Annotated in this window: 50 protein-coding genes (1 of these 50 only partly in view); 35 read left to right on the forward strand and 15 right to left on the reverse strand. The window is 68.8% G+C overall.

Annotation, left to right across the window (positions count from 1 at the left end; translation table 11 throughout):
* Window positions 1-810, forward strand: partial view of a proline racemase family protein gene (locus tag JWQ81_RS03870; RefSeq protein WP_297537503.1) — the 3' portion only. Its footprint begins 189 nt before the window's first position; the window shows 810 of its 999 coding nt (coding positions 190-999); the start codon falls outside the window, past its left edge; it ends in the stop codon at window positions 808-810.
* A gap of 9 nt (window positions 811-819) precedes the next feature.
* Here JWQ81_RS03870 and JWQ81_RS03875 read toward each other — a convergent pair whose 3' ends face one another.
* Genes JWQ81_RS03875 through JWQ81_RS03890 form a run of 4 tightly spaced genes read right to left on the reverse strand, consistent with a single transcriptional unit; the run spans window position 820 to window position 4,144 of the window.
* Window positions 820-1,665, reverse strand: coding sequence for an IclR family transcriptional regulator C-terminal domain-containing protein (locus tag JWQ81_RS03875; RefSeq protein ID WP_297537505.1), 846 nt, complete (start codon window positions 1,663-1,665; stop codon window positions 820-822).
* A 58-nt stretch (window positions 1,666-1,723) separates the two neighbouring features.
* Window positions 1,724-2,497: an SDR family oxidoreductase gene (locus JWQ81_RS03880; protein ID WP_297537507.1), complete on the reverse strand. Its 774-nt coding sequence runs from the start codon at window positions 2,495-2,497 to the stop codon at window positions 1,724-1,726.
* A gap of 10 nt (window positions 2,498-2,507) precedes the next feature.
* Window positions 2,508-3,266, reverse strand: coding sequence for an SDR family NAD(P)-dependent oxidoreductase (locus tag JWQ81_RS03885; protein ID WP_297537509.1), 759 nt, complete (start codon window positions 3,264-3,266; stop codon window positions 2,508-2,510).
* Window positions 3,263-4,144, reverse strand: a complete 882-nt coding sequence (locus JWQ81_RS03890) for a TIGR03619 family F420-dependent LLM class oxidoreductase (RefSeq protein WP_366942253.1) — start codon at window positions 4,142-4,144, stop codon at window positions 3,263-3,265. The genes JWQ81_RS03885 and JWQ81_RS03890 overlap by 4 nt, the downstream gene beginning before the upstream one ends.
* Window positions 4,145-4,316: 172 nt before the next feature.
* Between JWQ81_RS03890 and JWQ81_RS03895 the strand changes: the two genes are divergently transcribed.
* The 8 genes from JWQ81_RS03895 to JWQ81_RS03930 all read left to right on the forward strand — a co-directional run bounded on the left by JWQ81_RS03895 (window position 4,317) and on the right by JWQ81_RS03930 (window position 11,770).
* Entirely contained in the window at window positions 4,317-5,273 is a 957-nt protein-coding gene (locus JWQ81_RS03895; RefSeq protein ID WP_297537519.1) for a VOC family protein, read from the forward strand.
* Window positions 5,270-6,064, forward strand: a complete 795-nt coding sequence (locus JWQ81_RS03900) for an amino acid ABC transporter ATP-binding protein (RefSeq protein WP_297537521.1) — start codon at window positions 5,270-5,272, stop codon at window positions 6,062-6,064. The genes JWQ81_RS03895 and JWQ81_RS03900 overlap by 4 nt, the downstream gene beginning before the upstream one ends.
* Complete coding sequence (locus JWQ81_RS03905) at window positions 6,061-6,801, forward strand: amino acid ABC transporter permease (RefSeq protein ID WP_297537523.1); 741 nt, start codon at window positions 6,061-6,063, stop codon at window positions 6,799-6,801. Before JWQ81_RS03900 ends, JWQ81_RS03905 begins: the two co-directional genes overlap by 4 nt.
* Window positions 6,802-6,862: 61 nt before the next feature.
* A complete protein-coding gene (locus tag JWQ81_RS03910) occupies window positions 6,863-7,735 on the forward strand; it encodes an ABC transporter substrate-binding protein (protein ID WP_297537524.1) in 873 nt (290 codons plus the stop codon).
* Window positions 7,736-9,229, forward strand: a complete 1,494-nt coding sequence (locus JWQ81_RS03915) for an NAD(P)/FAD-dependent oxidoreductase (RefSeq protein ID WP_297537526.1) — start codon at window positions 7,736-7,738, stop codon at window positions 9,227-9,229. It begins immediately after the preceding gene.
* Entirely contained in the window at window positions 9,226-10,473 is a 1,248-nt protein-coding gene (locus JWQ81_RS03920; protein ID WP_297537528.1) for an FAD-dependent oxidoreductase, read from the forward strand. The genes JWQ81_RS03915 and JWQ81_RS03920 overlap by 4 nt, the downstream gene beginning before the upstream one ends.
* A complete protein-coding gene (locus tag JWQ81_RS03925; RefSeq protein WP_297537530.1) occupies window positions 10,470-11,411 on the forward strand; it encodes a dihydrodipicolinate synthase family protein in 942 nt (313 codons plus the stop codon). The genes JWQ81_RS03920 and JWQ81_RS03925 overlap by 4 nt, the downstream gene beginning before the upstream one ends.
* On the forward strand, window positions 11,408-11,770 hold the full coding sequence (locus tag JWQ81_RS03930) for a (2Fe-2S)-binding protein (protein WP_366942254.1): 363 nt from the start codon (window positions 11,408-11,410) through the stop codon (window positions 11,768-11,770). Before JWQ81_RS03925 ends, JWQ81_RS03930 begins: the two co-directional genes overlap by 4 nt.
* Window positions 11,771-11,795: 25 nt before the next feature.
* On the opposite strand, the gene JWQ81_RS03935 is transcribed toward JWQ81_RS03930, so the two are convergent.
* Entirely contained in the window at window positions 11,796-13,232 is a 1,437-nt protein-coding gene (locus JWQ81_RS03935; protein ID WP_366942256.1) for an NAD-dependent succinate-semialdehyde dehydrogenase, read from the reverse strand.
* Window positions 13,233-13,459: 227 nt separating this feature from the next.
* Between JWQ81_RS03935 and JWQ81_RS03940 the strand changes: the two genes are divergently transcribed.
* The 20 genes from JWQ81_RS03940 (at window position 13,460) to JWQ81_RS04035 (ending at window position 40,575) form a co-directional block, all read left to right on the forward strand.
* On the forward strand, window positions 13,460-14,830 hold the full coding sequence (locus tag JWQ81_RS03940; RefSeq protein WP_297537534.1) for an aminotransferase: 1,371 nt from the start codon (window positions 13,460-13,462) through the stop codon (window positions 14,828-14,830).
* A complete protein-coding gene (locus tag JWQ81_RS03945) occupies window positions 14,827-15,933 on the forward strand; it encodes an NAD(+)/NADH kinase (protein WP_297537537.1) in 1,107 nt (368 codons plus the stop codon). Before JWQ81_RS03940 ends, JWQ81_RS03945 begins: the two co-directional genes overlap by 4 nt.
* Window positions 15,934-15,951: 18 nt before the next feature.
* Entirely contained in the window at window positions 15,952-17,346 is a 1,395-nt protein-coding gene (gcvPA, locus tag JWQ81_RS03950) for an aminomethyl-transferring glycine dehydrogenase subunit GcvPA (protein ID WP_297537539.1), read from the forward strand.
* Window positions 17,343-18,866 carry an aminomethyl-transferring glycine dehydrogenase subunit GcvPB gene (gcvPB, locus tag JWQ81_RS03955; protein WP_297537540.1) on the forward strand — a complete coding sequence of 508 codons (1,524 nt, stop codon included), beginning with the start codon at window positions 17,343-17,345 and terminating at the stop codon, window positions 18,864-18,866. The genes gcvPA and gcvPB overlap by 4 nt, the downstream gene beginning before the upstream one ends.
* On the forward strand, window positions 18,863-19,798 hold the full coding sequence (locus JWQ81_RS03960) for a 3-hydroxyacyl-CoA dehydrogenase (RefSeq protein WP_297537541.1): 936 nt from the start codon (window positions 18,863-18,865) through the stop codon (window positions 19,796-19,798). The genes gcvPB and JWQ81_RS03960 overlap by 4 nt, the downstream gene beginning before the upstream one ends.
* 62 nt (window positions 19,799-19,860) lie before the next feature.
* On the forward strand, window positions 19,861-24,204 hold the full coding sequence (locus JWQ81_RS03965) for a BTAD domain-containing putative transcriptional regulator (RefSeq protein ID WP_297537542.1): 4,344 nt from the start codon (window positions 19,861-19,863) through the stop codon (window positions 24,202-24,204).
* 199 nt (window positions 24,205-24,403) lie between these two features.
* Window positions 24,404-24,544: a thiocillin family RiPP gene (locus tag JWQ81_RS03970; protein WP_297537635.1), complete on the forward strand. Its 141-nt coding sequence runs from the start codon at window positions 24,404-24,406 to the stop codon at window positions 24,542-24,544.
* A 60-nt stretch (window positions 24,545-24,604) separates the two neighbouring features.
* Complete coding sequence (locus tag JWQ81_RS03975; protein WP_297537543.1) at window positions 24,605-24,760, forward strand: thiocillin family RiPP; 156 nt, start codon at window positions 24,605-24,607, stop codon at window positions 24,758-24,760.
* 95 nt (window positions 24,761-24,855) lie between these two features.
* Window positions 24,856-26,172: a cytochrome P450 gene (locus tag JWQ81_RS03980; RefSeq protein WP_297537545.1), complete on the forward strand. Its 1,317-nt coding sequence runs from the start codon at window positions 24,856-24,858 to the stop codon at window positions 26,170-26,172.
* 23 nt (window positions 26,173-26,195) lie between these two features.
* Window positions 26,196-28,283 (forward strand): ATP-binding cassette domain-containing protein, encoded by a 2,088-nt coding sequence (locus tag JWQ81_RS03985; protein ID WP_297537547.1) that lies wholly within the window; start codon window positions 26,196-26,198, stop codon window positions 28,281-28,283.
* Window positions 28,280-29,749: an ATP-binding cassette domain-containing protein gene (locus JWQ81_RS03990; protein WP_297537549.1), complete on the forward strand. Its 1,470-nt coding sequence runs from the start codon at window positions 28,280-28,282 to the stop codon at window positions 29,747-29,749. Before JWQ81_RS03985 ends, JWQ81_RS03990 begins: the two co-directional genes overlap by 4 nt.
* Window positions 29,746-31,998 carry a TOMM precursor leader peptide-binding protein gene (locus JWQ81_RS03995; RefSeq protein WP_297537551.1) on the forward strand — a complete coding sequence of 751 codons (2,253 nt, stop codon included), beginning with the start codon at window positions 29,746-29,748 and terminating at the stop codon, window positions 31,996-31,998. Before JWQ81_RS03990 ends, JWQ81_RS03995 begins: the two co-directional genes overlap by 4 nt.
* An 8-nt stretch (window positions 31,999-32,006) precedes the next feature.
* A complete protein-coding gene (locus JWQ81_RS04000) occupies window positions 32,007-33,521 on the forward strand; it encodes a SagB family peptide dehydrogenase (RefSeq protein WP_297537553.1) in 1,515 nt (504 codons plus the stop codon).
* Window positions 33,518-35,908 (forward strand): lantibiotic dehydratase, encoded by a 2,391-nt coding sequence (locus JWQ81_RS04005; protein ID WP_297537555.1) that lies wholly within the window; start codon window positions 33,518-33,520, stop codon window positions 35,906-35,908. The genes JWQ81_RS04000 and JWQ81_RS04005 overlap by 4 nt, the downstream gene beginning before the upstream one ends.
* Window positions 35,901-36,722, forward strand: coding sequence for a thiopeptide-type bacteriocin biosynthesis protein (locus tag JWQ81_RS04010; protein ID WP_297537557.1), 822 nt, complete (start codon window positions 35,901-35,903; stop codon window positions 36,720-36,722). Before JWQ81_RS04005 ends, JWQ81_RS04010 begins: the two co-directional genes overlap by 8 nt.
* Before the next feature lie 77 nt (window positions 36,723-36,799).
* Complete coding sequence (locus tag JWQ81_RS04015) at window positions 36,800-37,717, forward strand: ABC transporter ATP-binding protein (protein WP_297537559.1); 918 nt, start codon at window positions 36,800-36,802, stop codon at window positions 37,715-37,717.
* Window positions 37,714-38,541 (forward strand): ABC transporter permease, encoded by an 828-nt coding sequence (locus JWQ81_RS04020; protein WP_297537561.1) that lies wholly within the window; start codon window positions 37,714-37,716, stop codon window positions 38,539-38,541. Before JWQ81_RS04015 ends, JWQ81_RS04020 begins: the two co-directional genes overlap by 4 nt.
* Before the next feature lie 136 nt (window positions 38,542-38,677).
* Entirely contained in the window at window positions 38,678-39,784 is a 1,107-nt protein-coding gene (locus JWQ81_RS04025; protein WP_297537563.1) for a histidine kinase, read from the forward strand.
* Window positions 39,784-40,389 carry a response regulator transcription factor gene (locus JWQ81_RS04030; RefSeq protein WP_297537565.1) on the forward strand — a complete coding sequence of 202 codons (606 nt, stop codon included), beginning with the start codon at window positions 39,784-39,786 and terminating at the stop codon, window positions 40,387-40,389. Before JWQ81_RS04025 ends, JWQ81_RS04030 begins: the two co-directional genes overlap by 1 nt.
* 42 nt (window positions 40,390-40,431) lie before the next feature.
* Window positions 40,432-40,575 (forward strand): hypothetical protein, encoded by a 144-nt coding sequence (locus JWQ81_RS04035; protein ID WP_297537567.1) that lies wholly within the window; start codon window positions 40,432-40,434, stop codon window positions 40,573-40,575.
* Window positions 40,576-40,648: 73 nt separating this feature from the next.
* Here the strand turns inward: JWQ81_RS04035 and JWQ81_RS04040 are convergent, their stop codons facing one another.
* Window positions 40,649-41,293 (reverse strand): response regulator transcription factor, encoded by a 645-nt coding sequence (locus JWQ81_RS04040; protein ID WP_297537568.1) that lies wholly within the window; start codon window positions 41,291-41,293, stop codon window positions 40,649-40,651.
* A gap of 489 nt (window positions 41,294-41,782) precedes the next feature.
* Window positions 41,783-42,511 carry a DUF2786 domain-containing protein gene (locus tag JWQ81_RS04045; protein WP_297537570.1) on the reverse strand — a complete coding sequence of 243 codons (729 nt, stop codon included), beginning with the start codon at window positions 42,509-42,511 and terminating at the stop codon, window positions 41,783-41,785.
* A 186-nt stretch (window positions 42,512-42,697) separates the two neighbouring features.
* Between JWQ81_RS04045 and JWQ81_RS04050 the strand changes: the two genes are divergently transcribed.
* Window positions 42,698-44,146, forward strand: a complete 1,449-nt coding sequence (locus JWQ81_RS04050; protein ID WP_297537637.1) for an aminotransferase class V-fold PLP-dependent enzyme — start codon at window positions 42,698-42,700, stop codon at window positions 44,144-44,146.
* Here the strand turns inward: JWQ81_RS04050 and JWQ81_RS04055 are convergent.
* From JWQ81_RS04055 to JWQ81_RS04065, 3 genes are all read right to left on the reverse strand, one after another.
* Window positions 44,130-44,711: a TetR/AcrR family transcriptional regulator gene (locus tag JWQ81_RS04055; RefSeq protein ID WP_297537572.1), complete on the reverse strand. Its 582-nt coding sequence runs from the start codon at window positions 44,709-44,711 to the stop codon at window positions 44,130-44,132. The genes JWQ81_RS04050 and JWQ81_RS04055 overlap by 17 nt on opposite strands.
* Window positions 44,690-45,493: an SGNH/GDSL hydrolase family protein gene (locus JWQ81_RS04060; RefSeq protein ID WP_297537574.1), complete on the reverse strand. Its 804-nt coding sequence runs from the start codon at window positions 45,491-45,493 to the stop codon at window positions 44,690-44,692. Before JWQ81_RS04060 ends, JWQ81_RS04055 begins: the two co-directional genes overlap by 22 nt.
* An 83-nt stretch (window positions 45,494-45,576) precedes the next feature.
* On the reverse strand, window positions 45,577-45,843 hold the full coding sequence (locus JWQ81_RS04065) for a hypothetical protein (protein ID WP_297537576.1): 267 nt from the start codon (window positions 45,841-45,843) through the stop codon (window positions 45,577-45,579).
* 86 nt (window positions 45,844-45,929) lie between these two features.
* On the opposite strand from JWQ81_RS04065, the gene JWQ81_RS04070 reads away from it, so the two are divergent.
* The 3 genes from JWQ81_RS04070 to JWQ81_RS04080 are packed head-to-tail and all read left to right on the forward strand — an operon-like array spanning window position 45,930 to window position 48,261.
* Entirely contained in the window at window positions 45,930-46,889 is a 960-nt protein-coding gene (locus JWQ81_RS04070; protein WP_297537578.1) for a helix-turn-helix domain-containing protein, read from the forward strand.
* A gap of 54 nt (window positions 46,890-46,943) precedes the next feature.
* Entirely contained in the window at window positions 46,944-47,639 is a 696-nt protein-coding gene (locus JWQ81_RS04075; RefSeq protein ID WP_297537580.1) for an MOSC domain-containing protein, read from the forward strand.
* Window positions 47,629-48,261 (forward strand): TetR/AcrR family transcriptional regulator, encoded by a 633-nt coding sequence (locus tag JWQ81_RS04080; RefSeq protein WP_297537582.1) that lies wholly within the window; start codon window positions 47,629-47,631, stop codon window positions 48,259-48,261. Before JWQ81_RS04075 ends, JWQ81_RS04080 begins: the two co-directional genes overlap by 11 nt.
* A gap of 17 nt (window positions 48,262-48,278) precedes the next feature.
* Here JWQ81_RS04080 and JWQ81_RS04085 read toward each other — a convergent pair whose 3' ends face one another.
* Both JWQ81_RS04085 and JWQ81_RS04090 read right to left on the reverse strand, forming a co-directional pair.
* Complete coding sequence (locus JWQ81_RS04085; protein WP_297537639.1) at window positions 48,279-49,841, reverse strand: beta-N-acetylhexosaminidase; 1,563 nt, start codon at window positions 49,839-49,841, stop codon at window positions 48,279-48,281.
* A gap of 157 nt (window positions 49,842-49,998) precedes the next feature.
* Complete coding sequence (locus JWQ81_RS04090) at window positions 49,999-51,879, reverse strand: propionyl-CoA synthetase (protein WP_297537584.1); 1,881 nt, start codon at window positions 51,877-51,879, stop codon at window positions 49,999-50,001.
* A gap of 168 nt (window positions 51,880-52,047) precedes the next feature.
* Between JWQ81_RS04090 and JWQ81_RS04095 the strand changes: the two genes are divergently transcribed.
* Window positions 52,048-53,766, forward strand: coding sequence for a serine/threonine-protein kinase (locus JWQ81_RS04095; RefSeq protein ID WP_297537587.1), 1,719 nt, complete (start codon window positions 52,048-52,050; stop codon window positions 53,764-53,766).
* Between the two features lie 193 nt (window positions 53,767-53,959).
* Here JWQ81_RS04095 and JWQ81_RS04100 read toward each other — a convergent pair whose 3' ends face one another.
* The gene (locus JWQ81_RS04100) at window positions 53,960-55,537 is read right to left on the reverse strand and encodes a phospholipid carrier-dependent glycosyltransferase (RefSeq protein ID WP_297537589.1); all 1,578 of its coding nucleotides are present in this window, start codon (window positions 55,535-55,537) and stop codon (window positions 53,960-53,962) included.
* Between the two features lie 142 nt (window positions 55,538-55,679).
* Between JWQ81_RS04100 and JWQ81_RS04105 the strand changes: the two genes are divergently transcribed.
* Window positions 55,680-56,201, forward strand: a complete 522-nt coding sequence (locus tag JWQ81_RS04105) for a GNAT family N-acetyltransferase (protein WP_297537591.1) — start codon at window positions 55,680-55,682, stop codon at window positions 56,199-56,201.
* On the opposite strand, the gene rsmI is transcribed toward JWQ81_RS04105, so the two are convergent.
* Both rsmI and JWQ81_RS04115 read right to left on the reverse strand, forming a co-directional pair.
* A complete protein-coding gene (gene rsmI, locus JWQ81_RS04110) occupies window positions 56,182-57,018 on the reverse strand; it encodes a 16S rRNA (cytidine(1402)-2'-O)-methyltransferase (RefSeq protein ID WP_297537593.1) in 837 nt (278 codons plus the stop codon). The genes JWQ81_RS04105 and rsmI overlap by 20 nt on opposite strands.
* 23 nt (window positions 57,019-57,041) lie before the next feature.
* Window positions 57,042-57,518, reverse strand: coding sequence for a QsdR family transcriptional regulator (locus JWQ81_RS04115; RefSeq protein WP_297537595.1), 477 nt, complete (start codon window positions 57,516-57,518; stop codon window positions 57,042-57,044).
* Between the last annotated feature and the right edge of the window lie 153 nt (window positions 57,519-57,671).

Here is a 57,671-nt window from a genome sequence, read left to right on the forward strand (position 1 = left end):
GGCGCGCTCCTGCAACCGCCGACACGCCAGGACGCCGATTTCGGCGTCCTCTACATGGACGTCGAAGGCAGCGTGCCGGTGTGCGGGCACGGCGCCATGGGGGTGGCGACGGTCCTCGTCGAAATGGGCATGGTCGAGGTGCGTGAACCGGTCACCACCGTCCGGCTCGACACCCCGGCCGGGCTGGTCGTCGCCGAGGTCGAGGTGCGCGACGGGCGCGTTGCCGAGGTTTCGGTCTCCGGAGTGCCATCTTTCCTGGCGGGTAAGGATCTCGAGATCGACGTGCCGGGGTTCGGAAGCGTGACCTACGACCTGGCGTACGGCGGAAACTACAGTGCCATCCTCGATCTTGAGCAGCTCGGTCTGCCGTTCACCCGTGCCGCCGGCGGCCGGATTCTCGAAGCCGGCCTGGCGATCATTGCCGCGATCACCGAACAGCGGCCACCCGTGCACCCGCTGGGCGAACCGGCAGCGTTCCGGCATGCGCACCTGATCGCCCCCGGTGCGACCGACCGGCACTCACGGCACGCGATGGTGATTAGTCCGGGCTGGTTCGACCGGTCTCCGTGCGGCACCGGCACGGCGGCGCGCATGGCTCAGCTGCACGCTCGCGACCGGCTACCCCTCGACACCGACTTCGTGAACGAGTCGTTCCTCGGCAGCAGGTTCATCGGCCGGCTGACGGAGGACACGACCGTCGGCGGGATCACCGCTGTCGTGCCCAGGATCTCCGGCCGTGCTTGGGTGACCGGCACGGCTCAGTACAGCCTCGATCCCGGCGATGTGTTCCCGGCCGGTTTCCTGCTCTGACAGGCGGGTTCAGTCCGCCCAGTTCGTCGAACGGCTCAACCCCAGTTCGATGTCGCTGGCTGCCTCCTGCACCAAGGGAACCAGCGCTCGCATGTCCTCGACCGATTTCCGGCCGATGTGCGTCGAGAGGTTGATGGCCGCCCGCGCGCGGCCCATCCGGTCCCGGACCGGCACGGCGATCGCGACCAGGCCCTCCTCGAGTTCCTGGTTGACCAGTGCGTAACCCTCCTCGCGTACCTTCTTGAGCTCGGCGCGAAACGCGTCGGGATCGGTGATGGTACGGGGAAGCACGGGCGTCAGTTCGTGGGTGCGCAGGTAGTTTTCGAGGTCCGCGGTCGGCAGGTTGGCCAGCAGCGCCCGGCCCATCGCCGTCGCGTGGGCCGGCCGCCGGGCACCGACGTTGACCGAGATCGTCATCATTGCGGGTCCGGGAACCCGGACGACGTAGACGATGTCGCCGCGGTCGAGGATCGATCCTTCGCTCGCCTCGGCGGTCCCGACGACCAGCCGTTCGAGGCGGGGCAGTGCGATATCGGGAAACGACAGTGCCGAAAGGTATGAATAGCCGAGTTCGAGTGTCTGCGCGGTGAGCTGGAAGCGGTTGTTCTTGACGTCGACGTACCCCAGTTCGGTCAGGGTCAGCAGGAAGCGGCGCACCGCGGCGCGGGTCAACCCGGAAACCTGCGCGATTTCCGAGACGGTCATCGACGGGCGCTCGGCGTTGAACACACGGATGATCGCCAGCCCGCGTTCCAGGGACTGGACGAAGTCTCGTGAGCGACCGCTTCCGTCGGTGGGCCGATCGTCGACCTCGTCGTTGATCTCGGGATCATCGGACCGTCGGGCGGAAACCACGGCGGGACCTCCTTCGGTGGTGGGAACCGGCTGACCCGGCTGGTTCTGGACAATTCGGTTATCGGATGTAGGAGGCGCCGTTGATGTCCAGCGTGGACCCGGTGAGACTCGGACAGGCGTCGGTCGCCAGGAAGGCGATCAGCGTCGCGATCTCGCCGGCCTCGACCAGCCGGCCCATCGCGAGGCCGTCCGCGACAGCCTGCTTCGATGCTTCGTCCTGCCCGGCGATCGCCATGCCGGCGTTGACGACTCCCGGGGCCAGCACGTGAACCCGCAGCCCTTTCGTCGTGTAGTTGCGTGCGAACGTCTGAGCGAGGTTCCGCAGCGCGGCCTTCGACGCCGCATACGCCGTGAGGTCCGGGATTCGTGAACCCTGCTCCGCCGCCCAGCTCGACAGCACGATGACGGTGCCCGACCCGCGTGCGGCAAAGTAGCGTACCGCCTCGCGCATGAGGGCCGCCGCCCCGATCACGTTCACCTGCAGGGCTTCCTGCCAGCCGGCATCCCACACCTCGTCGGGGCCGTCGATGGGAGTGTCCGGGATGACCGCGGCGTTCAGCACGAGCACGTCGATGTCCGGGTGTGCGGCCAGCGCGGACTGCCAGAGTTCGCGCGCGCCGGCCGGCGTGGCGAGATCGGCTTGGAGGACCTGTTTCTGCTTTTCCGGCAGCGCGGCGACGGCCTTCTCGGCGCCTTCGCGCCCGGTTCGGTACTGCGCGAGCACAGTCGCGTTCGAGTCCGCGAGGGCGCCCGCGGTGACCGCGCCGATGCCGCGGGACGCGCCGGTCAGCAGCACCGTGCGGCCGGCCAGGGCGTTCGGATCGAGATACATGTGAGTCCTCCTAATGGATTCCGCCGTCGACGTTGATCAGCTGACCGGTAATTCCGGAGGACAGTTCGCTGGTGAGGAAGGCGATTGTGTCGGCGACCTCGGCCGCGGTGGCGATCCGGCCGAGCGCGGTGGCCCGCGCCGCCTGGTCGAGGGCGGTGTCCACCGGCAGCCCAGTGACCGTTTGCCGGGCCGCCATTCGGGAACGCAGCGCATCCGTCGCGATCGGACCCGGCGCCACGGCGTTGACCCGGACCCCGTCGGGGCCGAGAGCGAGCGCCGCCGAGCGGACCAGGCCGAGCGCCGCGTGTTTGCTGGCGGCGTAGGAAAGAATGTTCGGGTCGCCCCGCCACGAGTTCAGCGAGGCCACCACGGTGATCGTCGAACGCGGGCCGAGCACGCTCGCGGTCTGCTTGATTGTGTTGGCCACGCCGCGGGCGTTGATGGCGAGCACGCGGTCGAAATCGTCGAGATCCATTTCCGCGGGTCGCTGCCAGGACGGGACCACCCCGGCGGCGGCCACGACGGCGTCGATTCCGCCCAGCAGCCGCGCCGCTTCGGCGACCGCCTCCCGCATCGAGTCTTCGGCGCGGACGTCGGCCCGCAGTTCGTGCCAGCCCGCCGGGGGTATCCCGCCGGCTGCCAGGTCGAGTACGACGCCGTGGGCGCCCATTTCGGCGAAGCGGGACGCGACGACCGCGCCGATGCCGTTCGCGCCACCGGTGACGAGCACGCGGCGACCGGTGAGCAGGGCCGGGATCGAGGTGGTCATCGGCTGCTCGCCGCGTCACGCAGGACGGCATGGTCGGCCTCCGCGTCGCCGTCGCGGCCGACATCGACGATGATCTCGTCCACTCCGGCGAGGGCGAGGTCCCCGAGCCGGCGGGCGATGGTTTCGGCTCGGCCGGCGGACTCGACGAGCCGGAGCACGACGTGCAGCCGCGCCGGGTCGCGCCCGCCGGCCGTGGCGGCCGAGCGGACGGTGGCCGTTTCGCCGGCGAGCTGCTCGGGATCCAGCGCGGGCAGAGCCTGCTGGGCGAGCCAGCCGTCGCCGAGCCGGCCGGCTCGATTGAGGGCCGTCGGGGAATGACCGCCCAGATAGAGCGGGATGTCGTGGACGGGTTCCGGGAGGACCAGCGTCCCGGCCGGAAGTTCGTAGTGCGCGCCGGAATACGCCGCGGGCCGGCCTGTCCAGCAGTCGCGCAGCAGCTCGATCCACTCGACCATCCGGGCGCCACGGGTGTCGAACGGGGTGTCGAGCGCCTCGAACTCCTCCCGGAGCCAGCCCGCGCCGATCCCGAGCGCGACCCGGCCGCCCGACATCGCGTCGATGCTCGCGACCTGTTTGGCCAGGAGGATGGGGTTGCGCTGGGGAAGGACGAGCGCCGCAGTGCCGAGACGTACCCGTTCGGTGACCGCGGCCGCCGCCGCCAGCACGACCAGCGCTTCGAGATAAGGCGTCGTCGTCGGCCAGGTCGCCTTGCCATCCGAGCTGAACGGGTACCCCGAAGCGATGACTTCGGGCAGCACCACATGGTCGCTGACCCATAGTGAGTCGAAGCCCGCGCGTTCGAGTTCCCGCGCACGGAGCGCCACGGTGGTCGCGGGTACCCCGGTGCCGGTGTGCGGCAGCTTGACGCCGATGTGCATGCGAGCGAACATATGGACCGCGCGGGTGCACGTCAAGCGCACAACTGATCGCATTGCAGATTCGTGTACGTATTGCGCCCATCCGCTCGGTGTGCAAACATTCCCGAATTCGTGCTGGCCGGCGGCCTTCACGCATCAGCCTGACTCGGTAGCCAGGAGGTGGCCGAACAAGATGGTCGATACGACTCGCAGACACGGAACTTTGACGGGGCTGGACCACATCGGTGTCGGCGTGTCGGATATGGCAGCGTCGCTGCGGTTCTACGCGGAACTGGGATTCACCGACGCCGCCTTCGACTACTCCGGTCCACTGCCGGGGCTGACTGCTGCGACCGGGCAAGACGACACCGAGGCCCGCGTGGTCTTCCTGCGCACGGCCAATCCGACGGTACTCGGCCGGTCGTCGATCAAGCTGGTGCAGATAACCAACCGAGAACAATCGCGAGTGCCTGAAGGGCAGGCGTGGGGCGAGCCGGGGATCTGTGAGGTGTGTGTCCACGTCAACCAGCAGGCCGAGTTCTACCGCAAACTGGTCGCGGGTGGACGCACCGGCCTGATGGAGCCGAACGAAGCGGACCTGCCACCGTACGAAACCCACTGTGGACTGTCGTACGTGGCTGATCCGGACGGAGCCAAGATCGAACTGATCGAGTGGTCGACGCTGGAAGCAGGCTGGCCCGTGGAGCCCGGCCCGCAAGGGGTCAACCACGTCGCGTTCGGGGTTTCCGACCTCGACCGCACCCGGGAGTTCTACCGCGGGCTCGGCTTCACCGGACAGCTGTTCGAGTCTGATGGGTACTTCGAGCCGATGCACCCGTGGTTCCACCCGCGCACCCCGCCCCGCCAGCGCATGATGCTGCTCACCAGTCCACTCGGTGGTGCGCTCGAACCGGTGCAGCACTTCCCGCCGTCGCCGGACATGCGCGGCGAGTGGGGCCACCTCGGGACGTTCGAGTTCGCCATCGGCGCGCGCTGCATCGACAGCGCGCTGGAGTACCTCGCCGCGAATGGCATCGAACTCGTCGACGAGCCGGCCACGATCGACCTCGGCGGCGGTGCCACCTGGCGCTACGCCTATTTCCGAGATCCCGATGATCTCTACGTCTGCGTCACGGAGGTCCGCGCATGAGCGCGCTCGACACAGTGGACAACAACGACAACAGGGCTGCCCCGATCGTCCGGCTGCGCGGTTTGCGCAAGTCGTTCGGCAACGCCGAGATCCTGCGGGGTATCGATCTCGACGTGGTCACCGGCCAGCACGTGGTGATCTTCGGCCCGTCCGGCTCGGGCAAGTCGACCTTGCTCCGCAGCCTCAACATGCTCGAGCAACCGACCGCGGGCTCGCTCCAGGTCGATGGCGTGGAATACGGCCCAGGCTTACCTGACGAGCCCTCCGGTCGCCGGGGAAAGGTGCTGGATCTGCGGCGCACGGTCGGCATGGTGTTTCAGCAGTTCAATCTTTTCCCGCATCTCACCGCGCTGGACAACGTGGCGCTGCCGCTGCGTTCGGTTCGCGGGCTCAAAGGCCGGGTCGCGCAACGGAAAGCGGCCGAAGCGCTGCGCCGAGTCGGCTTGCTGCCGCGAGCCGCGCATTACCCGCAGCAGCTCTCCGGCGGACAGCAGCAGCGGGTCGCGATCGCCCGTGCGTTGGCGATGGATCCGAAAGTGATGCTCTTCGACGAGCCGACCTCCGCGCTGGACCCGGAACTGGTCGGCGAAGTGCTCAAGACCATGCGCGAAGTCGCCGAGACCGGCATGACGATGGTCGTGGTCACCCACGAACTGGGCTTCGCCAAAGAGATCGGAGACCTCAACGTGTTCATGGAAGACGGACTGGTCGTCGAAAAGGGACCACGGGGCTTCTTCGAGAAGTGTGAGAGCCCCCGCGCGCGCGAGTTCATCCTGGCGGTGCGCTCATGAATATCGGGAACTACGACTGGGGTCTCATCTGGGCCAACCACGACGCCCTGCTCAGCGGCCTGCTCGTCGCCGTTCAAGTGTCGGTCGTCGCACTGGCCGTCTCTGTTGTCGGTGGACTGCTGCTTGCCGTCATGCGACTGTCGAAGCCGCCTCTCTCCTGGATCGCGGTCGCCTACATCAACGTGTTCCGTGGTGTGCCCGCACTGGTCAGCGTCATCTGGGTGTACTTCGGGGTGGCGCTGCTGCTCGGCGTGAACTTCAGCGTCTTCCAGGCCGGTGTGATCGCGTTGTCGCTGCTGTACAGCGCCTTCATGGCGGAAATCTTCCGATCGGCGCTTGGTGCGATCCCGGCCGGGCACAAGGAAGCGGGGCAGGCGCTGGGAATGCGGGGGACCAGGATCTTCTTCTCGGTCATCCTGCCCCAGGCCATCAAGATCGCACTGCCGAATCTCGGCAGCATGTTCATCGGGATGCTCAAGGACACCTCGACGTTCACCGTCATCGGCCTGCTGGAGGTCGTCCGGGTCACCCAGAACCTGGTTGCCCAGAGCTTCCAGCCCTTTGTGCTCTACACCGCGGCCGCGGCTATTTACGTACTCGCGGCCTTTGTCATCGACGTCTTGTTCCGACTCGTCGAGGGCGCGTACGCCAGCCCCCCGCGCGGTGCGATTTCGCAGGTCCTGCGATCCCGCAAACGGCGGCGTATCCAGCAGCTCATGGCGGAGGTCGGCGTCTGACCGAGCCGGCGGACCAGCCGGTCCACAGTCCATTTCGGCCCGTTCTAGGAGAGGAAACCCTGTGACCAGGAGCGTGAAATCGAGACCCGCCAGAAAGCTGGTCATCGCGTGCGCCGCTGTCGTGTCCGCTGTGATCCTGGCGGCGTGTGGCAGAGGCGGTACGTCCAGCTCAGGCACCAGTTCCGGTGCCGCCGGAGGCAACAACGACCTCGGCCTGATGCAGGCTGGGACCCTGACCGTGGGAATGAACCTCCAATTCAAACCCGAGATGTACCTCGATGCCGCCGGCAAGCCCGCCGGTTACGACGTCGACTTGCTCACCAAGCTCGCCACCGAACTCGGTGTCAAGCTCAGCATCCAGAATCTCGACTTCAACGGGCTCATTCCGGGTCTGCAGAGCAAGAAGTTCGACATGGTCTCGGTCGGCCTGACCGCGACCGACGCGCGTAAGCAGGTCATCGACTTTTCCCGCGCCTACGTCCCATACACCAGCGTGCTGGCGGTCGCCCAGAACGACAACTCGCCCGCGACGATCGCGAACTACAACGCCGCCGGCAAGACCATCACGGCGTTACAGGGGTCGACCGGTGAGGCGCTCGCGAAGTCGACCTTCCCGTCGGCCTCGGTCAAGAGCTTCAGCGAACAGAACTCCGCTCTGCTCGAGGTGGCCACCGGTCGCGCGAGCGGCAGTGTGCTCGAGGACTACATCCTGGCCCAGTACCAGAAGGCCAACCAGAACCAGGTGAAAAAGGCCGCCTTGCCAAAGCCTCTCGATCTGTCCTACGGGTCGTGGGCCGTGCAGAAGGGCAGCAGTGCGCTGCAGAAACGGCTCGACACGTTCCTATGCAAGGCCCAGACCGACGGTTCGCTCGGTCAGCTGTACAACAAGGATTTCGGCGTGACCGAATTCCCGGCCATGCCGGCGGGATGCTGAGTGCTGGGCGGCAGTCCCGACGCTGACGTGCTTGTGGTGGGCGGTGGTCCGGCAGGCATCTCAGCTGCCCGGGCCGCCGCCCGGGCAGGGCTGAAGGTCGTGCTCGCAGACGAGCGACCTGCTCTCGGCGGTCAGATCTACAAGCAGCCGGGTCCGGGTTTCACGGTCACGGACGCGGCCGCGATGGATCGCCAATTCCGGTACGGCAGGACGCTGATCGACTCTCTCGACGGCACCGGCGTCGACGTGCGGTTGCGCACCGGTGTCGTGGCCGTCGAGGGGAGCCGGGCCGTGCTGGTCACCGAAGGAGAGCCGGCGGTGACCATCCAGGCGCCGCGGATGATCCTGGCGCCCGGCGCGCACGACCGGCCGGTCGCGTTTCCCGGCTGGACTTTGCCCGGTGTGATCACCGCCGGCGGCTTGCAGACGCTGGCGAAAACCCAGCGAGTACTTCCGGGGCGGCGGATCCTGTTCGCGGGCGCCGGGCCGGTCGCGTTGGCCTTCCCGGCACAACTGGCCCACTACGGCGCGAACATCGTGCTCGCCCTGGAAGCCGGGCCGGCACCGAAGGCAGCCGACATCCTGAACCTCGCCCGGGCGGCTCCGGGCAACACCGGCCTGCTGCGCGACGCGGTGCGGTATCGCACCGGCCTGCTGAGACACCGGATTCCCTTGCGGTACGGGCGGATCGTCGTCCGCGCGGAGGGCGACGGGAAGGTGGAACGGGTCGTGCACGCCGCCGTCGGACCGGACTGGCGGGTGCGTCCCGGTACCGAGCAGACCGTGGACGTGGACGTGCTCTGCGTCGGCTACGGTTTCGTGCCCTCGCTCGAACTCATGCGCCTCACCGGCTGCGAGTTCGACTACGAGGAGGACCTCGGCGGCCATGTGGTGCGGCGCGACGAGTGGCAGCGGACCACCGTCGAAGGTGTCTATGCGGCAGGCGACGGCGCCGGTGTCGAAGGTTCGTTCGTCGCCGTCGACGAGGGCACCATCGCCGGTCTCGCCGCAGCGGCGGACGCGGGTGTGCTCGCCGCCGACACCGCGGCCACGATGGCAGCGCCCGCACGCCGCCGGCTCGTCCGCCGGCGTGCGCTCAGTGCCGCGACCACCCGGATGTACCGCGTCGGGCCCGGGGTGTTCGAACTATCCACAGAGGACACAGTGATCTGCCGGTGTGAGGTGGTCCGCCGGCGAGACCTGGCCGAGGCTATCGAGTCCACCGAGGACATCAACGTGATCAAGGCCTACACCCGCGCCGGAATGGGCCTGTGCCAGGGAAAGAACTGCCAGCGCCAGATCGCCGCCCTGATCGCGAGCCGGCACGGCCGTGCGGTCTCGGCCATCGCGCCGGCCACCCCCCGCATGCCGGTGCGGCCGGTGCCGATCAGCGCGCTCGCCGATCACGACATCGTCGGCCCCGGCCTGTTCGTACCCGCCGACACGATTTCCGTCGAAACCCCGCTCGTCGAAGAGAAGGAGTCGGCACCGTGACCGACGCGCCCGGCCGTCAGCACTGGGTGTCCGCCGAGACCAGCGGAGCGGCCCTGCCTTCGAGCACCGACATCGTGGTCGTCGGCGGCGGGATCGCCGGCACGGCAATGGCCTACTACCTCGCCAAGGGCGGCGCCGAGGTCGCCCTGATCGAGCGCGGCGAACTCAACCGTGAGGCTTCCGGCACGAACGCCGGCAGCTTCCACCTCCAATTGGCCATCCACCAGCTGTCCGGGCAGGGCACCGAAGCCGACCGCGACCGCCTGCTGGCCGAGGCCAGGCTCAGCCTCGAGGCGTTCGAGGTCTGGCGGGAGCTCGGCAAGGAACTCGGCGGTTCCCTCGACGTCCATCTGACCGGTGGCTGGATGGTCGCCGAGACTCCTGAGCAGTTACGGATCCTGCGCGACAAGCACGAGCTCGAAGAGCGTGCGGGGATCGAAACCGAAGTGGTCGGCGGCGACGAACTGGGCGCGCGGGCGCCCTACCTTTCCCCCGGGCTTCTCGGCGCGACCTACTGCCCGATGGAAGGGCATGCGAACCCACTGGTGGTCGCGCCGTTGTACGCGTTGCGCGCGGCCGAGAACGGGGCCGTCGTCCGCACCCACGCCGATGTGCGAGCCATCGAAGTGCACCGGTCCACGGGTTCCCGGCGGTTCACCGTCCATACGGGAGCCGGGCCGATCGACGCGCACCGCGTGGTCGACTGCGCGGGAGCATGGGCCGGCGAACTCGCGGGGATGGTCGGGATCAGGCTCCCCGTGCGCAGCGAGGGACTGCACGTCAACGTCACCGAACCGCGCCCGCCGATGTTCACCCCGATGATCCAGCACATCGGCCGCCGGCTCACCCTGAAACAGACCGAGAACAATACCTTCATCATCGGTGGCGGGTGGCCCACGCCGACGGCGCCCCAGCCGAAACGCTATCCGACGAGCTGGCGCAGCGCGGCGGGCAACACCGCGGTGGCCGTGTCGGTGGTGCCCGGGCTCGCCGACGTCCGGGTGGTGCGGACCTGGTCCGGGGTGATCGTGTTCACCGACGATTTCTCGCCCGTCGTCGGTGAATCCGTCCGGGTGCCCGGATTCCACGCCTGCGTGTCGTCGACCGGGTTCACCTTCAGCCCGTTGTTCGCCCGGCAGCTCGCCGAGCAGATGCTCTCCCCGTCGGCCGCTTCCCCGTTCCCGCAACGGTATTCGCTGGACCGGGGCCCCGCCTTCCCCACGAACCGAATGGAGCAGACATGAACCGCGACGACGTCGACTGGCAGGGCTACTTTCCGGCCTTCGTCACCCCGTTCACCGAGTCGGGCGAGCTCGATCTGACCACGCTGCGCGCGCTGGTGGACCACTATGTGGCCGAGGGCATGCACGGGATCGTGGTCAACGGAACCTGCGGCGAGTGGTTTTCGCAGGCGGCCGACGAGCGGCGCGAGGTCGCTGAGGCCGCCATCGAGCAGGCCGCCGGGCGGATGCGCGTCCTCGTCGGCTGCACCGCGTACACCGCGAAGGAGAGCGCCGAGTTCGCGCGGCACGCCCTCGCGGCCGGCGCCGACGGCGTGCTGGCTTCACCGCCGCCGTACGCGAAGCTGTTCCCGGACGAGGTGATCGCGTTCTACGAGGACATCAACGCGGCGATCGACGGCCCGCTCGTGGTCTACAACTGGCCGCACGGCAGCGGGGTCGACGTCGGACCGGAGCTGGCCGACCGCCTGGCCGACATCGGCCAGATCGTGGCGATCAAGGACAGCACCCCCGACGCGGACCAGTTCTTCGAGACCTCGCGCCGGGTTCGCGACCGGGTGCGGGTGTTCGGCCCGTACCTGAGTGTGCGGGGCCTCGAGGTGCTGCGCACCGAGGGCGGGGACGGCACGGTCGGTGGCGGCTCCCTGTTCGGAAGGCCTGACCCGGAGTTCTGGGAATCGGTCTGGCGCGGAGAGTTCGCCGGTCCGGCCGCACACGCGGAAGCGAGCGACCGGCTATTCCCGAAACTGTGGCTGCCCGGCGGCTGGGCCGGCAAGTACGGCGCGTACCAGAGCCAGCTCAAGGCGCTGATGGTGATGCTCGGCCAGCCCGCCGGGCACGTCCGGCGCCCACGGCTGCCGATCACTGACGAAGAGAGCCTCGCGGCCATGCGGGCGGTGCTCGTCGAAGAAGGCCTGCTGCCGGTGGCGGCTCGGCCGTGACGGTCAGGCGACCTCGGCTCCCGGCACCGCGTGGGCTCGAACGGGGGCCGGCGGTCACCATCACCGTCGACGGCACACCCACCACGGCCTACGTCGGCGAGAGCGTCGCGGCGGCCTTGCTGGCCGACGGTGACCTGTCGACCCGGACAACCTCCGGCGGCGAACCCCGCGGGCTGTTCTGCGGGATGGGGGTGTGCTTCGACTGTCTGGTGGTCGTCGACGGGGTGCCCGGTACCCGCGCCTGCGTCACCTGGGTGCGCGAAGACATGGAAGTCTCCCGGCAGGACGGGCCCGGCTTTCCCCGGGGCGCCGGGGATGGCGGGGCCGGTGGTGACCCGGGCCGTGCGCCGGCCGGTTGAGCCCGGCCGGCGCACGGCCCGGCGCTCAGCCGGCCAGCCCGTCGACGCAGAGGTACTTCAGCTCGGTGAACTCGTCGATGCCGTGCCGCGAACCCTCGCGGCCGACGCCCGACTCCTTGACCCCGCCGAACGGCGCGCCTTCGTAGGAGATGAGCCCGGTATTCACCCCGACGACGCCGAACTCGAGATTTTCGCCGACCCTCCACATGCGACCGAGGTCGGTGGTGAAGAAGTAGGCGGCGAGGCCGAATGGCGTGTCGTTGGCGACGTCGACGGCCTCGTCCTCGGTCTCGAACTTGAGCACCGCGGCGACCGGGCCGAACGTTTCCTCGTTGGCCACCAGCATGTCCCGGTGCACCCCGATGAGCAGTGTCGGCTCGAAGAAGGTCTGCCCGAGCGAGTGCCGTCGCCCGCCGCTGAGCACACTGGCCCCGCCTTCGACCGCGTCGCCGATGTGCCGCTGCACCTTTTCGATCGCGGCCTCGGAGATCAGCGGGCCCTGTTCGGACCCTTCCTCGAACCCGTTCCCGACGGTCAGCGCCTCGATGGCGACCTGGAGCCGCTTGACGAACGCGTCGTGGATCCCGGACTGCACAAGGAGTCTGTTGGCGCACACGCAGGTCTGGCCCGCGTTGCGGAACTTCGAGGCCATCGCCCCGGCGACCGCCGCGTCCAGATCAGCGTCATCGAAGACGATCAGCGGTGCGTTGCCGCCCAGTTCGAGCGCGACCTTCTTGACCGTGCGCGCACTCTGCGCCATCAGCAGCTTGCCGACCTCGGTGGAGCCGGTGAAACTCAGCGCACGCACCGCGGCGTGGCTGGTCAGGATTTCGCCGACCAGTACCGGGGGACCCGGCACGACGCTCAGCACACCACGCGGAATGCCCGCCCTGACCGCGAGTTCCGCGAGTGCGGTGGCCGACAGCGGGGTCTCCTCAGCGGGCTTGATGATCATCGGGCAGCCCGCGGCCAGCGCCGGGCCCGCCTTGCGCAGGATCATCGCCGACGGGAAGTTCCACGGGGTGATCGCCGCGGTCACCCCTACCGGCTGGCGCAGGGTGAGCAGGCGCCGACCTTCCACGTTGGTCGGAATCACGTCGCCGTAGGTGCGCTTGCACTCCTCGGCGTACCACTCGACGAACCCGGCGCCGTACAGGATTTCGCCGCGCGCCTCGGCGAACGGCTTGCCCTGTTCCGCGGTGAGGATGGTGGCGAGGTCGTCGGCGTGCTCGACGATCAGGTCGTACCACCGGCGCAGGATGCGGGAGCGGGCCGGAGCGGGCAGGCGGCCCCAGGCGGGCGCGGCGGCGTCGGCGGTCGTGATGGCGCGCTCGACGTCGGCCGCGGCCGCGCTCGCCATCCGCGCGATGACCACGCCGGTGGCCGGGTCGACGACCTCGGTCCGCTCGCCGCCGGAGCCGGGTGTCCAGGCGCCGTCGATGAACAGGTCCTCGCGGAGCAGATCAGCGTCACGCAACAGGGAACGGTCGAACCTCGAGTCCACGATGACTGCCTCCAAAGTCGAGATTTTTCTGCACAAAAGGAACTAAACGTACGGAATTCGAGTGACTCCCGAGCTCAAGTGGCCGGAGTGCGCCCAACGGTACGCCAGGCGGCCGTTTCTTGCTACATTGATCGTGCGGTCGTCGAGACCGCCTTCCCTAACCCTCACGACGGATGCGTAGGCCTATGACCATCGAGGACATCGACAAAGAGTTTGTGTTCCACCCCTTCACAAACCTCCGTGAGCATGAGAAGAACGGACCGCTCACCATCGTCAAGGGACACGGGTCGACGCTGATCGACACCCGCGGCAAGACCTATCTCGACGCGCTTGCCGGCCTGTGGTGCGTCAACATCGGCTACGGCAACACCGAAATGGCCGAGGCGTTGCGTGCGCAGTCAGAGCAGCTCTCCTACTACCACACGTTCGCCTCGATGGGGAACGAGCCGGTCGCGCATCTGGCGCAACGGCTGGTGGAGATGGCCCCGGGCACGATGTCGAAGGTGTTTTTCGGCAACAGCGGTTCCGACGCGAACGACACCCAGGTGAAGCTGGTCTGGTACTACAACAACGTGCTGGGCCGCCCCGAAAAGAAGAAGATCATCTCCCGGGATCGCGGCTACCACGGCGTGACGGTGATGTCCGGCAGCCTCTGTGGCCTGCCGGGTATGCACGCCGGCTTCGACCTGCCACTGCCGATGGTGCACTTCACCCGCGCCCCGCACCGGCTGTGGGAGCAGCAGCCCGGGGAGAGCGAGGAGGAGTTCGTCCGCGGCCTGGCCGAGGACCTCGAGCGGCTGATCCTCGCCGAGGGGCCGGAGACCATCGCCGCGTTCATCGCCGAACCGGTCCAGGCGGCGGGTGGCGTGATCGTCCCGCCGGCGTCCTATTTCCCGGCGATCCAGGAAGTGCTGCGCCGCCACGACATCCTGCTCATCGCCGACGAAGTGGTCTGTGGATTCGGCCGCACCGGTGAGAACTTCGGCTCGCCGGTGTTCGGCATGCGGCCCGATCTGATCACCGTCGCCAAGGGCATCACGTCGGCGTACCTGCCCCTCTCGGCCTGCCTCGTGTCCGAGCAGGTGTGGGACGTGATCGCAGGTGGCTCCGAGCGGTACGGCGTGTTCAGCCACGGTTACACCTATTCGGCCCATCCGCTCGCCGCGGCGGCGGCGATGACCAACCTCGACATCATCGAGCGCGACGGCCTGGTGGCGCAGGCGAAAGCCCGCGGCGACCACTTGGCGGAACGCCTGCGTGCCGAGTTCGGCGGCCACCCGCTGGTAGGCGAGGTGCGTGGTTACGGACTGCTGGGCGCGGTCGAGTTCGTGCGCTCGACCGACCCGCTGGTCTCCTTCGACCCCGCACTGAAGGTGTCGGCCGCGATCGTCCAGCGCAGCCGCGAGCTCGGGGTGATCACCCGCGCTCTGCCCGCCGCCGACACGATCTCGTTCTCGCCGCCGTTCGTAGTCACCGAGGCGGAACTCGACGAAATGGTGTCGGTGACCCGGCAGGCACTCGACGACGTGGTGGCCCGGCTGAGGCTTCTGCCGTGACCGCTCGCGTCGGTGTCGTGGTCAACCCGATCGCCGGGATGGGCGGCCGGGTCGGGTTGCATGGCACCGACGGCGCGGCGTTGTCGGCGGCGGTCGCTCGCGGGGCGGGTGCCGTCGCGCCGCACCGTGCCCGCCGCGCCTTGAACACACTCCACATGCTGGCTCCGTCGCTGCCGATCATCACTGGCGATGGACAGCTGGGCGCCGACCACCTGACCGGGGCCGGCTGGACCGTGGAAACGCTGCCCCGCACAGGTTCCGGACCCACCACAGCGGCCGACACCCGAGCCGCGGTGCGGGCGATGGTCAAGTCCGGTGTCACCCTCGTGCTGTTCGTCGGCGGAGACGGCACCGCCCGGGACGTCGTCGAGGTGACGGGCACCGGCGTGCCCGTGCTGGGCGTGCCATCCGGCGTGAAAATGCATTCGGGGGTGTTCGCCACCGGCCCGGAGACAGCCGGAGAAACCGCCGCCCGGTTCGCGGCGGATCCCGCCCGGATCGGTGTCGCCGACGCCGAGGTCGTCGACCTCACCGAGGGTAGCTCGCCTCTGATGTTCGGCATCGCCAAAGTCCCCAACATCAGCGGTTCCTTGCAGCGCGCCAAATCCGTGACCGTCCGCGCCGACGACGGGGAGCTCGTCGCGCTGGGCCGTGCGGTGGCGGGTGAGATGCGAGACGATCGGCTGTACCTGCTCGGCCCGGGCACCACGGTCGCCCACGTCAACGCCGCGCTCGGGCTGCCCGCCGCGCCGCTCGGAGTCGACGCCGTGCTGGGAGGCCGGCTGATGGCCGAGGACGCGAGCGAGGCCGAACTGCTGCTCCTGCTGCGGCGACATCCGGCCGCGACCCTGGTACTCGGGGTCATCGGCGGCCAGGGTTTCCTGCTGGGACGGGGAAACCAGCAGATCAGCGCCGCCGTGCTGGACGCGGTGGGCGCCGCCAACATCGAGATCCTCGCGGCTCGCGACAAGATCGCCGCGCTCGACCCGCCGGTGCTGCGGATCGACATCGGTGACGAGCAGGCGAGCACTCCGATCACCGGATACCGCCGAGTCCGTACTGCCCGCGGCCGGAGCACCGTCTTACGAATAGCGACCAGCTAAGAGAAGGGAACCGCGAGCATGGCCCATCCGTACATGCCGAACTCCACGCCGGATACGAAGAGCGCGATGATGCGCGCGATCGGTATCTCGGACGTCAGCGAATTGTTCGAACAGATCCCCGCCGACCACCTCGTCGCCAAGCCGATCGCGCTGGACGCCGGTATCCGCGCCGAGTCGAGGTTGCGCCGGCACCTGCGGCGGCTGCTCGATCGGAACGAGAGCTGCGCGGAGAACCTGAACTTCCTGGGCGCGGGCTGCTGGCAGCACTACGTTCCCGCGGTATGCGACGAAATCGGCGCACGCAGCGAGTTCCTGACGCCCGTCTGGGGCACCCCGTCGTCGGACCACGGGCGCAACCAGGCGTGGTTCGAGTTCACGTCGCAGCTCGGTGAGCTGGTCGGGATGGAGTTCGTCGGGCTGCCGGTCTACAGCTGGGGTGCGGCGGCGGGGCACGCCCTGCGGATGGCCGCCCGGCTCACCGGCCGGCACGAGATTCTGGTACCGGACACCGTGGATCCCGAGCGCCTCGCGGTGATCCGGACCTACTGCGGGCCGAGCGAGGTCAACCATCCGATCGCCGTGGTCACCGTGGCCCACGACCCGGACACCGGCCGGCTGGACCGGGCGGACCTCGAAGCGAAGCTGAGTCGCGCTACAGCCGCGGTCTACCTCGAAAACCCGAGCTACCTCGGTGTCATCGAGGCCGGTGCGGCCGATGTCGCGGAAGCCGCGCACGACCACGGCGCCGAGCTGGTGGTCGGAGTTGACCCGATCTCCCTCGGGGTACTCCGGCCGCCCTCGGAATACGGTGCCGACATCGTGGTCGGCACGACCCAGCCGCTGGGGATCCACCTCAACGCCGGTGGCGGGGTGGGCGGCTTCATCGCCACCCGCGACGAGGAGCGCTACGCCCGCGAGTACCCGACGCTGCAGGTCAGCCTGGCCGGCACTACGGTGCCCGGCGAACGCGCGTTCGGCATGACCTTGTTCCACCAGAGTTCCTACGGCTCAAGGGAAGACGGCAACGACTGGACCGGCAACTCGGTCTACCTCTGGGCCGTGGTCAACGCCGTCTACATGGCATTGATGGGCCCACAGGGGTTTGCGGACATCGGTGAGTCGATCGTGCGGAACAGTGCCTACGCGGCCCGGCGAATCGCCGAGATCCCGGGCGTGCGGGTGCGCTGGCCGTCCGGGTTCTTCAAGGAGTTCGTGGTGGACTTCACCGACACCGGCCGTACGGTCGCCGCGATCAACGAGCTTCTCCGCGGCAGAGCCATTTTCGGCGGGAAAGACCTGTCCGTCGACTTCCCCGAGCTCGGCCAGTCGGCACTCTACTGCGTCACCGAAGTACACACCGAAGAGGACATCACCGCGCTGGCCGGCGCGCTCACCGAGGCGGTAACGGCATGACTGGCAAGTTGCGTCGCTACCACGCCGCGGTCTGGGACGAACCACTGATCATGGAGCAGGGTGCGCCCGGCCGCCGTGGCACCGTCCCGCCCGCCCCCATCGAAGGCTCGGGCATCGACGATCTCGTCCCCGCCGCCATGCGCCGCCGCATTCCGCCGGCGCTACCGGAAGCGGCCGAACCGGACGTGCTGCGGCACTATCTGCATCTGTCGCAGCAGACCATGGGGATGCTCGGGATCAGTCTCTTCGGCACCTGCACGATGAAGTACAACCCGCGGGTCAACGAACTGCTCGCGGCCCGCGACCAGATCGCCGAGATCCACCCCCACCAGGACGACAGCACGGTCCAGGGGCTGCTGGAGATCGTCCACGAATTCGATCTGATGCTTCGCGAACTGTCCGGAATGGGCCGGTTCGTCTTTCAGGCGGGAGGCGGCGCCGCGGCCGCCTACATCCACGCGTGCGTCACCCGCGCCTACCACCAATCGCGAGGCGAACTGGCACAGCGGCGCGAAATCATCACCACCGCGCAGGCCCATCCGTGCAACCCGGCCACCGCGGCCGCGGCCGGATTCACCGTGATCACCCTGCCCGTCGAGCGAGACGGCTATGCCTCGGTCGACGCTCTGCGGGCCGCCGTCAGCGAGCGCACCGCGTCACTGATGATCAACAATCCGGACGACATGGGGATCTACAACCCGCATATCAAGGAGTGGGTCGACATCGTGCACGAGGCCGGTGGCCTGTGCTTCTACGACCACGCCAACTTCAACGGGGTGATGGGCCGCATCCGGGCCGCGGAGCTGGGTTTCGACGCGTGCATGTTCATGCTGCACAAGACTTTCGGGGTGCCGAAGGGCGGAGGCGGCCCGGCAGTCGGCGCCTATGGCTGCTCCGCCGAGCTCGAACCCTTCCTGCCGGGGCCGCTGGTGGTCGACACCGGGTCGGGCTACGCGCGCAAGGAGAACGAGGCCGGCGTCGGTCGGGTGCGCGAGTTCCTCGGGAACCTGCCACAGGTGGTGAAGGGCTATTCCTGGCTGCTCGCGATGGGTGCCGACGGCATCCGGGAGGCAGCCGACATCTCGGTGCTGGCCAACAACTACATGGAGTCGCGCCTGCTCGCCATCCCCGGTGTCACGAAGTCGTTCGACCACCTCCCGCTGCGGAGGCTGGAAATGACCCGGTTCAGCCTCGCCGAATTCACCGAGCAGACCGGGGTGAACGCGGTGGACGTCCAGAATCGGATGACCGACTTCGGCATCGACGCGTTCTGGCTGAGCCACGAACCGTGGATCGTGCCGGAACCGTTCACTCCGGAAGCCGGTGAAGCCTGGTCGATCGAGGACATCGACTACTGGATCGACGTGCTCGAACACGTGCTGGAGGAGGGGCGAAGCGACCCGGCGATGGTCAAGTCCGCCCCGCACAACCAGGTTGTTGCCCAGCTCGATGGGTCCTCTTTGGACGATCCGGCCCGATGGGCCACGACCTGGCGGGCATATCAGCGGAAGAACTCATGACACGGGTAGCGATCGTCGGCGCGGGAAGTATCGGCGTGGCGTGGGCGATCGTGTTCGCCCGCGCCGGTCACCCCGTCGCCCTGTACGACGCTGACGCCGGTCGCGCTTCGGCAGCCCTCGGTGAAATCGAAAACCGCCTGCGCGAACTCGACCGGTTCGGGCTGGCAGGCGATGACGTCCCCGCGATCCTCGCGAGGGTGAGCGTGGCGGCGAACTTGGCGGACGTGCTCGCTTCCGCCGGATACGTCCAGGAATGCGTGATCGAGTCGATCGAGGTCAAGCGGGAGCTGTTCGCGGAACTGGACCGGATGGCCGGGCCCGAAGCGATCCTGGCCAGCTCGACCTCGATGATCCCCTGTTCGCGGTTCGCGGCCGGCCTGCCCGGACGAGCGCGCTGCCTCGTCGTGCACCCGGGAAACCCGCCCTACCTACTGCCGATCGCCGAACTCGCCCCGGCGCCGTTCACCGCGCCCAGCACGGTCGAGCGGGCGCGCGAACTGTTGTCCTCGGCGGGAATGGCCCCGGTCCTGGTGGGCAAGGAGAACGAAGGATTCATCTTCAACCGGCTGCAAGGCGCGCTACTGCGCGAGGCCTACTGCCTGGTGCGCGACGGCGTCGCGTCCCCGGCCGACATCGACCTGGTGGTCAGCGCCGGCCTCGGGCGCCGCTGGGCGGTCCTCGGGCCGTTCGCGACCGCGCAGCTCAACACCCGCGGCGGCATCGAGCGCCATGCCCAGGTGATGGGCCCGGCGTATGCCCGGATGGGCGCGGAACGAGGACAGCACGATCCGTGGACCCCCGACCTGGTCGCGCGGGTCGCCGCGGCGGTGCACGAGTACCTGCCCGCGGAGAAGTGGGCGGACCAGGTCCAACAGCGGGATCTCGCGCTGATGACGCTTGAACGGGCCAGGCAAGCCGACCCCGGTGCGTAGGGCCGGTTTCTGTTGGCTGGTAAGGGATGCAATTCTACTGGTTGCGTGGTTATACTCGCGCGATGCTGCTCGTTGATCTTCTGGGTGCACCGCACGCGACGATCAACGGACGTGCGCTGGAGCTGGGGCCGCCCCGGCAGCGGGCGCTGTTCGCGCAGGTGTCGATTCGACGTAACCAAGTGGTCTCGCGGACCGAGCTGATCGACGGTATCTGGGGAGAACAGGCGCCGAACAGCGTTCGCGGCAGTATCCACACCTACGTCTCCCAGCTGCGGCAGGCATTGGCCGGAGGCCACAAGGTAGCCGCGAAGGAATCGGCGCTACTCAGCGTCGGATCCGGCTACCGGCTGCGGTTGGAACCGGCGAACATCGACAGCTGGCGGTTCGAGAACGCGTTCCGTCAGGCGACCGAGTTGTTGGCCGCCGGTGATGTCGACGGAGCGATTGGTCGCTGGGACGAGGGCCTCGGTTTGTGGCAGGGCGAACCCCTCGCGGGAGTACCGGGTCCGTTCGCCGAGAACGAGCGAGCGCACCTGCGGGAGCTGCGGCTGTCGGCCATCGAGGACAGGGCTGAGGCGCTGCTCAGGCTCGGCGTGGAATTCACTGTCGTCGACCTCGCGGCGGACGTGGTGGAAAACCCGCTGCGGGAACGGTTGCGCGCACTGCACATGGTCGCGCTGTACCGCGGCGGACGCCAGGCCGCCGCACTGGAGCAACACGAGCAACTCCGCCGGATGCTGGCCGACGAACTGGGCGTCGACCCCGGGACCGAGGTACAAGAGGTCTACCAGCGGATCCTGATCAACGATCCGGCACTGGCCGGCCCAGCGGCGCGCCGCGTCGCCCGGGCAGCCGAACACGTGCCGCGGCCGGCGAGCGACCGCAGTCCGTACCCGGGGCTGCTGTCCTTTTCCGTCGGCAACGCGCAGTACTTCTTCGGCCGCGAGCAGCTGACCACCACGCTGGTGGACCGGCTTGGTGATCCGGAGGAGGGCGGTGGCCCGATCGCCGTGGTCGGTGCATCCGGTTCGGGCAAGTCCTCGCTGCTGCGCGCCGGCCTGGCACCGGCGATCGACGGCATGGACCTGGCGACGCCGCGTCGATGGTCGTGGTCGCTGATCACGCCCGGCAACAAGCCGCTCGAAACACTCGCCGCGGCGTTGGCGCAGGCGACCGGCCGTCCGCAGGCGGAGATCCTCGCCCACCTCCAGCACCAGCCAGACGAGCTGGCGCAAGCCCTCGACAACCGGCGCGACGAGCGGCTCGTCATCGTGGTCGACCAGTTCGAAGAGCTGTTCACGTTGTGTGAGCAGGAAAGTGAGCGCCGCGCGTTCGTGCGGGCCTTGAGCGCCGTGAGCACGCCGACCGACGACACGCCGGTCCCACCGGTCTCGGTGGTCCTCGCGCTCCGCGCCGACTTCTACGGGCACTGTGCCCACTACCCCGAACTCGTGGCCTCGCTGGAACGCGCGCTGGTGGTCGGCCCGATGACCGGCGCGTCGCTGCGAGAGGCCATCGAACGGCCGGCGGAGTTGGCCGGACTCGAACTGGAACCCGGCTTGGCCGAGCTGTTGCTGCGCGACCTGGGCGCCGAAGAGGACACCGGCGGCCCGCTTCCGCTGTTGGCACATGCCCTGCTGGCGATTTGGCAGGACCGTGAGGGCAATCAGCTGACTCTGCGGGCGTACGCCGAAGTCGGCGGTGTCCACAAGGCCATTGCTACCACCGCCGACACGACCTACGCCCGCTTCGACCCGTTCGGCCGCGAAATGGTGCGCCGGATGTTGCTGCGCATGGTCCACGTCGGCGAGGGTGTGGAGGTCACCCGCAGGCGTGTGGACCGGATCGGCCTGATCGACGGAGCCGGCGACCCCGAGACCGCCGTCGCGGTGCTGGATGCGCTGGCTCGCGCCCGGCTGGTCGTGCTGGACGAGAACACCGCCGAGATCAGTCATGAGGCGTTGCTGCGCTCATGGCCGAGGCTGCGCCAGTGGATCGCGGACGACAGTGAGGGACTGCGGCTGCACCAGCAGTTGACCCAGGACGCGCGGGCATGGCAGCAGGACGGCAAGGACGAGTCCGCGCTGTACCGGGGCACGCGACTGGCCATTGCGAAGAACTGGGCCGATGCCCTGCCGGACGATCGCACGATGGCCCCGGTCGAGCGCGAACTGCTGACGGCGAGCGTGGCGCGGGAGGACCGCGAACGACAGACCACCGTGCGCCGCACCAAACGGCTGCGCCAACTCGTCGCCGGATTGACCGTGCTGCTGCTGGTCGCCGTCACGTCGACGGTGGTGGCGCTGGTCGAGCGGAGCACGGCGTTGCGAGAACGGGCCGACGCCACCTCACGCCAGGTCGCGTTACGGGCGGACTCGATCCTCGCCGCCGATCCGGCGCTGGCGGCGCAGCTCAGCCTTGCCGCGTATCGACTCTCGCCGACCACGCAGGCCCGCGGCAGCCTGCTCACGACCTCCGGCGTGCCGGCGGCGACCAGGCTGCTTGGGCACACCGGCGGCGTGGCCGCGGTGGCGTTCGACGGCGACGGAACGCTCCTTGCGAGCGCCGGCAAGGACAAGACCGTCCGGCTGTGGGATGGCAAGACGCACTCCGAGTTGGCCACCGTGCCCACTGCGGGCGCCGCGTTCGGGGTGGCGCTGAGCAAGGACGGCCGGCTGATGGCGGCCGGTATCACCGACGGCACCGTGCTGCTGTGGGACGTGCACGATCCACGGCACCCGACCCAGCTGGCCACTGGGCGTGGGCACACCGACAGCGTGGTGGCGGTGGCGTTCAGCCCGGACGGACGGCTGCTGGCCAGTGCCGGTGCAGACAAGACCGTCCGGCTGTGGCACGTCGACTCCCACCAGCTGAGCTCGCCCATCGTGCTCGCGGGCCATGAGCAAGCTGTCACCTCGGTGGCGTTCAGCCCGGACGGCAAGCTGATCGCGAGTGGCAGCTACGACAACACCGTCCGCCTTTGGAACGCCACCGACGGGACTCCTGCCGGGGTGCTCACCGGGCACACCCGGGCGGTGACGGCGGTGGCGTTCAGCCCGGTCGGTCATTTGCTCGCGAGCGCCAGTTACGACGAGACCGTTCGGTTGTGGGACACCACGAGCCACGCGCCGGTCACGACGTTGGCCGGCGCCACCAGCTTCCTGGAGGCAGTGGCGTTCAGCCCTGACGGGCACACCATCGCCGCCGGGGGAGACGATCACAACACCCTGCTGTGGGATGTCGACGCGCGGCTCCAGGTCGCCACCTTCGCCGCGCCCGCGACCATTCGCGCGGTGGCCTTCAGCCCCGACGGATCCGAGGTCGCCACCGGCGGGGCGAACTTTGCGGTGACCGTGTGGGACGTGCGGGCCGCCGAGGTGAACGGGCATGCGATGTCCGGCTGGAGCGTGGCGTTCAACCCGTCCGGCAGCGTGCTCGCGAGCGGACACTACGACGGCACGGTGCACCTGTGGGACATGGCCGATCCGCGGCGCCCGGCGGAACTGGCCACGTTGCCCCCGCACACCAACGCGGTCACCTCGGTCACCTTCAGCCCGGACGGCAAGCTGCTGGCCGATGCCGGCTACGACCACACCGTCCGGCTGTGGGACGTCTCCGATCCACGTCACGCCGTCGCCCTCTCCACCATCGACGCCTCGACGGGACAACTGGAATCCGTGGCGTTCGGCCCCGGCGGCCGCACGCTTGCCAGCGCCGGCGACGACCACATGATCCGGCTGTGGGATATAGCGGACCCCCGGCACGTGACGCAGCTCGGCCAGCCACTCGCCGAGCACACCGACGTGGTGAGTTCCGTGGTGTTCAGCGGCGACGGGAAGACGCTGGCCAGCGGCAGCTACGACGGTACGGCCAGGCTGTGGGACGTGTCGGATCCGCTGCACGTGGTGCCCAAGGCGAAGCTGTCCGCCAGCCAGGCCGCCCCGATCCGGGGCATCGCGCTGGCACGAGACGGGCACACGCTCGCGACCGCCGGCGACGACCACGCTGTGGAGTTGTGGGACGTCACCGGAACGCCCGCGCTGCTCAGTTCTTTGACCGACCACACGAACACCGTCACCTCGGTGGCGTTGAGCTCGGACGGGAAACACCTCGCGAGCGCCGGCTGGGATCGCACTGTGTCCACTTGGGACATCAGCGATCCACGTAAACCCGCGTTGACCGCGACTTTCTCCGGTCCGACCGACAACGTGACGTCGGTGGCCTTCAACCCACGTGGTGACAGCATCGCGGCTGGTGTCGCGAACGCGCCGAACGTCGTCTGGCAGAACGACCCCGAGACGGTCGCCAAGCAGATCTGCGCGACCAGGGGGACCCCGATCGGCGCGGCGGAATGGGACAACTACGTCAGTGACGGCTCCTTGGTCGACCCTTGTGCCACGCGCTGACAGCGCAGGTGTCCACCAACGTGGCTCAACGGATGATCTAGAGATTCGGGTCGGCTGAGCATTTCGTGTTCGGTGACAACCGATCAAATCGCCGACGAATTCGTTCGGCTCAGCTGCCAGACTGGTTGTCGGGGTTCGGGAAAGGATTCCCGAACATTCGATTTCCCGTCGCAACGAATTGAATTGGGGTGTGATCGACATGGAGCAGAATGCGCCTGCGATCGAAGACCTGTCCATTGAAGAGCTGAACGACGTGGCCGCGGCCGACTGTGCCGGCACGGCGTCGACCGCGAGTACGCCGGTCAGCACCGCGGCCTGCATCGGTTGCGCCTGCTTCTGATCCGGGCTCTTTCGCTTTTCGATAGCAATTGTCGCAAATACTCGTAGTGAGAGGAATGACATGACTCCGGAAACGCTGAACACGCCAGACCTGCAGATCGAGGACCTCACCGTGGAGGAGCTTTCGGAAGTTGGTGGCGCGGCCTCGGCCAGCACCGCCGGCACCATCAGCACCCCGGCCACCGTGGGCACTGCGGCCTGCTTGTCCTGCTTCTGACGGACGGCGGGCGATCGGCCCTAGTGACGTAGACGCCGGTGTGCGTCGACCAGTCGGCGCACACCGGCACACCACCAGAACCCGAGGGAGCGAGCATGGATGAGCTGACGAAGGCGACGCTGCGGTTCATCGGCGATCCGAAGTCGCAGCCGATGGGTGACAACGAGCTGTTCGCGCGCCTCGCGGTGGAGAAGCCGGTGATCCGCGCGGGCACCGTGTGGATCATCTCCCGGCACGACCTGGTGACCAAGCTTGCGCGACACCCCGCCGGGGCCCTGCGGATGCCGGACGAGTGGTCCGCCACGCGGCACCTCGACGAGGCGGCCAGCCGTATCCTCGACGGCCTGCTGCCGATCCAGCCGCCTGCCGACCACCAGCGGCTGCGGCGGCTCCTGGCCTCGCAGTTCAGCGCGAAGTCCGTGGCCGGGCTGCGCCCCGACGTGCGGGCGATTGTCGCCGACCTGCTGGCCGGACCGCTGCGGCAAGGCGAATGCGAGTTCGTGGGCGAGGTGTGCGGGCCATTACCGGTGTACACCACGGCTGCGATGCTGGGCCTGCCGCCGGAGGACCGGCCGCGGGTGCTGGGCTGGGCCAGCGCGGTCAACAGCGCGGTGGTGAATGAAGTCACCGGGCGCGTCGGCGGTCGCTACGGCACACCTGGCTCCGCGGCGGAGACCGGTATCGCCGAGGTGATCGGCTACATCAACGAGCTCGTCGCCACGCGCGGCGACGGCGACGACCTGATCTCCCGGCTCAAGCGCGCGTCGTCCGAAGAGGACGGTCGCCTGTCGCACGATGAGCTGGTGTCCATGGTCCTCATGCTCTTCATGACGGGGATCGACACTGTGGGCAGCGCTCTCGCGAACGTCGTTCTCGCCCTGCACCGCCACCCGGCGGCCTGGCGCCGCGTGGTCGCGGACCCGTCGCTGGCGGCCGCCGCGTACGTCGAGGGCATCCGCCTCTACCCACCCCTGCCGCTCATGAGCCGTATCGCCGAGTCCGACATCGAACTCGACGGCATCACCATCCCGAAGGGCAGCACGATGCTGCTGCTGTACGGTGCCGCGAACCTCGACCCGGCCGTGTTCACGGATCCACTCGCCTTCGACCTCGACCGTACGGAGTCCCGGCACCTGGCCTTCGGCCACGGCCCGCACTATTGCCTGGGCGCGAGTCTGGCGGTCCTGCAGGGCGAGCTGGTCTTGGCCGCGCTGGCCGCGCACACGCCCGACTTCAGCCTGGTGGACACCGCACTCCGCCGGCGCGACGAGATGGCCTTCCATAGCCCCGCTGAGCTGCATGTCGGCCTCGCTCCCCGCTCCGCCACTTCGACGGCAGACGCACCACCGATGTCGCCGGCGAGCGAGATTCCGGCAGGGTGCCCGTTCTCGTCGGCCCCTGCGGGTGTGTGACCGTGATTACCAGGAGCCGACGGGTGTCCGCGACGCCGGTGGTCGGGCAGGTCGAGGACGCTGACTGTGGGCCCGCCTGTCTCGGCATCCTGCTCGCCCACCGGGGCACGCCAGTCCCCGCCACCCGGTTGCGGGAGGAGTGCGGGGTCTCGCGTGATGGGACCACGGCGGCTGACCTGCTGCGTGTTGCCGCCGCACATCGGATGCCGGGACGTGGTCTGCGTATCCATGACGGAGACCCGGTGCCGGTACTGGGAACGTTGTCGTTGCCCGCGATCGTGTTGTTGCGGGGTAATCACTTCGCCGTCATCGAGGCGGTCGCCGGCGACGGCACGGTCGCGGTCAACGATCCTGCCCGTGGTCGGCATGATCGCACCGGCGAACGGTTCCGCGCCGAGTTCAGTGGGATCGTGCTGACCTTCGAGGCCGGGCTTCCGGTCGCGGAGAACGCTTCGCGAGGCGTGCCTCGATGGTCGGCCGTGCGGTTGTGTGCCGAGTGGCTCGCGGTGGCGCGGTACCGGGTTGCCGCGGCCGTGGTGGCCGGGCTGTTGCTGGGGGCGGTGACCGCCGGACTGGCGGTGGCTGTCGAGGCAGTGGTAGCCGGACACCTCACGGCCGGGGCCGCGGCGGTGGTCTTGGGCGTCGCGGCGGTTCTGTGCTCGACGCTCGCGTATGGGCAGCGGCGGCTGCTCAATAGCGTGCAGGAGGTGGTGGCGCGGCGGCGGAAGCGTGACGTGCTGGGCAAACTGCTGACGGTGCCCTCCGCGTTCCTGAATCGGCGGTCGAGCGCGGCGCTCGGAACCCAAGCGCGGTTCGCGGAAACAGCGGCCGTGCTGCTGGCCCACCGCGTGGTGCCGTTGCTGGCCGCGGCGGCGTCCCTCCTTCCAGTGGCGATTGTGCTCGGATGGCTGGCCTGGCCGGTACTGCTGCTGGGGATCTGCGGAGGGCTCACGGCGGCGGCGTTGCGGTCGGCGGGCCGTCGGCGGTCAGCTGACGCGCGACGGCTGTTCGTCGGGGAGTTGACTCGGCGTAGCGGGCTCGCGCGGACCGCGTTCGGACGGCTGGACGCGGTGCGGGCCGAGCACTCCGAGCCCGATCTGATCGCCGAGTTCGGGCAGGCTCAGCAGGAGGAGTTGGCCGCACGCCGGCAGGCCGCCGGTCGTGCCCGGTGCTGGGCCGCCGCGGCGACGGCGGTGGAGCCTGCTGTCGTGGGTGCCGCTGCCGGACTGGCCGGACCGCTGGCGCGACTCGGCTGGGGGTCGCCGGCCACCATGCTCGCGGCGCTGGTGGTGCTCGTTCCGTTCCTCCTGTATGGACGGACGGTGCTCGACAACCTCGGCGAGCTGCCTGAGTTCCTCGGACGGCTGAACGTGCTCGAAGACCTCGATCAGGCCACCCCCGATGCGCGCTTCGTTCGTGAGGCGACACCGGAGAAGTCCACAGTAGACGGAACCATCGAACTCGCGGACGTCGCCTTCGGCTACTCGAATCGACGCCAGATCCTGCAGGGTGTCACGGTCACCGTCCCGGCAGGTGGACGGCTCGTGGTCACGGGAGCGCCCGGTTGCGGCAAGTCCACCCTGCTCAAGCTGATCGCCGGCGCCCTGGATCCGGTGCGCGGCGAGATCCGCCTCGGCGGCAGCGTGTACGCGGACATCCCACGCGCGGCAGTGCGCGACGGCGTCGGTTACGTTCCCCAGACTCCCTGGCTCTTCGCCGGAACCGTGCACGACAACCTCACGCTCTTCGACGACATCGTGACCGACGGTCAAGTCGCGCGTGCCCTGGAGGACGCCCGTCTGTCCGAAGTGGTCATGCGGCGCGGCGGTGCCCGCGGTGCCAAGGTCGAACCGGGTGGCCGGAATTTCAGCGGCGGTGAACGGTGCCGGCTCGCCCTCGCGCGTGCTCTCCTCCGGGATCCCGCCGTGGTCCTGCTCGACGAGCCACACAGTTCTTGGGACCCGGCGCTGGCTTTGGAGATCGGTGCCGTACTCCGGCGCCGCGCCGTCACCACCGTGCTCACCACCGCGTCGATGGACTTGGTCAGCGACGGCGACCAGGTACTGACCATTGCGGCCGGTCATGCGGCCGGCGAGCGGGTGCGGGCATGACTGCCTTCTTGGTGCGGCCAGGGGTCCGCGGTCAGGCCACAGCCGTGGTAGTGGCCAGTCTGGCCGCCGCGCTCGCCGGCTGTGTCGCGTCCGCGCTGGCGCCCCGGCTCGGCTGGTGGGTTCCCGCGCTGGCGACGATCCCCGTCACCCTGCTGCTCGTCCTCCGCGACCGCTTCGCCACAGCCACCGAACACCGCCTCCAGGCGGAGCTCGAACCGGCCCTCTGGGACCTAGTTCTAGATCCCGCTCAGCACGAGCTTCGCCGCATCGGGCGCGAGCGGCGCGCCGCCGCGACGAGCCTCGTGTCCCGGTTGCGGACCCTGGTCGGCGCTGCGCTGCTCGACGCTCTGCTGGCGCTCGCCACGGTAAGTGCCGCCTTCGTAGTGCTGTGCACTGTGGACGCCCGGCTCGCGTTCGCGTTCGGGGGTGTCACCGCCGGACTCCTCGTGGTCATGGCGTGGCAGGCCCGAGGAGTCGGGGACGAGTCGACGAACCTGCTCGACGCCGTACTCGCCGGCACCGACGAGATCCACCTCTACGCCGCCGAAAGGCGGATGCTCACCAAGCTGCTGCCGCGGGAAGCACGAGCGAAGACGGAGCCGCGCCTGGCCGCATTGGCCGCGCTGACCCTGCCGGTGCTGCTCGCCATTGTGCTCGGGACCGCGCGCGCGAATGATCTCCCGGTCGCGTGCGTGGTCCTGGTCCAGCTCGTGCTGGTTTTGGGCCGTCCGGACAACACGGTCCGCTCGGTCCTGGTGGTCGGGGCCGAGGCCGTCCGCGGCGCGAAGACGTTGCTGGCCAAGGCCACACCCGTCACTCGTCAGTCCACAAACGAACGACTCAAGGGTGAGATCGAGGTCGTGGAAGTCTCCTACGACCGCGCCCCGACGCTCAGGAACCTCCACATCGCGGCGGGGGAGTTCGTGGCTGTCACCGGAGCTTCCGGCGCCGGCAAGACGTCCCTGCTCAAGCTGCTCGGTGGCCTGGAGGTCGCCCAGTGCGGCGAGGTCCGCCACGACGGTGCCCGTCGTCGGCTCGCCGACATCCGCGACCACATCGGCTACGTCACGCAGGACGCCGACGTCCCACGTGGCAACGTCCGGTCGGTCGTCCTCGGGCGAACCAGCCACGACGACGAGAAAGCCTGGCAGGCGCTCGAAAAGTCCGGACTGGCCGGAGTGATTCGGAACCTCCCCATGGGACTGTCCACAGTGGTCGCCGGTGGGGCCGGAGGGTTCTCCCGCAGCCAGCTCCAGCTCATGCTTTACGCCCGCGCCCTGGCGCGCGGTCCCCGCATCCTCCTCTTCGACGAGCCTCCGGACACGGCGGCGGAAGCACTGCGTGACCACGAGGGCGTGACCAGGGTCGTGGTCACGCATTCGCCCCGGCTGCTCCGCGCGGCCGATCGGGTGGTCGTGCTCGGGCCAGAAGCGACAAATACCGAAACCCATTGGGGGCAGCTATGAGGAAAGTCGTCCGGTTCAAGCGGTACCTGCGCGCTGAGGTCGTCGACGGTGACGGTGTGTACCTTGTCGCCGAGCGGTTCGGGCACGTGCGGTTGCAGGGTCGGCTCATAGAGCAGGCAACGCCGCTGCTCGCCGGCAAGCACACGCGCGCCGAGGTCGTCGACGCGCTGGCAGGCGAGTACCCGGCTGAGCGTGTGCACGCTGTTCTGGACAGGCTCGTGGCCGCCGGTCACGTCGCGGAGGTACGCGACGAGTACGACCAGCGTGCGGGTGGCTTCTGGGAGATGCACTCGCTCGATGGCGACCTGGCTCTGGAGCGCGTCGCCGCCACTCCGATCGACCTGGTCCGCTTCGGTGACGTCTCCGACGAGGGTTTCGCCGAGGCCGCCGAGCAGGCTGGGCTCAGCCTGGGCACGGGCACTCCCGCCTTTACCGTGGTGCTCGCCGACGACTACCTCAACCCCGGCATCGCCGACTTCAACCTCGACCGCCTCGCCGACGGTCGGCCATGGCTGCTCGCCAAGCCCACCGGCGGGATGCTGTGGACCGGCCCGGTGTTCGAGCCGGACACCACGGCATGCTGGTGGTGCCTGGCCGCGCGCTTGTCGGCCAACCAGATGGTGATGAACTACCTCAAGCAGCGCAACGGCCTCATCGCTCCGCCCGCCACCGCGCTCGCGGATCTGGCCGCCACCCGCCAGATCGGCATGCGGCTCACCGCGCTGCACGTCGCGACTTGGCTCGCGACCGAGAAGCGCGGAACCGGCGACACCGAGGTCGTCACATTCGACACGGTCACCATGGAGACCCACCACCACAAGCTCACCCGCCGCCCGCAGTGTGCCGCGTGCGGTGACCGCGAACTGCAGAGCCGTCTGCACCAGCTGCCCGTGGTGCTGACCAGCCGTCCGAAGGCCAAGGTCACTGACGGCGGCCACCGCGCCAAGTCGCCGGAGAAGCTGCTGGCCGAGTACGAGCCACTGGTCAGCCCGATCACCGGCCCGGTCAAGCAGCTCGTGAAACTGCCGTCCGATGTGGAGGGTTTGCACACCTATCAGGCCGGGCAGAACTTCGCCGTGCCGATGGGGCACGTGTCCGACCTGCGCGCCGGCCTCCGCAGCGCCGCGTCCGGCAAGGGAATGACCGATGTGCAGGCGCGCGCGTCGGCGATCGGTGAGGCGATCGAGCGCTACAGCGGCCTGTACCGCGGCGACGAGGCACGTATCTCGGCTTCGTACCAGGAGCTCGGGCCGGAGCAGGCGTTCCAGCCCAACGAGCTGCACTTGTTCAGCGAGGCCCAGCTCCGTGACCGGGCCGAGTGGAACGCCCGCGGCTCGCACTTCCAGCGCGTGTGCGACCCGTTCGACGTGAGCCAGAAGCTCGATTGGACACCGGTCTGGTCGCTCACCCACCAACGCACGAAGTACCTGCCCACGGCGAGCCTGTTCTTCGGCTACCCGCTGCAGCAGGGCAACCGGTACGGCGGCGCCGACTCCAACGGCAACGCCGCGGGCACCTGCCTGGAGGACGCGATCGTGCAGGGCTTCATGGAGCTGGTGGAGCGCGACAGCGTCGCCGTGTGGTGGTACAACATGCTGCGCCGCCCGGCGATCGACCTGGCGAGTTTCGGGGACCCGTACTTCGACGTCTGGCAGCGCAGCTACCGTGCCGCCAACCGTGAGGCCTGGGCGCTCGACCTCACCACCGACCTCGGGATTCCCACGGTGGTCACGGTTTCCCGCCGGATCGACAAGCCGGTGGAAGACCTGCTGATCGCCTTCGGTGCGCATTTTGACGTGAAGATCGCCATCTCACGGGCGATGACGGAGATGAACCAGTTCTTGCCTGCCGTGATCGGCGCGGTCGACGGCGCCGAGGAGTACGCCTTTCCCGACCCGGAGCAGCACCACTGGTGGCGTACCGCGACGCTGGCCAATCAGCCGTACCTGCGTCCGCTCGAGGGTGAGCTTCGCACCGCCGCCGACTACACCGACGTCAGCAGTGATGACCTGGCCGAGGACGTCCGCCTCGCGCAGCGCACTGTCGAGCAGGCTGGTCTGGAGATGCTGGTGCTCGACCAGACCCGGCCCGACATCGGCCTGCCCGTGGTGAAAGTGCTGGTGCCCGGCATGCGCCACTTCTGGACCCGTTATGCGCCCGGCCGCCTCTTCGACGTGCCCGTGCGTATGGGTTGGCTCGACCAGCCCACCGCGGAAGCCGACCTGAACCCGATCGCGATGTTCCTGTGAGGCAAGACATGACGACCACCCAAGAAACCAACTCGCGGACGCTGGTGGGTCTGCGCTCCGACGTCCGGATCGACGAGCGTGACGGCGTCCTCCGCCTGCTCAGCCGCGTTGGCTCCTTCGCGCTGCGCGGGGTTGCTCCTGAAGTCGCGCAAGCGTTGCGCGATCTGGTCACCACTCCTCAGCCGGATATCGGCGATCGGTTGCCGGCCCCGCAGGCGCGGCAGCTGCGCCAGATCACCGAACGCGCGAAGCAACTCTTCGTGCGCTACGTGGAGGTCGACGGCCGCGTGCTCGCCCGCATCGAGGCGACCAGCCGCGATGGCGCCTACCACCCGGCCGTCATCGAGCCGGACGCCCGGCTGCGGCTTTCGAAGTTCGCACTGCTGCGTACCCTCGACAACGAGCTGGTGCTGGAGTCCCCGCTGGTCAAGCACCGCTTTACGCTGGTGGACCCGGCGGCGGCCGCGGTCGTCGCGCGACTCGGCGGCGAATGCGGCCCGGCGGACCTGGCCACACTGCTGCCAGTGAACGCCGCCGAGGAACTGGCGGGCCATCTCGTCGGCGCGGGGTTCGTGGAGCAGGGCCAGTCCGACGGCTTCCCGTCCGACACCGAAGCCGTGCTCCGCCAATGGGATTTCCACGACCTGCTCACGCACTCGCGTGCCCGCAGCGGCCGCTTCGACCAGCCGTTCGGCGGGATCTTCCCTTACCTCGGTGACATCGAGCCCCGGCCCGCGGTGAAACCGATGCCCGACGGGCCCGCGATCGAGTTGTACCGGCCCGAACTGGACGACGTCCTGGCCACCGACCCGTCGCTCACCGCTGTGATCGAGGCGCGCAGCTCCGTGCGCCAGTACGGAGAGCAGCCGCTCACGGCGAAGCAGCTCGGCGAGTGGTTGTACCGGACCGCACGCGTCCGCGCTGTCTACGGACCGACACCGAACGCGCCCTATGAAGCGAGCACCCGCCCGTACCCGTGTGGCGGCGCGTCGTACGAGCTGGAGCTGTACCTCACCGTGCAGCGCTGCGACGGCGTGGAGCCGGGCATCTACTACTACGACCCGGTGGGTCACCGGCTGGTGCTGGTGAACAACGGCGTCCAGGACCGGCAGGCGCTGCTGCAGACCGCGTCGGTCGCCACCGCGCTGCAGGCCGACCCCGATGTGCTGGTGACCATGACTTCGCGGTTCCAGCGCTTGTCGTGGAAGTACCGCGCCATCGCCTACTCGGTGAGCTTGAAGCACGCCGGCGTGCTGTACCAGACGATGTACCTGGTGGCGACCGCGATGGGCCTCGCGCCGTGCGGGCTCGGCAGCGGCGACTCCGATCTGGCCGCCCGCGCGTTCGGGCTCGACTACTTGACCGAGTCGAGTGTCGGCGACTTCATCCTCGGCAGCCGTCCTGTGCTGCCGGCGGACGCGCCGCCGCGGCCATTGCCCGAGAGCTGGAAGCCGGTCAACGATGTGGAGTGGGCGGTCAGCGCGCACTCGCTCCTGCGTGAACGGCACTGGGCCTCGTCATGATCCCCGACGTCGGAACACTGGCGTCGGCGGCTTCCCGGACCACGGTTTCCCCCGTGGCCGTGGTCCGGGCTGCCGGGCTGCCGGTGTCCGCGATCGACGACCTGGAAGCCCATGACACCGTGGCCGCCCTGCAGGAGGCCGCGGAGCACGAGCGCGCCGCGGCCGCGCTGGCCGTCCCGCTCGGCGAACGCCTCTACCGGCTGGTACCGGAGCTGGACAAGCCGCTGCGGCAAGCCGTCGTGAAGCTCCGCCGAGATGTCCACAATGGACGGATACCGCGGCCGACGGTGGAGCTGCCCGCCGAGTTGGCCCTTGACGTCGCGCGTTGGACCGATCTGGTGCGGCAGGGGGCGGCGCGTCGGACGGCGGCCGGCGACCACTTCGCCGCCGAGTCCACGCGAGCTGCCAAGGCCATGCGTGCGCACCTGGGCGCGCCGGCTGTCGCGAGTGGACTGGCGCTGGCGAGCCCGGAGTTCACCGAGCGGCTGCTGGCCGCCCCGCTGGACGACACGCCGTCGGCTCGCTCGGTACGCAGCGCCACCGCGTACCTCACCCGCGTCGCGCTCAAGACCAGCCCGTTCAGTTCACTGACGACGGTGGGTGTGACGGGCTTCTCCGGTCTCCGGACGCGGGTCACCAGCTCGTCGCGTCCACACGCGCTGGCGTTGCTGCTGGCTTGTCTGCGGGTGCGCCGTCATGCGGGGCGCATGACGGTGGCTGCCCTCGAGGGGTTGTGTCAGGTCGACGGACGGTGGCTCGCCACCTTGCCCATCCGGGTCGTCGCGCGGCGTACTCCGCTGCGGGTCGACGAGATCACCGGCTGCGGCCAGTACGAGCGGCTGCTCGCCGACCTGCCCGGCGAGCCCGAGCTCCTCGCCGATCTTTTCCCGGACGAGCCGGGACTCGCTCGGCGGCTCGCGGAAATCGGTCTGCTGCAACCTGTGCTGCCCTGGTCGATCCGCTCGCGCGACGACTTCCGCGAGCTGGCCGCGTGGGCCGAGGAGCGTTTCGCTGACCTGTCCGAGTTCACGGCGGCCACGCGGGCGCTCGCGGATCGGGAGGAGATCATCGCGTCGGATCCTTCACCGGCTCGGCGAACTGCCTCGATCACCCAAGCGCGGACGGCCGTTGCCGATGCCTTTGCGGCGCTGGGTCAGCCCGCGCCGCCGTGGGCGGCTGAGCTGCCGCTGTTCCATGAGGCTGTCGCCGCGCCGCTGTGTCCGGAGTTGCCCGCGCCGGTGGTCGACGACCTGGCGGAGATCGGCCGTGCGCTCGTGCCGCACATCTGGCGCAACGCGCGCTACGACGAGCTGCTTCGTTGCTTCGTGCTCCGCCACGGCCGCGGCGCGGCGGGCGTGCCGGTATTGGACTTCCTGTACGCCTTCCTGACCCGCTCCGACCTCGGTCGCGTGGCCGGGTTGCTGCCCCGGGTCGACCTGTCGGTCGCGCGCGATCCCGCCCGCCTGCATGGCACCGGCACCCTCGCGACGGCGAGCAACGCGGTGTTCTTCCAGGTCGTGGCCGCCTCGGCGGCGGAGGTGGCCGCCGGCGCTCACACCACTGTGGTGAACGCCGTGCACTCCGGTGGCCTGGGGCTGCTTGGCCGATGGGCGGCCGTCGCCAACGGACTCGACGCGCCGCTCGGCGAGTGGGCGCAGAACCTGCACCCGGGCTGCCGGGTGTACCAGGTGACACCACACGCCGACTGGGCGTCGCTGCAACGGCCGGCACTCGGCCTGCCCATGCTGCACCTCCCCGGTGACCTTCGGCATCCGGAAACGGGCACCGGGCTGGCCGGCCTGACGTTGGCCCACGACCCGGCGAGTGACACCCTGCAGGTGTCCGATCACGACGGTCCAGTGGCATTCGGCTACACCGGCGCCGTGCCTCAGCACCTGCTGGGCGGCATCGCGGACCTGGTCTGCCTGCTCTCCAACCCCTGGTTGACTCTCGGCCGCGTGGACCGCGACCGACTCGTGTCCGATGAGGACAGTGCGCGGTATTTGCCGCGCCTGCAGAGCGGCCGCGTGGTCTGGGCCCGCGCCCGTTGGAGCTTCGCGGCCGACGAGGTGCCGAGGCCGGACCGCGCCGAGTCGCCGGTGGAGTTCTTCGCGCGGTTGCGTGTGTGGGGGGAAGGGCACGGTCTGCCCGCCGAAGTGTTCGTGACCGGGGTGAGCCGAGCCGGTGGCCGGGTGAGCAAACGGAAGCCCCAGTGGCTGGGGTTCGATCACCCGTTCTCCGTCTGGGCGGCGCTCGGCGTGCCCGATCCAGAAGTGTCCACCCTCGACTTTGTCGAGGCGTTGCCGGCACGCGGCGGCCACTGGGTCGAGGGGTCCGACGGCGAACGGGTGGCGACCGAGTTCCAGGGGTTGGTGCGCCATGGCTGAGCGTCGCGAATGGCTCTACTACCGCGTGCCCGTGGGTTCCGACGGCGCGGGCGATCCCCTGCTGCGCTCGGTGGTCGGCCCGGTGGTCCGGCGCCTGCGCACGGAGGTCCCGGACCTGCGCTGGTTCTACCTGCGCTTCCTCGACTCCACCGGGCTGCACGTGCGGTGGCGGCTGAACGCGGCCGCCCCGGTTCTGAACCACGTGGAGCGCTTGGTGGATGACGCGCTCACCACCGCGGCGCACGACGGAACCTGTGGTGGCCACACGAAACACGTCTACGACCCGGAAATCGGCAAGTTCGGGGCTGATCTGGGTGTGGCCGAGCAACTGTTTCAGCTCAGCAGCGAGACGATGCTCGGCTTGCTCGCCACGTACCGGCGGCCCACCCGCTCCGGACTCGCCGCCGCGCTCATGCTCACCCTGGTCCAAGGTCTCCCGCCCGAGCAGCGGCCGGGTTTCCTACACCAGTACGGCTGGTACTGGTCGGGCGGCCCGGCCCGTCGCTCCTGGACACCGGCACCGTGGACGTCGCTGGCCGACCCGCGGGTGCGAGCCAGGGCGGTAAGCCTGCTCGAGGAGACCCAGGCCGTGCTGGCAGGCCCGTCCGGCGAGCTGGTGCGAGGCTTCGCCCGGGAATTCTGGGCGAAGGCGGGTGAGGCGAAAGCGCGCACGAACTATTTCCAGCTGTTCCATCACCTGCATCTCGCCGACAATCGCATCGGGGTGTTCCCCGCGGCCGAGGCCGCGCTGGCCAGACTGCTGTTCCTTTCGGCCTGTGACCTGCGGATGCGCGCTATGACACTTGTCATGTGAACCGCATGAAAAGGTAATCCCATAGTCGTTTCATCGTCCACTGGCAGGGGTTGGAAATGGTCGGTAAATTCAATTCCGTGAGCGACGAAGCGGTAATTCAAATACGCGACCTCCACCAGAACTACGGGAAGTTCGCCGCGGTGGACGGCATCTCGCTGCAGGTCCCGCGGGGCCGCGTGCTGGCGCTGCTGGGCACCAACGGCGCGGGCAAGACCACCACGCTGGACGTGCTCACCGGCTTCCAGCGTCCCACCAGCGGCACCGTGCGGATACTCGGCGCCGACCCGTTCAAGGAGCGGGCGAAGGTCGCGCCGTATGTGGGGATCGTGTTGCAGGAGGCCGGCTTCCTGGACGTTCTCACAGTCGCGGAGACCGTCGATGCCTGGCGCCGCTTCACCCCCGGCGCACGGTCCCGCGCCGAGGCGCTGGAGATGGTCGACCTCGCCGACCGGGCCGGCACCCCCGTGGGAAGGCTCTCGGGCGGTGAGAAGCGTCGGCTGGACCTCACCCTCGGCCTACTCGGCAATCCCGAGGTGCTGTTCCTCGACGAGCCGACCACCGGACTGGACCCCGAGGCGCGCCGCAACATCTGGCAGCTGCTGCGCGAGCTGATCCTCGGCGGGATGACGGTACTGCTCACCACGCACTACATGGAGGAGGCCGAGGCGCTCGCCGATCACGTCGCGATCATGGACCGCGGCCGGATCGTGCGCGAGGGCACGCTCGCCGAAGTCACCGCCCGCGCGGCCACCGTCGTGCGGTTCCGGCTGCCGCCCGCACTCACGACCGCCGACCTGCCGCCGCTCGACGGCGCCGAAGTAACCGAGCGCGAAGGCCTCGTGCTCGTCCACAGCCACGAACCCCAGCATGTGCTGTTCACCCTGCTCGGCTGGGCGCACGCGCGCGCCGTGCAGCTGGCCGAGCTCAACGTGAACGCAGGCTCGCTGGAAGACGCGTTCCTGGCGGTTGCCGCCGGAGAGAGGAACTCACGATGACCTGGCTCACCTACGCGCGAGCGCAGTTCCTGCTGTCGCAGCGCGTGTACTGGAAGCGCATCGGCATCGCGCTCACCGGCACCCTGGTCCCGCTGGCGCTCGGCGGTTTCATGCCGTTCCAGCTCAGGCATGGCCCGGCCGTCGACGGCGCGCCCGCCGGGGTTTACGCGCTCACCGGGTTTCTGGCGTTCGCGCTGTTCTTCACCGTCTACACGCTGGTCAACGCCGTCACGTCACGCCGCGACGCGCTGGTGTACAAGCGTTTGCGCGCGGCGTCACTGCCGGACAGCGCGATCTTCGCCGGCGAAGGTGCGGCCGCGTCGCTGCCCGGGCTTGCGGTGGCGGTGGTGCTGATCGCGTTCGGTGTGGTGGTACTCGGCGCCGGGGCGCCCGCCAACCCACTGCTGCTCGTGATCGGGCTGCTGCTGGGCGTCGCGATGTTCACGATGATCGCCGTGGGCATCTCCGGCATCCTGCCGAGCGCGGACACGTCGATGTGGATCGTGACGCCCGTGATGGTGCTGTTCATGTTCTGCTCCGGCATCTACGCGCCGCTGGCGTCACTGCCCGGGCCGCTCGCCGACGTGGCGGTGTACCTGCCGATGGCACCGGTCGTCAGCATCGTCCGCACCGCCTATCTCGGCACCGACTTCTCCAGCCACGGCGCGATCATGGGCCTGCGGGGCGCCGGTGCGCCACTGGACTTCCTCGGCCAGTTCCAGGCCGCGGTCGGGCCGCTGTGCATCACCTTGGCCTGGGCCGTGATCGGCCTGTCGTTCGCCCGGAAGTATTTCCGCTGGGACCCGAAGCGTTCCGGCCGCTGAGCCGTTCGAACCGAGCCGCCGTTCGCGGGCTGTGATCCAATGAGAGGAGGTCGAAATGGGGACGCTGGCACCGCGTGGCGCTGACGCCGGGTTCCGGATCCCGCTCGTTCGGAGGAACCGGGAGGTGACAGGGGCAATGCCACGACGTTCGCGCGCTGCGGTCGTACGCACGGCGACGCTGCTGCTCATCGTGATCTGCGTCGCGTACGGCGTCGAGCCGCTGTTCACCGCGGATCCGTCTCGCGGCACCGGCGCGCTGTGGGCCACCATCGTCGGGCTTGCCGCGTTCAGCGCTACCCTCGCGCACGTGATCTGGCGTGGCACGCGGCTCGTACCGGATGGCAAGCCATGGTCGCTGGTGCTCGCGGGCGTCCTGGCGGTAGGCATTTACTTGCGCTTCGGCCCGGCGCTCGTGGCGCTGCCGGCGATCTTCTGCGGCGCGGCCGCGTTCACGCTCACCAAGGTACGCGCCGTTGCGCTGGTGGTGATCGTGGTGGGCGGCGCCTACCTCGTGCTCGGGCGGTCCGCGCTGCCCGCCGAGCAGATCGTGGACCTGATGGGCCGCGGGCTCGTGGTGATGGTGGTGGTCTACGTGGTGGGCACCGTGATCCTGCTCAGTGGCGAGGTCGAGCGCGGCCGCGCCGAGTTGGCACGCGTCGCCGTCCTGGAGGAGCGGCTGCGCTTCTCGCGCGACGTGCACGACCTGTTGGGGCACAGCCTGTCCGTGATCGCACTGAAGGGCGAGGTGGCCGCGCGTCTCGTCCACCAGGATCCGAAGCGCGGAGCGGCTGAGATGGACTCCGTGGTCGATCTCGCGCGTCGGTCGGTCGACGAGGTGCGCTCGCTGGTGCGCGGTTACCGGCAGCAGTCGCTGACGGCGGAGATCGAGGGTGGGGTGAGCGTGCTGATCGCGGCCGGTGTCGAGTGCACGGTGGACGCCGCGCCCGCAGGCCTGCCTGAGCGCGTCGAGTCGGTGTTCGGCTGGGTGGTGCGAGAGGCCGTCACGAACGTGCTCCGGCACAGCGACGCGACCGGCTGCCGGATCGGTTTCCGGGTGGCCGACGACCGGGCGACGCTGAAGATCACCAACAACGGCGTCCGCGCGACCCCGGAAGACGCGCTGGGCAACGGCCTCATCGGGCTCGCCGAGCGGCTGCGCGCCGTAGGCGGCACGCTGGAGAGTGGCCCACTGGCGGACGGCGACTTCCGGCTCACCGCGTCGGCGCCGCTGGAGGTGGCGTGATGATTCGGGTGCTTATCGCCGAGGACCAGGAGTTGATCCGCACAGCGCTGGTCACCCTGGTGGGGCTGGAGGAGGACATCGACGTGGTCGCCCAGGCCGAGGACGGCGCCCGTGCCGTGGCGATCGCCGGCGAGACCGACCTCGACGTAGTGGTGCTCGACATCGACATGCCAGTGCTCGACGGCCTCGCCGCAGCCGAGCAGCTCGCCGTGCGGCATCCCGGCCTGGCACTGGTGATGCTCACCAGCCACGGCCGTCCCGGCTATCTCAAGCGTGCCGTGCAGGCGGGCGCGCGCGGGTTCGTGACCAAGAACGTGTCCGGCACGGCGCTGGCCAAGGTCATCCGCGAGGTCCACGCGGGGGGCCGCTACCTGGACCCCGACCTGGTCGCCGACGCGATGTTCGCCGGCGACTGCCCGCTCGCCCCGCGCGAGCTGGAGATTCTCCGCCTCGCCGAGGATGGCCGCCCCCTCTCCGGCATCGCGAAGACGCTTTCACTGCAGGAAGGGACCGTGCGCAACTACATCTCCGCGGCGATCACCAAACTTGGCGTCGACAACCGCATGAACGCGGTGCGTCACGCCAGAAACATGGGCTGGCTCTGATTTCTGCCTGCCCACCTCGTGTTCCGGGAAGGGAGTAAGGAAATGGGAATTTTCAGCAAGAAGGACGATGGCGACCGCAAGCCGCCGCTCGCCAACGTGATCGGCTCCAAGGGCAAAGGGGGCTGGTTCGGCAAGAAGGAAAAGAAGGGCAAGGACGACAAGAAGAAGTACAACGGCGGCTACTGAGGTACCTGTGCGGAAAGGGGCTTTTCTTGCGGATGACGCGAGGAAAGCCCCTTCCGGCGTGCGGGATGGTTGCTTACGCCTGCTGCTGTCGCGCGTCCGCGCCGAGTGCGACCAACCCGGCCGAGTACGCCGCGACCACCGCCTGCGCACGGCTCGGCACCGCGAACTTCTGCAGGATGTGGTGCACGTGGGAGCGCACCGTGGCCGCGGAGACCGACAGCTGCAGGGCGATTTCCGCGTTTGACCGCCCGTCGGCGAGCAGCCCCAGCACGTCCCGTTCCCGGTTCGTGAGCCGCAGGTCCACGCCACCACGGCGGATGGTGGCCGAGTGCCGCATGAGCGAGGACATCTGCCGGTGCACCTCCACGGGCATCAGCACGATGTCGCCCGCGGCCACCATTCGGATCGCCTGCATCAGCTCCTCTGGCGTCGCCATGAGCGGCAGCACGGCGCGCGCGTTGAGCGTCATGATGTCCACCGGCTGGAAGTCGTCGCCGATCTCGGCGAACGTGACCACTTTCGCCGACCTGCCCAGCTCGCGGAAGGCCGCGAAGTCGTCGGAGGGGCTCGATACCACCGCCACGACCTCGCTTGTACCCGAGACCTGAGTGAGGGCGTCCTGTACCCGCTCGCACTGGCCTACGACCTCGAGGTCGTGCTGCCCAGTCAGCAGCGCGGCGAGACCGGCCCGCGAGAGCGGGTCGGTACACGAAATCAATACCTTGACTTTGACCTTCAACGTAACCCCCAGGTTTTGTCGAATGAGTGTCAATAGGAACCGCTTCGCTCACCGGAACACCTGTAGGGATGTCGCACGGAGGACCGGGAGCTCGGCCGGACATGAAGAGAATTCAATTATTGATCCGAATGCTTCTCCGATTCGAGTGGAGAACCGCAACGCCCCCATTGTGTCGACGTCGCGTCGTTCGCGACGAGACTTACACAGGGCTTGAAAGTTGTCCACCAACTCCGACTCCACCCGGCCAGGCGTTCACTCTAATGGCCTAATCAACCTTAAGGGGGCGTTAAGCAGGTTTAGCCACTGTCCATTTTGTCCCTGGGAATCCTATCCGTACGCTTCATGGTTGGACAGGGTGATTGCCGAGGCTTTCCATGGCAGCTCCTTCCGGATTGTTCCCCCATGCTTCAAAAGGTCTTCCGGTCGACTCGGCGATAACCGGGTGATGGAATTTCGCTGGCGGATTCGCTACCCGGCGATAGCGGTGCGGGAGCCGGGGAGGCCGGTGGGGTTGAGGTTTGCGCGTTCGCCGGCGACGTGGCCGTCCAGGTAGCCGCTGCCGGAGAGACGGCGTGGCGGAGCGGATTGCAGGTTGCCGAACTGGTCGTCGTAGGCGTCCTTCACGAGGGTGTTGCGATCGCGTAGGACCAGTTCGGCGGACTGGCCGCCGGGGGCGGCTTCGTGGTCGCGGGTGGCGACGGCTTCGCTCTGTTGCAGGCGCCGGAACACCGCGCCGGCGAAGCCGTGCAGCCAGGTTCGCCGGTAGGCCGCCAGCGACTCGCCACGGTAGGAGTGTTCGGGCCGGACGCGGGTGACCTGGGTGGTCGCCTGCAGGAGCAGGCTCGTGAACAGCAGCTCGACCCGCTCCAGATCGGACCGGAAACCGAACACCGTCACCGCGGTGACGTTCTGGCCCCACCGGTGCAGCAGCGCGCGGCAGCGCAGCGGATGGGCGATGTTCGTCAGCAGGCCGGCCTTGTCCCGGCTGTACGGGTTGTCCATCGAGATCTTGATCGTGGTGATCTCGTCGGTGCCGGCGTCCGCCGCGGCCAGCATCGCGCGGTCGATGCCGTACCGGGCGATCAGCTCGGCGGCCTTGTTGTTGTACGACTCGGCTTCGGCTTCGGTGACCGCCGGGTCTTCCGCCTTCGCGAGCAGCTTGCGCACCCTCGCTAGCAGGGTGTCGTGGTCGAGCATGGGGTTCCTTACTGCTGATGGACACTGCCGGTGAATCTGATGCCTCGTTTCCTACCCGATGGGTCCGACATTATTCGCACAGGTGTTCGGCCGAGGTGGGACCGGGGTGCGCTCTTGCGCGGATCCGCGGGCCCGGCCAAGGTCGGTCGGAGGCGTCGGCGAAGGCGGGGAAAAGTGAACGGGCACATGACACCGGACGAGTTCCGGCAGCACGGCAGGCAGGTGGTCGATTGGATTGCCGACTACCTCGAACGGGTGGAGTCCTATCCCGTTCGCTCGCAGTCGGCCCCTGGCGACGTCCGGGCGGGCCTGCCCGCCCATCCGCCCGAGACCGGCGGGTCCTTCGACGACCTGCTCGCCGACGTCGACAGGGTGCTCATGCCGGGGGTGACCCACTGGCAGCATCCGAACTTCTTCGCCTACTTCCCGGCCAACGCGACCGGCCCGGCGATCCTCGCGGACCTCCTGTCGTCGGGGCTCGGCGTCCAGGGCATGGTCTGGGCGACCAGCCCGGCCTGCACCGAGCTGGAGACCGTCGTCGTCGACTGGCTCGCCGAGCTGCTCGGCCTCCCGGCGAGTTTCCGGACGGATTCCACGGGTGGCGGCGTGATCCAGGATTCCGCGTCGAGCGCGGCGTTGGTGGCCGTGCTCTCGGCGCTCCAGCGGGCCGGTGGCGGCAAGATCGCCGATTCCGGGATCACCGGCCGCCACACGATGTACGTCTCCTCTCAGACGCACTCCGCGCTGGAGAAAGCCGCCCGGATCGCGGGAATTGGCTCGGCCAACGTCCGGGTGGTCGACGTCGATCCGCGGACGCTGGCGATGCGGCCCGAGCACCTCTCGGCGCTGATAGCCGAGGACGTCGCCGCCGGAGCCGTGCCGACGCTGGTGTGCGCGACCGTCGGCACCACGTCGACGACCGCGATCGACCCGGTCGCCGCTGTCGGCGAGATCTGCCGCGACCGCGGGATCTGGCTCCACATCGACGCGGCGTACGCGGGCGTCGCGGCGGTATGCCCCGAGCTGCGGTGGATCAACGACGGCGTCGCGGAGTACGCCGACTCCTACGCGACCAACCCGCACAAATGGCTGCTGACCAACTTCGACTGCGGAGTGCTCTGGGTGGCCGACCGTGAGCCGATGATCAGCGCGCTGTCGATCCTGCCGGAGTTCCTGCGCACCACGGCGAGCGCGTCGGGCGAGGTGATCGACTACCGCGACTGGCAGATCCCGCTCGGCCGCCGGTTCCGTTCGCTCAAGCTGTGGTCGGTGATCCGCTGGTACGGCGCGGAAGGGCTGCGCGCCCACATCCGCACGTGCGTCGCGCTGGCGGACGAGTTCGCCCGCCTGGCCGGGACCGACGAGGACTTCGAGGTGCGCGAACACCATCCGTTCGGACTCGTCTGCTTGCGTCCACTGTGGACGTCGAAGTCGGCGGACGTGGCCAACGAGTCGACCATGGCGCTGATGGAACGGCTCAACGACTCAGGCGCGCTGTACCTGAGTCATACCAAGGTGAACGGGCAGGTCGTGCTCCGGATGGCGATCGGCGCGACGACCACCGAACGCCGTCACGTGCTCGACGCCTGGGAGCGGATCCGGGCCGAATACCGCGTGCTCAACGGGCAGCGCTGAGCTGGGACGTGCCGAAGTAGGAGTCCAGCGTCACCGCGAGCGGTACCTCGATCGACTCGGCGAAGCTCGCGTTCGACAGGCCGCCCCACAGCCAAAGCCCGGCGAGCCCGTGCAGGGACGCCCACAGCGACGCCGCGAGCAGCCGCGGATCCGTTGCCTCGCGCCAGCCTTCCAGTTGGACATCGGCGATCAGGTCGGCGAAGAAGTCGAAGACGGCGCTGTTGGACGACGTCAGCTCGCGATCACGCGCGTCGATCAGGTCGTGCCGGAACATCAGCTCGAACATCGCCGGCTTGGCCAGCGCGAAGTCGAGGTAGCCGTGGCAGGCGGCCAGCAATCGCGCGCGCGGTGGGGCCTCGGGCAGGTGTTCGCCGCGCTCGCGCAGCTCGACGAAACCGAGCGCCGCGACCGCCGAAAGCAACTGGGCGCGGCCGGTGAAGTGCCGCAGCGGCGCGCCGTGGGACACACCTGCGGCCTTTGCGATCCCGCGCAGGGTGACTGCCTGTACGCCCTCCTCGGCGAGCAGTGCCGCCGCTGTGGTGATCAGGCGCTGCCGGGGGCCCACGCGTCCACCTCGCCGGTGCGTAGTGGGAGGAGTTCCGGGCGTTTCGGGAGCATTCCGTCGCCAGGTGACCGGCCGATCAGGCGGTTACGGGTGCGGGAGTACGCGACGGGAAGGACCTCGCGGTAGAACCAGCCGAGGTTGTCGGCCAGCCTCGGCTTGGCCGGCGTGCCGGCCAGCGGAGCGAGCCACGATCGGTCGAACGGGACGCCGATCCCGTCGAGCAGGTGCGCCGCGAGCTTGCGATGGCCGGTCTCGGCGAGGTGCAGTCGATCCGGGCCGAAGTAACGGGAATCCCGCGCGGCCTGGTCGGACCACAGATCGATGAGGACCGCGCCGTAGCTGACCGCCGCTTCGCGGATCGCGTCGTTCAGCGCCTGCAGGCGCGGCCGCATGCGACTTCCGAGCGGCATGCGGTGCGAGATGTCGCTGAGGGTGAACACGACGACCGTCGGCGCCAGGCTGGTCGTCGCGCGTACGGCGTCGTCGACGCGGCGGGCTACGGTCCGGGCGTCCCAGCCGCGCGACATCACGTCGTTGCCGCCGCCGAAGAGTGCGATCAGGTCCGGGTCGAGCGCGGTCGCCGGCGGAATCTGCTCCGCGGTGATCTGGTCGAGTCGGCGTCCGCGCACGCCGAGGTTGGCGTACCGGAAGTCCGGCTCGTCCTGCGCCAGCCGGGCCGCGACGAAGTCCGCCCACCCGCGGTACTGGCCGCCGGCCGGGTACGGGTCGTCGAGACCCTCGGTGCAACTGTCGCCGAGTGCGACAAACCGTTGGTAACCCATCCAGATCTCCGTAACCCCGAGTTCACCTTGTAGACACTGTCTATCAAACTCATGTAGACGTTGTCTACCTCGGGTCGCGAAGCTCACCGGAGCGTTGCCGGGTTTGCTCGGCAACCGGCTTTTTTGTCGCACCTCACTGGCAGGGTGATCGGCATGGGTACCGCCGCCGCGTTGTTCGCCCGGTGGTGGTCGGCGGCGAGCAGGTCAGCGCGAGTCCGGCTGAGGTCGCGGTCCTCGACGTCGCTGGAGCCGGTGAGTCGGGCGTGCGGCCCGTTGTGGCGGGCGTGGGTTCGTTGCAGGCCAAGGAAGATCGGAACCAGAAGGACGAGAACTATCAGGAAGGAAGTCATGGCATAAAGTTTGCGCTCGACTAGTTTCTGCCACGAGTGGCAGGTCTGCCCTTGTGTGTCAATATTCTGCCAAGTACGGTGGGGGCATGCTGAAGACGGTCGCCACGGTCCTGATCGACGGCTTCGCGCCCTTCGAGCTCGGAGTGGTTTGCGAGGTCTTCGGCGTCGACCGCACGAGCGACGGCGTGCCGCCGATCGAGTTCCGGGTGTGTGGGGAACAGGCCGGCGTGCCGCTGCGTTCGGGCGTCGGGGTGCGGGTCATTCCGGAGTTCGGGCTCGACGCGCTGGAAGACGCCGATCTCGTGGCGCTGCCGGCGTGCGATATCCGCGAGGAGTACCCGCCCGCGGTACTCGAGGCCGTGCGCGCGGCGTCGGCTCGGGGCGCGACCGTGCTTTCGGTCTGCAGCGGCGCGTTTCTGCTCGGTGCCACCGGGCTGCTGGACGGGCGTCGGTGCACCACGCACTGGCGTCACGCGGAAGAGTTCGCCGCGCGCTTCCCGACGGCGCTGCTCGATCCGGATGTCCTGTACGTCGACGACGGGAACATCGTCAGCAGCGCGGGTACGGCTGCCGGCATCGACGCGTGCCTGCACCTGGTCCGGCGCGAGCTCGGCTCGACGGTGGCCGCTGCCATCGCGCGGCGCATGGTCGTGGCGCCGCAACGCGAAGGCGGGCAGCGGCAGTTCGTCGAGCTACCGATACCCGAGTGCACCGGCGACAGCTTGCAGCCCGTGCTCGACTGGATGGCGGCCAACCTCACCGTCGAACACTCCGTGCCGGCGCTGGCCCGTCGCGCGCGGATGTCGGAACGGACCTTCGCCCGGCGGTTCGTCGCCGAGACCGGGACGACCCCGAACCGCTGGCTGTCCGCGCAGCGCGTGCTGCACGCGCGCAGGCTGCTGGAAGACACGAAACTCGGTATCGACGAAGTCGCCCGGTTGTGCGGGTTCAGTACGGCTGCCTTGCTGCGGCACCACTTCCACCGGGCCGTCGGCGTCGCGCCCAACGACTACCGCCGCACCTTCTCTCAGCGCGTCGCCAGCTAGGACTCAAGGTCGCACCCATGTAACTATACGAACGATCGTGCTATGTTCGGGCGTATGGACGTCACCGTGCGCGAAGTGTTCGTCGGCAAGCCGAGCGTGCTGGGCACGCAGCGGGGGACCCCGGTCTACAGCGCCATCACCAAGGCCAAGGTCGCCGCCGCTGGCCTGGCGCTCAGCGAAGTCAACCTCGACGGCGACGAGCAGGCGGACCTCAGCGTCCACGGCGGCCCGGAGAAGGCTGTCTACGTCTACCCCGTCGAGCACTACCCGGCGTGGACCGCGGACTCGTTCGCGCTGAACATCGGCGACGCGGGCGAGAACATCTCGCTGTCCGGCGCGACCGAGGACGACGTCCGGATCGGCGACGTGTGGTCCTGGGGTGACACGCTGGTCCAGGTCTCGCAGCCCAGGAGTCCCTGCTACAAGCTCGCGATGAAAACCGGACGCAAGGACATCATCCCGGCGTTGATCGACTCCGGCCGCACCGGCTGGTACCTGCGCGTCCTCAAGACCGGCCGCGTCCCGACGTCCGGGGGCATGACGCTGGTCAAGCGCAAGGTGGAACGCCCGACGGTCGCGGAGGTGGCGATACTCGCGTTCGCGAACGTGGCCCAGTTCGACGCGGGTCAGCGCGACGCGTACCTGCGGTTGGCCGAGAACGTCCTGCTGCGCACACCCGAACTCGCCGAGCAGTACCGTTCCGGCGTGGTTTCCAAGGTCGCCCGGGTGGAGGGCATCGGTGCCCACTGACGGCCGGCTGGTCCGCGGTGACGCGACGCGGCGAGCGGTGCTCCGGCGGGCTGTCGACGTCGCGTCGGTCGAAGGCCTCGACGGTTTGTCGCTCGGCAGGCTGGCAACCGAGCTGGACCTGAGCAAGAGTGGCGTTTTCGCACTTTTCGGCTCGAAGGAAGAGTTGCAGCTCGCGGCCATTCGGGCGGCTCACGAGATTTTTGCCGAGCACATCACCGAACCCGCGATGACGGCCGAGCCCGGCCTGCCGCGGGTCTGGCGGCTCTGCGAAAGCTGGCTGCGGTACTCCGAGAACAGGGTCTTCCCCGGCGGCTGCTTCTTTTTCAACACCGGCGCCGAATTCGACGCGCGAGACGGCCGTGTCCACGATGCCGTCGCCGCCGCGGGCGCCGGTTTTCTCGGTTTCATCGGACAACTCGTCACCGAAGCGAAACAGCTGGGCCACCTCGATTCGGGGATCGAGGTGGCCCAGCTGGCCTTCGAACTGCATGCCCTCGGTTGTGCGGCCAACGCGGGCTCGGTGCTGCTCGGGGGATCCGAGCCCTACTCGATGGCCAGGAAGGGCATGTTGATCAGGCTGCGGACAGCGGCGGTCGAGCCCGGCACGCTGCCCGCAACCTAGCTCTTATTTGTTTGGTGTCATTGCCAGTTGACCTGCGGTGAGCGGTAGAAGTCGATGCCTTCCGCTGTCATCCGCGGGCCCTGTTTCGCCAGCCGCTGGCTGTAGTTGTCCCAGTTGTGCGTGGACTTCGGCGACCACGCGATCTCGGCGTCACCGAGCAGGCGCGGGAACGCCAGGTACTCGATGTTGTCGCTGGTCGAGATGGTCTCCGACCACAAGGCCGCCTCGACTCCGGCGATCTCGCTGTCCTTGTCGACACCCTTGACCGTGGTGGCCGGGTCCCAGTCGTAGGCGTCCTTCACCTCGACGAGCCCGGCCCAATCCAGGCCCAGCGGGCTGTCCACGTTGTACTTCTGGTCCAGGTAGGCCTTGTTGGCCGGCGCCATCAGGATCTTGTTGCCCCGAGCCGCGGCGGCCACGACGTCGGCGTTGGTGCCCGAGGTGTCCCAGTACTCCGGGACCGCGCTGACCGGCGGGGTGACGGTGGCGATCTCGTGCCAGCCGACCGCCGCCTTGCCGTACTTGGCGACGATCGGCAGCACGTGGCTGTAGAAGGTCGCGTAGTCGGCGGCGGAGGTCGAGTGCGCTTCGTCGCCGCCGACGCCGAAGTACTTGCCGGGCGTGATCGCGGAGATCTCGCGGATCACGTCGTCGAGGAACTTGTACGTGGTCGGGCTGCTCACGCAGTACGAGCTGAAGCCGACGTCGGTACCGGTGTAGAGCGGCGGCGCGATGCCGGTGCAGTTCAGCTCCGGATATGAAGCCTGCGCCGCGTTGGTGTGCCCGGGCATGTCGATCTCCGGGACGATCGTGATGTGCCGCGCGGCCGCGTACTTGACGATGTCGGTGTACTGCGCCTGCGTGTAGAAGCCGCCCGCGCCGCCGCCGACCTCGGTGCTGCCACCGATCTTGGTCAGGTTCGGCCAGCTCTTGATCTCGATGCGCCAGCCCTGGTCATCGGCCAGGTGCAGGTGCAGCGTGTTGATCTTGTACTGCGAGAGCTGGTCGATGTAGGTCTCGACCTGCGTCGGGTTGAAGAAGTGGCGGGCCACGTCGAGCATCGCGCTGCGGGTACCGAAGCGCGGGTAGTCGAGGATCGCCCCGCCCGACACCGTCCACTTCGTGTGCTGGACGGTCTTGGCTTCGACCTGCGAAGGCAGCAGTTGACGCAGCGACTGGACGCCCTCGAACAGGCCGGTCGCCGTGTTCGCGCGCAGGGTGACGCCGGACTTGGCGACGTCGAGCTGGTAGCCCTCGGTGCCGGCACTCGGGTCGGCGTGGCCGAGGACGAGCGAGATCGCGGGCCAGCCGAAGTTCGGCGCGGCGATGACGGGCAGCGGGTACCCGGTCGACGGCCGCAGCAGGCCGGCCAGGTAGTTCGCGACCTGCTTGGTGTCCGGCGACGCGCCGAAGTCGGTCCGGATCACGGTCAGCGGTGAAAGGGTGAAGTCGGCCTTCGGGTTCGCCTTGGCCTGGACGGGCGCCGGGATGACGTCGGCGACGGTCCGCTCGCTGACGGGGTGAGCCGCGGCCGGTGCGGCCGAGGCTGAGGTGGCCACTGCCGGGAGACCGAGAGCCATCAGGCTCACCACGGCCGTCCCGAGCAAGCTGGTCCTGGACAAGCGCTTCGTCACGCCAGGTACCTCCGATGACTGAGGGGAGAGTCCCTAAAGGTATAGACCAATGTGGGCCTAGGCACAACAGCCGAAAGTCGGCTGGTCCGTACCAGTCGTCCGCTCAGTTCCCGGTCACCAGGACGGCACGCAGCGCGTCGAGCACGCTGGCGTCCTCGATGGTCGACGGGACCGGCTCATCGCGTCCGTCGGCTATCCCGCGCATGGTTTTTCGTAAGATTTTCCCGGAACGGGTCTTCGGCAGGCCGTCCACGACCGACACGTCCCGGAAGGCCGCGACCGGCCCGATATCGCTGCGGACCAGTGCCACGAGCTCGGCTCGCAGGGTGTCTTCGTCGATGTCCACCCCGGCCTTGAGCACCACAATACCACGCGGTACCTGGCCCTTGAGCTGGTCTTTCACCCCGATCACGGCGCACTCCGCGACAGCGGGATGCGAAGCGAGCACGGCCTCCATCGAGCCGGTCGAGAGCCGGTGTCCGGCGACGTTGATGACGTCGTCGGTCCGGCCCATGACGAAGAGGTAGCCGTCCTCATCGCGGTAGCCAGAGTCACCTGTCAGGTAATAACCGACATAGGTGGAGAGGTACTCCTTGAGGTAACGCCGGTCATCGCCCCACAATGTCGGCAGGGATCCGGGCGGTAGCGGCAGTTTGAGCGCGATCGCGCCTTCCCCGCCGGCGGGCAGCTCAGCGCCGTCCGGATCGAGGATCCGCACGTCCCAGCCGGGCACCGGCATGGTCGACGAACCGGGCTTGACCTGCATGGGTTCGATTCCGCGCGGGTTCGCCGAGATGGCCCAGCCGGTCTCGGTCTGCCACCAGTGGTCGATCACCGGCGTCCCGAGCTTCTCGTGGGCCCAGCGGTAGGTTTCGGGGTCCAACCGCTCGCCGGCCAGGAAAAGGGTTAAGAACTTCGTAAGGTCGTACTTTTTCAGTTCGAGAGCGTCCGGGTCGAGTTTCTTGATCGCCCGGAGTGCCGTCGGCGCGGTGAAAAGAGCCTTGACGCCGTGGTCGGCGATCACCCGCCAGAACGCCCCCGCGTCCGGCGTGCCGACCGGTTTGCCCTCGTACAGCACGGAAGTCGCGCCGATCAGCAGCGGCGCGTAGACGATGTAGGAGTGCCCGACGACCCAGCCGACGTCGGAGGCCGTCCACCAGACGTCGCCGGGACCGATGTCGTAGATCGCGCCCATCGACCACGTCAGCGCGACGGCGTGGCCGCCGGTGTCACGCACGACGCCCTTGGGTTTCCCCGTGGTGCCGGACGTGTAGAGCACGTACAGCGGGTCGGTCGCGGCCATCGGGACGGGCGCGGCGGGCTCGGCGCCGTCGACGAACGCGTGCCAGTCGATGTCCCGTTCGCCGAGCTCGGCCGGCGCCGCATCCCGTTGCAGGAACACGACTTTGTCCGGTTGGTGGGCGGTGATGGCAAGGGCGGCTTGGATGATCGGCTGGTATTCGACAACCCGTGTCGGCTCGATCCCGCACGAAGCCGCGACGATCACCTTCGGCTGGGCGTCGGAAATCCTCGCCGCGAGCTCCTTCGGCGCGAAGCCGCCGAACACCACCGAGTGCACCGCGCCGATGCGCGCGCAGCCGAGCATCGCGATGACGGCCTCGGGCACCATCGGCAGGTAGATGATGACCCGGTCGCCCTTGGTCACGCCGAGTCCGGCGAGCGCGCCGGCGAACCGCGCGACCTCGTCCAGCAGTTCCGAGTAGGTGTAGCGCCGGATCGTGCCGGTGACGGGCGAATCCCAGATCAGTGCGACCTGGTCGCCGCGCCCGTTCTCGACATGGCGGTCCAACGCGTTGTAGGAGGTGTTCAGCTCGCCGTCCGGGAACCAGCGGTATAGCGGCGCGTTGCTCGTGTCGAGGGCGCGGGTCGGTTCGCGGGTCCAGTCGACCGCCCGCGCCGCTTCGAGCCAGAAACCCTCCGGATCGTCCAAGCTGCGCTGGTAGCTGTCGGAATACGCGCCCATGCCCGCCTCGCCTTCTCGGTGAGTGATGCCGTCCCATCATCCACCAGTCGAAGGCGAAGCCGGGCGAGTGAACCAGATCGTCCAGCGGGACGGCAGTTGACCCGGCAACCTGGAGTGGGGCCCCCGCGTCCTAAGCTGGACACGGGGTCAACGAAAGGGGAGCGGGGAGTGGGCGGTTTCGCGAGCTCGCTGCTTTCGCTCGCCCATGCGCTGTTCGGCCCGGGTATCTGCCCAGGTGAATGGGTGTGGGCGACCAGTACTGCGGGCGCGCTGATCGCGTTGTTCCCGGTGCTGGGCGCGGTCGCGGTGGCCATCATCCGCAAGGGCACCGGCAACCGGTACGACGCCGTGACGCTGTCGGTGTTCGCGGCGATCGGCATCCTCGCCGTCCTGGTGATCCCGTGGCTGCTGATGAACGGCGTGTCGGAGACGTTCCGCTCGGCGTTCTCCGGCGGCTCGTCCGGCCTGTCCGGCACGGAACTGGCCTCGCTCAACACCAAGGCCTGCGACTTCATCGGGGTCCAGAAGGACTACCTCGGCGGTGGGCCGAACGTCTACGAGTCCCTGTTCTATCCGTCGGGCAACAAGCTGGCCTACGGCTACTACCTGATCGCCCTGCTCGCGCTGCCCGCCGGCTCGCTGCTCTTCGTGATGCTGCAGGCACGCACCGCGTTCCGGCGCGGACCGAAGTGGCCGTCACGCTTCTTCTGGCTCTCCTTCGTCGCGTTGTTCCTGACCAGCGCCGGTCTCGAGGCCAACACCGCGGTCTTCCTGTGGCTCGGCTTCCTTCCGTTCAGTGTGCTGGGGTTGATCGCCGTCGCACTGGTCGGTCAACCGCCCTGGTCGGTGATCAACCGTCCCGAACGGCCGCGTCCCGAGTCGGAGCCCTACCGGGCGCCGACACCGCCTCCCGAGCAGCCGAAACCGCTGCCCCCACCGCCACCGCCGGTCAAGCAGTACGCGCCGACGTCGCTGGCGCAGACCCCGGACCTCAACCAGCTCGCCGCGGCGCCGGGTCCCGTCCCGATGCCGCCCGGCTCGCAGGGCGCGGGCGGTGGCCGGTACCGCCGCATCAAGCGGCTCGGGCACGGCGGGTTCGGCACGGTGTGGCAGGCGCTCGACACCCAGCTCAACCGGACGGTCGCGCTGAAGATCGCGCACGCGCCGGACCGGGACACCGAGGAGCGCATGCAGCGTGAGGCCAGGGCACTGGCCGCGGTCAACCACCCGAACTGCGTCCGCGTGTACGACCTCGCGCAGGAGCCGGACGGGCTCGCGCTGGTGATGGAGTACCTCGAAGGCCGTCCGCTGGCCGAGGTCGTCGACGGCCTCGGGCCGCTGGACGACATCGCGGCCGGGCGGCTGTGGGCGACCATGGCCGGCGCGCTCGCCGCCGCGCACGCGAAGGGCGTCCTGCACCGGGACATCAAGCCGTCGAACGTCATCCTCGACCCGGGTGGCTTCGCGCACCTGATCGACTTCGGGATCGCGCGCAGCAAGGGCGACTCGAAGCTCACCGCGACCGGGATGATGATCGGTACGCCCGACTTCGTCGCCCCGGAGACCGCGATGGGCGCCCCGGCCAGCCCGGCGTCCGACGCTTGGCAGCTCGCGGCGACCGTGTCCTACGCGCTGTCCGGCCAGCCGCCGCGCGGCACCCGCGAGACACCGATGGCCGCGCTCATGGCGGCCGCGAGGTCCGAGCCGGTGTCGCACCTGCCCCGGCGCAGTGCGCACGCCCGCATCCTCAGCGCGTCGCTCGACCCGGAACCTCGGCGTCGGCCCACGTTGGACGCCGTGCGGCGAGAGGTCGAGTCATGGCTCTCCCGCGCCGGGAAGTCCGCCGACGGCCCCGTCACCCGCATCGTCCCCCGCCAGCCGCGCTAGCCCTCGCGTCCAGACCAGGGCACTTTTGTACTTTTGTGCCCTCCTTGTGCGCTCCGCCCAGCAACTCGCCGTCGAGTTGCGGGGGCGCGTCACGTCCAGGGCGGGGCACTTTGTACAAAAGTGCCCTCCTTGCGTGCGCGGGATATCGGCGCGTGCAACGACCCCGCAAAAGCGCAAAAGCGCGTGCTTGGGGCTAGCGCCAGCTGGGGAGCCACATTTCGGCCTGCCACTGGGCGTTGGTGATCGAGTCGCCGTTGAGCAGCGGCCAGAGCCACGCGAAGTTCGCCACCACCAGGCCGACGTACAGCGCTACGACCAGCAGCCCGGTGCCTCTTCGCTCGAACCCGCGACGCGAGCTGCCGAGGATCTGCCCGAGGATCAGCGTCAGCCCGAGTACCAGGAACGGCGCCATCGGGGTCGCGTAGAAGAAGTACATCTGCCGGTCGATGTTCAGGAACCACGGCAGCAGCCCGGCGAGGTAGCCGACCAGCACGGCGGCGTAGCGCCAGTCCGTGCGGAAGACCGACCGCCAGATGCTCCAGCCGAGCATCGGCAGCGCGAGCCACCACATGGCGGGCGTGCCGATCAGCATGGTCGCGCGGATGCAAGTCGCCTCGCCGCAGCCGGCCGCGGCGGGGGTACCGGACTCGTAGTAGTACAGCATCGGCCGCAGGCCCATCGGCCACGTCCAGGGCTTCGACTCCCACGGATGCGGGTTGTTCTTCGGCGTTGTCAGATTTTCGTGGAAGTGCAGGACGTTGGCCGTGTAGTCGCCGAGCGATCGCAGCCCCGGCGGGATCCAGGCGAACATGCCCGGGTCGATGTTCTTGATCTCCACGTAGTTACGGTCGGTGGCCGTCTCGCTGGCCCACCAGGCCCAGAAGCTGCCCAGGTATATCAGGATCGGGATGGCCACGATCGCCCACAGCGCGGGTGCGACGTCGCGGAGGAACGTGCCCAGCCACGGCCGTTCGACCCCGGCGGCCCGCCGCGCGGCGACGTCGAAGGCCACGCAGAGCAGGCCGTACGCGGCGATGTAATACACCGCGGACCACTTGACGCCGAAGCAGAGGCCGATCATCAGCCCGGTCGAGAACCGCCACCAGCGGAAACCGAGCTTCGGCCCCCACTGCGACTCGTTGACCCAGCCCTCGCGCACGGCGACCGCGAGTCGCCGGCGGACCTGGTCGCGGTCGGCCAGCAGGCAGGCGAACGCGGCCAGCACGAACATCGCGATGAAGATGTCGAGCATCCCCATCCGCGCCTGCAGGTGCAGCACGCCGTCGCAGATCACCAGGATTCCGGCGATCGCGCCGAGCAGCGTCGACCTCGTCAGCCGGCGGGCGATCCGGATGGTCAGCGCGATGATGACGATCCCGGCGAGCGCGGGGAAGAACCGCCAGCCCCAGCCGTTGTAACCGAACATCCACTCGCCGAGCGCGATGAACTGCTTGGCCAGCGGCGGGTGCACCACCAGTTCGTAGCCGTAGTTGTCCTCGAAACCGCCGTTGCGCAGCATCTGCCACGCCTGCGGGACGTAGTGCTTCTCGTCGAAGACCGGGGTGCCCTTGTCGGTTGGAAACCCCAGGTCCTGCAGCCGGATCACGGCACCGATCACGGTAAGCACGATCGTGACGACCCAGCCGCGCAGGCGGTCGGTCGGCATCGGCTTGCCGAGCAGCGTGGCTTCCCGATCCGTCGGCGGCTTCAGCGCGTCGACCGGGTCCGGCCGCACACTCTCGTCTTCGGGACGGGTCAGCAGTGCGGTCACGGGAGGAGATCCTACGGGCGGCTCGGTGAATTCGTCGTCGGCGTACTCAGGCCGTCGTTTTTATGATGATTTCGACCCCGTGGCGGTGATCTCCACCCGCGTGGCCGAGTGTTGCCGCGTCAGCTGTGCCAGGGTGAGCGCTATGGCTGTAGTGCAGGTCAGGAGTGCGCAGCTCGGGGATGGTGCGGGCTGCGCCGAGGTATGGCACGACGCGGGGGAGTTCTTCGCCGAGTTGAACCCGGATCGCGCCCGGGTGCCGGCCGGGACCGGCCTCGTCGCCTGGTTCGACGCGGCGTGCGCGGCCGCCGACGGCGCCGAGGAGCAGTTGTTCCTGGTGGCGACCCTCGATGACCAGGTCACCGGCCTGTTGCTGGGGCGGCTGCACAAGCCGACCAGCAGCGCGCCGTTTCAGCTCGATCGCGACCTCGGCCGGCTGCGGGTCCAGGTCACGGCGCTCGCGGTGACGAAGAAGTACCGACGCACCGGAGCCGGAACGGCGTTGATGGAGGCGGCGCAGAAGTGGGCGTTGTCGCGGGGCGCCGAGACGATTTTCCTGGAGACCGAGGTCAACAACGACCTGTCCGTGCCGTTCTCCCGCGACCGGATGGGTTTCGAGGCCCGCCAGGTCGTCTTCCGGAAGGACCTCAGGAGCGGCGAGCGGTGAGGACCGCGTCGTAGAGCTCCTTCTTGGAGACTCCGGTTGCTTCGGCGACCTCCGACGACGCGGACTTCAGCCGCTCGCCGGCCGCGATCCGCTCGTTTACCTCGACGACCAGGTCCGCGATGCTCACTTCGCGGGGCTCGGCGCCGGAGAGGACGACGGTGATCTCGCCGCGCAACCCGTCCACGGCCCACTCGGCGAGCTCGGCGAGCGTGCCGCGCTTGATCTCCTCGTACGTCTTGGTCAGCTCCCGGCAGACAGCCGCCCGCCGATCACCGCCCAAGACGCCGACGGCGTCCTCCAGCGTGCTTCCGATCCGATGCGGCGACTCGAAGAACACGACGGTCCGTGGTTCGATCGTGAGTTCCCGAAGCCACTTCGCGCGCTCACCGGGTTTACGCGGTGCGAAACCTTCGAAGCAGAACCGGTCGCAGGGCAGACCGGACAGCGCGAGTGCCGTCGTCACCGCGGACGGTCCAGGCAGGCACGTCACCGGCAGATCCTCCGCGACACACGCCGCGACCAGGCGGAACCCCGGGTCGGACACGCTAGGCATGCCGGCGTCGGTGACGAGTAGGACGGTCAGACCCTCTCGAAGAGACTCCAGCAGCTTCGGCAGACGTGCAGTCTCGACGTCCTCGTAGAAGCTGACGATCTTGCCCGTCGTCGTCACGCCGAGCGCCGACGTCAGCGTGCGCAGGCGTCGAGTGTCCTCGGCGGCGATGATGTCGGCCGTCGCGAGTGCCGAGACCAGCCGCTTCGACGCGTCCTCCACGTTGCCCAGCGGCGTCGCGGCCAGCACCAAACGCCCGTTTCCCATGTCGGCCAGCCTAGAGGGCGTGCTCAGCGGAGCAGGGCGGAGATGGCCGCGCGGGCCTTGGCGGCGTCGGGCTCGCCGCCGGTGATGACGTCGGTGTAGATGAAGGACTCCGCGATCCGGACGACCAGGTACGCCAGATCGGACACAGGCAGCGGCGGGGTCAGGGCACCTTCGCGGATTTCGGCGTCGATCAGTTCTTCGAGTTTCGCGATCGTGCGGCTCTGGATCACGCTGGCCTTGGTGGTGAGGATGCGCAGCGCGCGCTCCGGCTCGCGGCGCAGGAACTCGCGGAACTCGGCGGCCTCGTTGACCGTGCGGACGAATTCGCCGACGACCCCGGCGATCCGGTCGGCTCCGCTGCCGTACTCGCCCCTCGACCGCGCGTCGAACACGTCCTCGGTCATCGACCAGAGGATCTCTGCGAGCAGCTGGTCGCGGTTGCCGACCCGGCGGAACAACGTCGCGCGGCTGATCTCCAACTCGGCGGCAAGGTCGCACATATCGACGCGGCGGCCGTCGAGGAACCAGCGGCGGGCGACGTCGAAGGCGTGCAGCGCGTCCTGTCGATCGGGACGGCCGGCCTGCAGCAGGCGGGTGAGTTCGGTTTCGATTGATGAAATCTATCACAGGACGTCTCAGGTGTGAGACATATG

The sequence above is a fragment of the Amycolatopsis sp. genome (genome assembly GCF_025464955.1).
Lineage (GTDB): Bacteria > Actinomycetota > Actinomycetes > Mycobacteriales > Pseudonocardiaceae > Amycolatopsis.

Coding starts and splice junctions, on each gene's coding strand:
- JWQ81_RS03880 (WP_297537507.1), bottom strand. CDS start 2,497: ATGTATCTCGATCCGAACGCCCTGGCCGGCCGCACGGTGCTGCTGACC.
- JWQ81_RS03885 (WP_297537509.1), bottom strand. CDS start 3,266: ATGACCACCTCGATCCCGGCCCTGCTCACCGGTCGCCGCGTGCTCGTC.
- JWQ81_RS03890 (WP_366942253.1), bottom strand. CDS start 4,144: ATGCACATCGGCGTCAAGCTGCCGCACACCGGCACCGGGGTACCCGCG.
- JWQ81_RS03895 (WP_297537519.1), top strand. CDS start 4,317: ATGGTCGATACGACTCGCAGACACGGAACTTTGACGGGGCTGGACCAC.
- JWQ81_RS03900 (WP_297537521.1), top strand. CDS start 5,270: ATGAGCGCGCTCGACACAGTGGACAACAACGACAACAGGGCTGCCCCG.
- JWQ81_RS03905 (WP_297537523.1), top strand. CDS start 6,061: ATGAATATCGGGAACTACGACTGGGGTCTCATCTGGGCCAACCACGAC.
- JWQ81_RS03925 (WP_297537530.1), top strand. CDS start 10,470: ATGAACCGCGACGACGTCGACTGGCAGGGCTACTTTCCGGCCTTCGTC.
- JWQ81_RS03940 (WP_297537534.1), top strand. CDS start 13,460: ATGACCATCGAGGACATCGACAAAGAGTTTGTGTTCCACCCCTTCACA.
- gcvPA (WP_297537539.1), top strand. CDS start 15,952: ATGGCCCATCCGTACATGCCGAACTCCACGCCGGATACGAAGAGCGCG.
- gcvPB (WP_297537540.1), top strand. CDS start 17,343: ATGACTGGCAAGTTGCGTCGCTACCACGCCGCGGTCTGGGACGAACCA.
- JWQ81_RS03960 (WP_297537541.1), top strand. CDS start 18,863: ATGACACGGGTAGCGATCGTCGGCGCGGGAAGTATCGGCGTGGCGTGG.
- JWQ81_RS03965 (WP_297537542.1), top strand. CDS start 19,861: ATGCTGCTCGTTGATCTTCTGGGTGCACCGCACGCGACGATCAACGGA.
- JWQ81_RS03970 (WP_297537635.1), top strand. CDS start 24,404: ATGGAGCAGAATGCGCCTGCGATCGAAGACCTGTCCATTGAAGAGCTG.
- JWQ81_RS03975 (WP_297537543.1), top strand. CDS start 24,605: ATGACTCCGGAAACGCTGAACACGCCAGACCTGCAGATCGAGGACCTC.
- JWQ81_RS03980 (WP_297537545.1), top strand. CDS start 24,856: ATGGATGAGCTGACGAAGGCGACGCTGCGGTTCATCGGCGATCCGAAG.
- JWQ81_RS03990 (WP_297537549.1), top strand. CDS start 28,280: ATGACTGCCTTCTTGGTGCGGCCAGGGGTCCGCGGTCAGGCCACAGCC.
- JWQ81_RS03995 (WP_297537551.1), top strand. CDS start 29,746: ATGAGGAAAGTCGTCCGGTTCAAGCGGTACCTGCGCGCTGAGGTCGTC.
- JWQ81_RS04000 (WP_297537553.1), top strand. CDS start 32,007: ATGACGACCACCCAAGAAACCAACTCGCGGACGCTGGTGGGTCTGCGC.
- JWQ81_RS04005 (WP_297537555.1), top strand. CDS start 33,518: ATGATCCCCGACGTCGGAACACTGGCGTCGGCGGCTTCCCGGACCACG.
- JWQ81_RS04010 (WP_297537557.1), top strand. CDS start 35,901: ATGGCTGAGCGTCGCGAATGGCTCTACTACCGCGTGCCCGTGGGTTCC.
- JWQ81_RS04020 (WP_297537561.1), top strand. CDS start 37,714: ATGACCTGGCTCACCTACGCGCGAGCGCAGTTCCTGCTGTCGCAGCGC.
- JWQ81_RS04025 (WP_297537563.1), top strand. CDS start 38,678: ATGCCACGACGTTCGCGCGCTGCGGTCGTACGCACGGCGACGCTGCTG.
- JWQ81_RS04030 (WP_297537565.1), top strand. CDS start 39,784: ATGATTCGGGTGCTTATCGCCGAGGACCAGGAGTTGATCCGCACAGCG.
- JWQ81_RS04035 (WP_297537567.1), top strand. CDS start 40,432: ATGGGAATTTTCAGCAAGAAGGACGATGGCGACCGCAAGCCGCCGCTC.
- JWQ81_RS04045 (WP_297537570.1), bottom strand. CDS start 42,511: ATGCTCGACCACGACACCCTGCTAGCGAGGGTGCGCAAGCTGCTCGCG.
- JWQ81_RS04050 (WP_297537637.1), top strand. CDS start 42,698: ATGACACCGGACGAGTTCCGGCAGCACGGCAGGCAGGTGGTCGATTGG.
- JWQ81_RS04060 (WP_297537574.1), bottom strand. CDS start 45,493: ATGGGTTACCAACGGTTTGTCGCACTCGGCGACAGTTGCACCGAGGGT.
- JWQ81_RS04065 (WP_297537576.1), bottom strand. CDS start 45,843: ATGACTTCCTTCCTGATAGTTCTCGTCCTTCTGGTTCCGATCTTCCTT.
- JWQ81_RS04070 (WP_297537578.1), top strand. CDS start 45,930: ATGCTGAAGACGGTCGCCACGGTCCTGATCGACGGCTTCGCGCCCTTC.
- JWQ81_RS04075 (WP_297537580.1), top strand. CDS start 46,944: ATGGACGTCACCGTGCGCGAAGTGTTCGTCGGCAAGCCGAGCGTGCTG.
- JWQ81_RS04085 (WP_297537639.1), bottom strand. CDS start 49,841: ATGGCTCTCGGTCTCCCGGCAGTGGCCACCTCAGCCTCGGCCGCACCG.
- JWQ81_RS04090 (WP_297537584.1), bottom strand. CDS start 51,879: ATGGGCGCGTATTCCGACAGCTACCAGCGCAGCTTGGACGATCCGGAG.
- JWQ81_RS04105 (WP_297537591.1), top strand. CDS start 55,680: ATGGCTGTAGTGCAGGTCAGGAGTGCGCAGCTCGGGGATGGTGCGGGC.
- rsmI (WP_297537593.1), bottom strand. CDS start 57,018: ATGGGAAACGGGCGTTTGGTGCTGGCCGCGACGCCGCTGGGCAACGTG.
- JWQ81_RS04115 (WP_297537595.1), bottom strand. CDS start 57,518: ATGTGCGACCTTGCCGCCGAGTTGGAGATCAGCCGCGCGACGTTGTTC.